Genomic DNA, 57,072 nt, shown 5'->3' with positions numbered 1-57,072 from the left:
AAAGCCAGTTGCTTACGGAACTCCTCGTCCCCGGGATCCGGTGCTATATAGTCCCTCGCATAAATATCAAGCCCCGCTATAAAAGGAAAGCCATGGAATTTCTCTAAGTGCCCTTCATCCATGCGTATATGATCCGTATTCCATACCATCGTATGCAGATGGTAATTATCCGGTAAATCCCGGGGGATATAATACCCCGGCGGCAGTTCCTGCTGCGCGATCTGGTTAAAACGAATATAATCATCCCGCAGCATGCAGATATCCAAATCGTCGTCCCATGGGATAAAGCCGCCGTGGCGTACCGCCCCCAGGAGGGTGCCCCACTCCGCGAACCAGCGGATATGGTGCTTTTCGCAGACCTTCGCCACATCCGCCAGGACCTCAAGCTCCGCCGCCCATGCCTGTTTCATGATGGCAGGTACATAAAAGCCGTCTCTTATCTCATCTTCAAAAAAGGAATCCGGGAATTGCATGTGATTTTTTCCTCCCATATCATTTGGGTCGCCCCTCCCGCAAAGCGGGTCAGGCAGTCAATATAGGCCTGCCGCATCCGCTCGGATCGGACAATTGTCCGGTCCGCATAGGCCGGCCCGGGCATGGCCGCGTAGTAAGGCATATTGTATAACGCTTTTTGATCCTCCGGATCGAATTCCTCCAGGATCGGATTAAACCAGGGGATATATATCAGCAGCTCTGTATATTGTTTTAAATTTCGCGCGTAAAAAGACGGATGTACACTGGCTGTCAAATTATACTCATCATATGGATTGTGGATAAAAGCGACGTCAGGCCTGTTTTTATCCATATCATATGTCCTGTAATCCGAGACAGGAACCTCCTTCGGGAACAGATCCTTCTCATAATACATCTCTCCCGGAGCCCCGTCCGGCCCTTTGTAATAGTATGGGACGGGGATTACAGAAACCTCGCAGCCCGGATCAGCCAGCGCCTGTCTCCAGTATGGCTCCATGACGCCCCAGGCGGAAGCCCTGAATGGAAAGAAGACGACACGCAGGGTTTTCCCGGGCTTTTCTGCATGTGAATTTCCGTTTCTGCCCCGGGTTACCAGCTCCGGGCGCAGATCTTTTGGGGAGAAAAAAAGACGGCAAAAAGGATGGTTTTCCCCGGCCATACCCATCAGCCTGCGCTCCATATCCTGGAAATACGGGTAATCATGTTCTCCGCCGCTGCGGCAGAATTTCATATAATCGCCGTAATAGCTCCGGAGCACCTCGTCATAGCCTGCGGGTACAGAAACCTCCGTTATTTCAAAGGGAAACGTAAGGAGTTCCTTAAAGCAGCGGAGAGGGTAGCGGGATGTTTTGGAACGCATCCAGTAATGGAGGACCGCCGCCTCTGACGCCTCATCTGCCGTGTACATGGAAAAAAGCGCCTCAAGCAATAAAAATAACTGTTCCTTCAGGGGCTTTTCCCGGTCGAGGCGAACGGACAGCAGTTCTTCAATATGCGCGATCCGGGCTTCCATTTCCTCTGTGGCCTGATTTTCATCATTGATCGATTCAGCCGCGCTGCGCACAATCAGGATCAGGTTTTCGCGCAGCTCTTCATCCTCAGGATCAGGGGCTATATAATCAAGAGGGAAGATATCAATGCCCGCAATATAGGGAAAACCGTGATATTTTTCCATGTGCTGCGGATCCCAGCGGATACTGTCTGAGTTAGCCAGGCAGGTGTACACACAGCGCCGGCTGTCCGTATTCTGGATGTAGATATGGTATCCGGGCAGTTCCCTTTCCATAACCGAATTAAACAGGGCGTAATCCTCGCGGAACATGCAGATATCCAAATCATCATCCCATGGAATAAAACCGTGGTGGCGTACGGCTCCAATCAGGGAACCGGAATCCATAAACCACCGGATGTGGTATTTTTTACAGACACTGGCCACGTCGGACAATACCTCGAGCTCTGCGGCCCAGGCCCGTTTCATTATCGCCGGCACATAGAAGCCGTCCCTTACCTCATCCTCAAACCACGAAGCCGGAAATTGCATGGCTGTTCCCCTCCTGTATCTTGTCCTCCCATACCCCCCGCGCGGTTTCGGTGAACTGCGTCAGAAAGTCAATATAAACATGCCGTGTCTTCCCTGGCTGGACATAAACCCTGTCGGCAAGGGCAACGCCCGGCATGGCCGCATAATATTTCATGTTCTGCAATGCCTGAGCGCTGCCCGACGCCGCCTTATCCAGCATAAACCAGGGGATATAGACCAGGCGATCCGTGTACTGCCTCAGGTTTCGCGCATAAAAAAACGGATGGACACTGGTTGTGAGGTTGTATTCGTCGTATGGATTCTGGATAACAATCATATCCGGGCGGCGTTTGGCAAAGTCATAGCTGTTATAATCCGTCACTGGCACATGCTCCGGAAATTGCCCGCCTTCATAAACCATATCGCGTAAGCTTCCGTCGAAATTCCGGTAATAATAGGGGATCGGGATGACTATGCACTTGCAGTCCGCAAGGGACGCCGCCTGTCTCCACCAGGGTTCCAAAAGCTTCCAGGCGGATGCCTTAAAGGGAAGGAATACAATTTCCTTCTTCCTGTCTTTCGGATCCTGCTGGCTTTGCCGTCCGCCTTCTGTGGGAGGAGTGTTTTTCGCATGCGCAAGGCTCGTTTTACCGATATCATCCGCTAAAAGGCTGTACTGGAACGGAACCGGCCCGCTCCCTTCAAGCGCTGCCAGAAGCTGCTCTTCCTGCGCGCGGTAACCGGGATAACTGTGATCGCCGCCGTACTGGCTGAATTTCATGTATTCGCCATATTTGATCTGCAGGGCGCGGTCATATTCAGCGGGCGCCGGGATTTGTATTCCTTCAAACGGGAGCATCACCGTAGCGCGAAACAGCTCCAGAGGGTACTTGCGGGAACGGTTGAACATCCAACTGGGCATGCGCGCGACCTCTGACGCCTCGTTTGCCGTATACATCGAAAACAGGCCCTCCCGCAGGGCATAGAGCTGATTTTTCAGGGAACGGCTCCGATCCAGCTTTACTGAGAGCAGCTCCTCGATCTTTGCAACCCGCCCCTGCATCTCCTCTGTATCCTGGTTTTCATCGTTGATTGTCAGGGCGGCATAATAGACAATCAGACAGAGGCTTTTGCGGAATTCCTCATCCTCCGGATCCGGCGCGACATAATCCAGCGCAAACACGTCAATGCCAGCCACAAAAGGGAAGCCGTGGTATCTTTCCATACGCCGCGGATCCACGCTGATGCTTTGCCCGTTGCACACTCTGGTGAGGGAGCGGTATTCATCAGGGGAGTTTTGCGGGACATAATAGCCCTCCGGCAATTCTTTTTCCGCAATGGAGACAAAACGGTTATAATCCTCGCGCAGCATGGATATGTCAATATCGTCGTCCCACGGGATAAAGCCGCCATGTCGGACCGCCCCAAGCAGCGTCCCAAAATCAGCGAACCACCGGATACCATGTTTTTCGCAGACCTTTGCAACCTCGCTTAAGACCTCCATCTCGGCGGCCCAGGAACGTTTCATAATTGCGGGTACATAAAAACCATCTCTTACCTCATCTTCAAAAAAAGAATCGGGGAACTGCATGTATATTACCTCCTCCAGGTATCATTTATATTATATCGTCAAAAAACGGGTGAAAGATAACCATTCGGCATTCTGAAAATTTTTGCCGCAGAGAACCGCTTTGCGATTGATATTTCCGCAAAAATGGGATAAAATATTTGTTGTATTTTTAAGTCATTTACAACGCTGTAAATCCATATGTACTCTCGGAATCTCGCTGTGCCTGATTTTGTGAGATGATTTTTTGTCAGATGTGCACAAATTTATGAGGCGTACGTGGAGCGTACGTTGATTAAATTTGGGTGCATCTGGCGGAAAATCAGCCGCAAAAGCAGGCGCAGAGAGATTCCGAGAGTACATTCCATATGAAAAGGATATAATTATTATGGGAAAAGTCGCTTTATCAGGACGAGATCTGAGAACCCTGCAGCTAATTGAGCTTGAAATGCTGGTTGAGGTGGATCGGATCTGCAGAAAACATAAGATTCATTATTCGCTTGATGGGGGAACTATGCTGGGAGCGGTACGCCACAAGGGCTTCATTCCGTGGGACGATGACGCGGATGTCGTATTTACACGCCATGAGTATGCAAAATTTTACCGCGCTTGTAAGAAGGATCTTGATACAGAACGCTTTTTTCTGCAGGAGCACCGGACGGATCCCAACTACCGGTGGGGATATGCGAAGCTCCGGCGCAGGGGAACGGAGTTTATCAGGGTAAATCAGGAACATATGAAGTATAAAACAGGCGTGTGTATTGACATCTTTGCGGATGATAACGTGCCGGATCATCCCGTCCTGCGGCGTATGCACCACGGGATCCATTTCTGTATCCGCAAGCTGCTGTATGCGGAGCTGGGCAGGAAGGCCGCAGAGACAAAACTTCTGCGGCTGTGGTATGAAATTTTGTACAGGCTGATTCCGGCAGACTGCGTGTTCTGGTTTAGAAACCGCATAGCTGCGATGGCCAACCGCCGAAGGACACAGCTTGTCTGCCACACGACCTACCAAAACCCCAGGCCGGCATGCCGTTACGGTTTCCCGTCCGCGTGCTTTGGCCATTACATACAGATGGAATTTGAGGGAATGATGTTTTCTGTGCTTGCCGGCTATGACCGATATTTGAAGCTCTGCTATGGGGACTATATGCAGCCCCCGCCCCCGGAAAAACGAGTCGGGCCCGGGGAGGCGTCCTGCATCAGGCTGATTGATATGACACTGGAGGAGATTCAGGAGCGGTATCGCAGGGAAAATTTAAAGATGGCATGTATTGACGAACAGACAGCCGGATCATAGCTCCGGCTGTTATATTTGTTCATTTCCCAAGCAGTATATCCAGCGTGTGCTGTATGCCTTCCGCGATGCCATAATGCCCGTGCCACCCCAGCCTTTCAAGCTTTTCACTGTTTAAGACCTGCCGTGGGATCGGCGTCCGATCCGCCAGCTCGGCGGCGGTCGGCTCTGCAAAGCGGACGCTCTTTCCGGCGGCATGGGCTACTGCTTTTGCAAAATTAGCAATAGTAACCCGCGCGTCCGGGTTGGCGCTGTTATAGGCTTCGCCGCTCGTACCGTTAAGCAGGACGGTCAGGATGGCGCTGGCGCAGTCCGCCACATAACAGTAGGAGCGCATCTGCGTCCCCGCGCTTTTGAGGACGATATCCTCCCCGTCCAATACATTCCGCATAAACTGCACATTTGCCCGGTTATCGCTGTCCGTGATGCCGGGCCCGTAGGTATGGCAGGGACGAACGATGACAGTCTCAAGGCCGTACTGCTTCGTATAAGACGCGCACAGGGTTTCCGCCGCCCGCTTGCTGGACGGGTAGCAGGAGCGGGGGGATGTGGGGTCAAGAAAGCCGCTGTAAGACTCATCAAAGGAATCGCGGTATATATCCCCCTGGCCGTATACCTCTCCGGACGAGACATAGAGGAAACGTTTTGTCCTATGCGCCCTGCCGTATTCCAGGAGATGAAAGGTACTGTCTATATTCCCCACAATGGTTCCGGCCGGATCGCCATTAAAAGCAGCCGGGTGCGCATTGCCGGCCGCATGAATAATATAGTCAGCCTTTATGTCAAAATCGATGGGCTCCATGAGGTCATAGCGGGCAAAATGTAATGTATCTGTCTCAGCTCCGAACCGCCCGGCGAGCCTGTCCCTGCTTCTTCCCGCGGCAATCACCCGTCCGCCTGCTTCATGCCCCTGCATATATGTGCGAAGCATATCGACAATAAAGGAACCGATGGTGCCCGTCGCCCCTGTTATAAGCACCGACGCCCCGGCGAGCCGCTCCATGCCGGGGACATATCCGGCCGCTGCCTTCAAATCTGTGAGATAAGTGCTGCTCTTGTATAAATTCAATCTGATTCGCCCCTTTTATGATAATTTGATGTCCTGTCCCATCTGCCTGCCCTATGCATCCCATTCCATATGGCATGGGATGCATAGGGCAGGACTCCCTACCGCTTGATCCACTCCGCCTGCCGCGTGTTCAGGAGCGCTTTAAAAATATCAATGTCGTCCACCGTTGTGAGCTTGATATTTTTTTCGGATCCGGCGGAGAAATACACCTGTTCCCCCATCTCAATCATGAGCGTGCAGGAGGCGACCGAATTGGTAATGCCAGCCTCCAGTGCCCTCCGGTGCAGGCTGCAGATCCCTCCTAAACGAAAGCCCTGAGGAGTCTGGGTCCGCTTCAGTTGATCGCGGGGATAGCTTCCCGCAGAGATGACGCCGTCCTCTGTGATCATCATAGCCTCCGCGCACGGAACAGTCGCGATGCCGCATCCGTATAGCTGCGTTTTTACAATACAGTCGGATATAATCTCGGCTGACACCATGGGCCGGATCGCGTCATGGATCAGGACAATATCATCCGGCGCATAATGCTTTTCCAGCTCAAAGATGCCATTGCGTATGGAATCCTGCCCGTTTTTCCCACCGGTTACGACAGAGCTCAGTTTTGTTATATTAAACTGGCTGGTATAAGCCCTGAGTACAGATTCCCAACCTTCGATACAGACCACGCTGATTGCGTCGATATCGGCATGGTTCTGGAATGCCTCCAGAGTATAGACAATCACCGGTTTCTCATTCACAGTTAAAAACTGTTTTGGTATATTCTGATGCATGCGCGCGCCGGAGCCGCCAGCTATGATTAATGCAATATTGGCCATGTTCCTCTCCTGATCATTTTACTTAAAACAATAACGGTTCACAGGAATTATAACATATACAGTAAGAAAAAGCCATCGTTTATGTTGTTCGCTTAGGACTTTAAATGTAACAGTCCGTTACTGTTCACACGATTATATCTTGAAAAAAGCCGGGCTGTGATATAAAATGATATAAAACCAATTATCGGAGGTGCGGGACATATGAAAATACTATTTGCGGAATGGGACTGTTATGGAAAAGACGATCTGAAGGAGACATTCGCCGCAGAGGGCCATAGTGTGGTTTGCTGTCCGATGCAACTTCATGGTAATTCGCAATCAGAGCAGCCCATGTTGGCGCTTCTGCATAAGGAGGGGCCGGATATAGTTTTTTCTTTTAATTATTTTACGCATATTTCAGATATTTGTAATAAAGAAAACATAAAATATGTCTCCTGGACATATGACAGCCCGAATTTATCGCTTTATTCGGATACAGTGATTAATCCATGTAACATTATCTATGTTTTTGACAAAGATGTGTATATGCAGTTTCATAAGGCGGGTATCGATACCGTACATTATATGCCGCTGGCTGTTAATGTAAGCCGTCTGGATCGGATGGGTAAATCTTTGCCGTTCCAATATGATGTTTCATTTGTAGGTTCTCTTTACGTGGAAAGAGGGAATTATTATGATCAGATGGCGGCTGATCTGCCGGATTATGCGAAAGGGTATCTGGACGGCCTCATGGCCGCCCAGTTAAAGATACAAGGCTACAATTTTATTGAGGAGTCATTAGGGCCTGTTATAGATGACTTATACAAGGCATTCCCTATTGTGCCGGCCGGTATGGAAAGCAGGGAATTTCTATATGCACATGCTGTCATTAACCGAAGGATAACAGCCATAGAACGCCTGGATTTATTGCTTGATATTGCAAACGCCCATAGAGTTGATTTATTTACACATTATGGCGGAGTTACTATGCCTGGCCTGCGTAACCATGGCTCTGTCGATAGTTACAGCGAAATGCCGCTGGTATTTAAGCAAAGTAAAATTAATCTGAATATTACTTTGCGAAGCATTCAAAACGCGATTCCTCTTCGGGCATTTGATATTATGGGGGCGGGCGGATTCCTGCTCACTAATTTTCAGGCGGAATTTCTGGATTTTTTTGTGCCGGGAGAAGATTTTATTTATTATGAAGATAAGGAAGATTTATTGAAAAAGATTGATTATTACCTGATACATGAAGACGAGAGAGCGGCAATCGCGAAGAATGGGCATGATAAAGTGGCGGCGGCGCATACATACCGGCATCGTGTAAAGGAGATGCTGGATTTTTAACGCTTTCCAATCGGATCAAAGCACTACTGGCATAATAATGAAGGATTGCCGGAAATAACTTGTGAATAGCGTAAAAAGGGGAGAATAGAGGACACAGCAGAACACGTTGGCACCCTCTACTCTCCCGCGCTCACCGCCCAAAGCGGCCCGCCGCTGTCATAGCTTCTCTTTAATTCTGCCAGAAGCGCATTCAGATCCCAGCTTTTCTTACAGTTCTCATATCGGTTCGGATCAGCGATGGAGACATAGCCGTCCTCCAGCGACCGCGTGATCAGAATAAAATGCCCGTTATTTGTCAGCGCGCCTTTTCCCATAAGGGCCACGAGGACGTGCCCGGTTTGAAGAAGCTCCTGCACGTGCGCGGGAGAGCGATCCTGGACGCTTTCCACCTTTAATCCATAGGCCGCAAGCGACTGGGGGATGAGGCCGTGGTAGGAGCCGCCCTGCGCGGCGTAGTAGCCGTTGGCAGCAGACCAGTCCGCTGCCTCGATGGGGGTGACATCAGCCCCCTGTGGGGAAAAGCTGCTTATCAGCATGGCTGTGGCAGAGGGGCCGCAGCCGTATTTTTTCATGGGATCCGCCCCGCCGTAGAGGTAGTCGGCCCAGCGGACATCGCCCTGGCTGTAGTAAACCATGGGTCCCATCGAGGTATCCAGCACAGCGGAATACATGGTGCCTTCCTCTGTGGGAAAGGATTCCATGTCCAGATCCGAGAGCTCGCCGAGCTCGATCGGCTGCACTTCGCCGGGGGAGAGGGAGGCGCTTTCTCCGCCGCCCGCGTTTTGGCCGCCATTGCCGGCCGTCCCGCCTTCGCCGCCTTCCGATTCTCCGTGCGCCTGTGCATCTGTCCCGGCCGCCTTCGCCGCCTGCTTTTTTTCGCTGATCATCTCGCGGACCCATGCCACCGCCTTCCAGTCTGCAGGATTCGTGAGGACCGCGGGCTGAAAGTAAGCGAGCAGGCTGACCATGACAGTCACCGCTGACACAACGGCCCCTGAGATTACAACGGCAGGCAGCAAACGGCTCCCGGACGAGGACGCCGCGCCGGGAGCGGCATGACGCACCGGCTTTTTTCCTGATGCTGGCCTGCCAGCGCCGGTATGTTGGTTCTTGTTCATCATAACTTCGCAAATACCGCCTGGGGAATTGAGCTTAAGGAGGACTGCATGCAGACAGCCCCGATTTTATATGCTTCCATGGGCATACCATAAACGACGCAGCTCTCCCTGTCCTGGCCGATGGTGTAAGCGCCGTTTTTGCGCATGCGAAGAAGTCCTGCCGCGCCGTCGGCGCCCATACCGGTGAGGATCACGCCAATGGCCTTATCCTTGACAAGGTTTGCCACGGAGTCAAAGAGCACATCCACGGACGGACAGTGGCCGTTGACCTTATCCCCGGGGACGCACTGCACCGCATAACCCATGCCGATACGCACAACACGCATCTGAAGGCCGCCGGGAGCCAGAAGGGCCAGTCCGGGCTGCACCCGGTCGCCGTTCTTTGCCTCGCGGACCTCCATCTTACAGAGACGGTTTAAGCGCTCTGCATACATGGCGGTAAAGCCTGCGGGCATATGCTGGGTGATGACAACTCCGGGCATATTGGCCGGAAACTGACGGACAACCTCGAGGATGGCTTCTGTGCCTCCTGTGGATGCGCCGATCGCGATGATCTTTTCATTTGCGCCGGGGCCGAACTTGGAGGGGGCGAGCGCCCTTGCTGCGGGTGCAGCGCCGGGAGCCGCAGCGCCCGGGAGTCCGGAGCTGACGTTTCTGCGCACTGGCACGCCGGTTCCGGCCGCAGCAGAAGCCTGCGGGGCGGCGAGCCGGACATGCGAGGCGGAGGCAATGGTCAGCTTTGCCAGAACCTTCGCTAAAAACGCATCCTTCTGCATATTGCTCTCAGCGTCGGGCTTGCGCACAAAATCAACCGCTCCGGCGGACAGCGCGTCAAACACTCTTACATTTAAGGAGGAGACGAGGATAACCGGGAGCGGGTAAGTCGGAAGAAATTCCTTCAGGAAATCAATGCCGGACATCCCGGGCATCTCGATATCCAGGGTAACCACATCGGGCTTTAAAATCGGTATTTTATTCTTGGCGTCAAAGGCATTGATCGCAAAGCCGATGACCTCAAAGCGGGGATCCCGCGAAATGTTCTGTATCAGCCATGTACGGAATACAACAGAATCATCAATTACCATTACTTTGATTTTTTTCTGCATAGGAAAACCCTCTTTCTCAATATTAAGCTACGGTTCAATCATTTGTCCATAAATCCAAAGGATTTACGGAGCAGGCGGCCGCCGCGCTCTGATATTTGTGCAAGGTCAGAAGTAAATAAACAGCACAGCAGTATATCAGATTTTTTTCTGATATATTGCAGGCATAATATATTGATAGGGGCAATCTGCCTTGTTAAGCCCCTCGGAGTGTCCGATGAATAAATACCCGCCCGGAACGGTGGCGTTATAAAACCGCTTTACAAGAGCGTCCTTGGTGGGCTGATCGAAATAGATCATTACGTTCCGGCAGAAAATGAGATCAAAGGGCCTGCGGAACTGGATGGGCTGCATCAGGTTAAAGGTCCGGAAAATAACATTTTGCCGGATGGAATCAGCCAGCCGGTAGGAGGTTCCGTCTTTGACAAAATATTTCTGCTTCCAGGAGCCCGGGAGACGGGAAAGACTGTCCTCCTGATACCTTGGGTTCTGCGCAGTATTCAGGATCTGCTGTGAGATATCCGTAGCCAGGATCCTGGTATCCCATGAACCGGCCTGCGCCCCAAAAAATTCCTTCAGATACATGGAGATGGTGTACGGTTCCTCGCCGGAGGAACAGCCCGCGCTCCAGATGGAGAGCGACTTATCCCGCGCATGCTTTTGGGAGAGCATGGGCAGAACCGTATCCCACAGATATTTAAAATGATTTTCCTCGCGCAGGAAATAGGTGTAATTGGTGGTCAGCTTGTTCAGCATGGAAGTGACCATATCCTTATCCCGGCCGGAAATGACATCGTCAATATACTGGGAAAAGCTGGTATAGCCGCCCGCCTTGAGCGTGTTGGAGAGACGGCTCACAATCAGAGATTTCTTTTTACTTAAGTCAATGCCATAATTGGTCTTGATGTACGTATATAATCTCTGGAAATCCGCATCACTTAAGGTCAACATAGATCGTCTTCACTCCTATCGTATTATATATTGGTAACAGTTCAAACGGGACATCTTCCTGACCGTCTGCGCCGGACAAGAAGCATCGGATGTCCATCCGATGTGGAATCTGGCGGAATTTTGGGCTTATAAACAAGATTAACGCCTAAATTTCCGCCAGATTCCCAGCCGTCTGAACTGTTACATATATTGCAACGGTTCGGGGCCGTTACAGCGCAGTACAGCCATTACGGCCCGAATCGGGCTGTAATGGCTGGGATGGCCGTATTGTTAATAGCGGCATTCGGCGAGGGCGTGGCAGTCAAAGGACATGAGCACGCTGCCGTCGTTTAAGGTTACCATGCCGTCCAGCAGCTTCTGCTGGCGCTTCACGGGTATCGGGCGCACATCCTGTAAATCGATATCCATAACCTGGCGGACCGAATCCACAATGATCCCCATGGGCAGGGAATCCACATCGATGACAATGATGCAGCTCTGGCCGGAAGAATTGCCGGAGGAGTCCATCATATCTGACTGCCCCATGCAGATGCGGATATCAACCACGGGAAGTATCTGGCCCCTCAGATTGATAATCCCCTTGATATAAGGAGGAAGCAGGGGCAGATACGTGATGGGATAACCGTTGATAATCTCAATCACATAGTTTGTACTCAAAAACAGCACCAGTCCGGCTGATTCAAATGTGAGGCAGCGCTCCACGGAGGAGGACTCTTCCTGAACCTGCCGAGTCTCATTTTCATTCTGATTCATCACTTGTTCTGACATGATTCATTCCTCCATTATACGTTTTCAATCGCTGCGGTATGCAGGCTAAGCACATCAAGAATAATACTGATATTTCCGTCGCCCAGAATCGTACATCCGGAAATGCCGTAATTCTTTAAATTAAAGGGATTCAGGAACACGGGGAGCGGCTTTACAACCACCTGCTGCTCACCGATTAAGTCATCCACAAACAGGCAGTAGGAGCGGTCGCTTGCCTCTACCCACATCACGATGCCTTCCTCCATGGACAGAACCTCTGTATCGAGGTGATAGAACTCATGGAGACGGATGATGGGATAGAAGTTGTCGAGGCATTCCATCATCTCATTGCCATTCTCATCGCGGATGATCTGCTCCGGAGTCACCTTAAAGGACTGGCGGATATTTGCGATGGGGATGGTAAATATGGAGCTGCCCACAGTTACCTTCATGCCGTCCACAATCGCCAGCGTGAGCGGGATCTTTAAGGTCATCGTCGTGCCTACGCCCAGCTCGCTGTTGATGGACACCATGCCGCCAATGGATTCCACGTTTCTCTTAACCACATCCATACCTACGCCGCGGCCGGAGTATTCCGTAACGGCCTGGTTTGTGGAAAAGCCGGGAAGCATAATGAGCGACAGGGCTTCCTTCTGCGTATATTCGCTCTCGGGTTTTACCAAAAGTCCCTTTTCGCGGGCTTTTGCCAGCAGCTTGTCGGGATCCATGCCATAGCCGTCGTCGGATATGGAAATGATAACCTCGCTGCTCGTATGGGAAGCCGAGAGAATCAGCTCGCCCTGCGGATCCTTGCCCGCGTCGATACGCTCCTGGGCCGTCTCCTCAATGCCGTGATCCATGCTGTTGCGGACAAGATGCATGATCGGATCCTGGATGCTGTCCACGATGTTCTTATCCACCTCAGTGTCCTCGCCGATGATGGTGAGGCGCACGTCCTTGTTCAGGCTCTGCTTCATATCGCGCACGATGCGGTTCATCTTCTGGAACACGCCGGAGATGGGAACCATCCGGAGCGACATGGCGATATCCTGCAGATCGTCGGTCAGCTTGCGGAGCTGACGGCCTGACTTCATAAAATTATCATAACTGTCTCTCGGGAGAAGCTGAAGCTCCGGAGAGGCGGTTACCATCGATTCTGTGATTACAATCTCGCCCACGATCGCCATGAGAGCGTCCAGCTTTGACAGATTGACGCTGATCAGGCTCTGCTTGACAGGCGCGCTCGTCTTTGCCTGCGCAGCAGGCTTTGCGGGGGCGGCGTTCTGTCCTGCGGCCGGGGCCTGGGAAACCGGAGCAGCGGGGCCTGCCGCGGGAGCGGATGCAGATGCGGGAGCTTCCTTCGGGGGTTCCGGAACTTCCGGCGTCACCAGCTCATAGGAGCTGATGTGGTTCTGCGATTTAAGGATATCCACGGCCTGGGAGGCGGCGTCCTGGGAGTCAAAGGCAAAGAAGAAACCGTTTTCGATGATCTCCTGGGAGGTAGCGCTGTTGCTCTCCATGTCCTGAGGATAATAGCGGAAATCAATGCCGCATTCCCTGACCGCGTTGGCCACCATATAGGCGCGCAGATTCTCCATACCCACGCCGTTGTCAAGGAACATGTGCAGGAAGCACTCCGCGCCCGGATCGTCGGGAAGAGACACGTCTCTGGAAACGGAATCGGCTGCGGGGGCTTCCTCCCCGGCCGCGCTGTCCTGCCCGGAATCGCCGCTGATCTTTTTAAGGAAGATATTGATATCGTTTGCAAAATCATCAATGTTCTCGATCAAAGGCTCGCCATTCTCAATCTTGGAGATCTCCCCGCGCAGATAGTCCTCCGAACGGAACATCAGGTTAAACAGCTCTTTTTTATGCTCCTGGTTCAGGGAATCAATCCCCGTATCACGTATGTAGAAGAAAAGATCTTCAATGTGATGCGTGACCGTTGCAAGGGCGCCGAACTCCATCATGGCGGAGGACCCCTTGATCGTGTGCATGATGCGGAAAATTTCGTTTACATCATCGGATGAAAAGTCCCCGGCCTTTTCATCCGCAACCAGCATCTCGTCGAGCCGGTCCAGAAGAGAATTCGTTTCATACAGGTACGTATCCAGCATGCTTTCCATACCATTATCCATTATATTAGCACCGCCTTTTTAAAGTTTTCATTACAATCCTGTATCTGTATATCGACAAAAAAAAGAAAAATATAAGAGTTCTTTTTTGGTTTGAGGCTTAAAATGGCATGTTTTTAAAAAAAGTCAGGAAAAAATGTTTTAAAGGGCTTACAATCTGGAACACATTTGTCGATATATATAAAAACAGTGGGCCCCTGCACGCTTAAAAAGCAGTCTGATTTTTTAAGGGAGGGGCGCGCGGCAAAATAATAAGGACAGGAGGACAGAGAATGGATGTTATGAGCATAGCCTCCCTGGGCATGGCTATGAGCACGTCAAGGATGATGGTTGACGTAAACATGGCCCTGATGGCGAAGACGCAGGATCTGGCTGAGATACAGGGGCAGGAAATACAGAACATGATTGAGGCGGCGCCCAGCTTTCATGCATTGGATGTATACGCATAGCAGACGGGGGTCGGCAAAACAAAAATTAATAAAAGAGGATGGGAACGATGAAAAATCTGAATATGAGAAAAAAGATTACGGTCAGTCTCGGCGTCGTAATCATATGTTTTCTGATTGCCCTGATATTTACGATGTCAGGCATGAGCAACATTGCAGGTAAGTATACCACATTCTATACCTTACGGCATGAGGCTACCATGCGCGCCCGCAATATGCGCGTTCAGCTCCAGTCAGCAGTTAAGAACGTTACGCTGGCCACGGTTGAACCGGATATGAACGCGACCAATACCCTGCTCAACGAGGCGCAGTCGAATCTCGATACGCTCAACAGTGAGATGAGCTGGTTCCAGAGCAATTTTGACGGCGACATCAGCCTTCTGAACACGTTTAAGTCCAAGCTGGAGGAGGCGGGAGCCTACAGGCAGCAGATCATCGAGCTGTGCAAGGAGAACACCGTATCGTCAAACGCCCAGGCGCAGGAGCTGCTGGTTGACAAATACAATCCTCTTGCGGTTGAGGCCAGCGATATCGTGCTGCAGTTCACTAACCAGCAGAACGAGATTGCGGACGACAATTATCATGCCGCCATGACAAGCCGTAAGGTTCAGATGAGCGTTGCGATAGTGCTGTGCATCATTGCGATAGTGTTTGCGGTGATTATGGCTCTTACGCTCATCCGTTCCGTTGTAGATCCGGTACAGGAGCTTGAGGAAGCGATGAGGCGGATGGAGAGCGGCGAGCTCAAGATCGATGTGAAGTATCAGGCTACGGACGAGATGGGCCGTCTGGCTGACAGCCTGCGCGCAGTGCTTCAGTTCCTGCAGGATGTCATCAGCGATGTGGATTACATGCTGACCGGTCTTGGCGACGGCGACTTTACGATTGTGAGCAAGATGGGCGATAAGTACCGGGGCGAGTACAAATCTCTTCTTATATTTATGAACAAGCTTCGTGAAAACCTGAAGAATACGATGTCCCAGATTAACCAGTCCGCGGATCAGGTGGCTTCCGGCGCGGATCAGGTATCCTCCGGCGCGCAGGCTCTTTCCCAGGGCGCTACGGAGCAGGCTTCCTCTGTTGAGGAGCTGGCGGCTACGATTAACGAGATTTCCAGCAATATCGGCAACAATGCAGAGAACGCGCATTCCGCAAGCACTCAGTCTGATCAGGTAAGGGATCAGGCCGGCGAGAGCAGCAGGCGCATGCAGGAGATGCTGTCCGCCATGTCGGATATCAGCAATACCTCCGGCGAGATTGGCAAGATTGTTAAATCCATTGAGGATATCGCATTCCAGACGAATATTCTGGCTCTGAACGCGGCGGTAGAGGCTGCGAGGGCAGGCGCGGCAGGCAAAGGTTTTGCAGTCGTTGCCGACGAGGTGCGCAACTTGGCAGGCAAGTCTGCGGACGCTTCCAAGAATACGTCTACACTGATTGAGAATACGCTTCAGGCGGTTGAGAGAGGAACCAGGATTGCGAATGAGACAGCCGAGGCTCTGGGCCAGGTTGTATCCGGAGTAGCTGAAGTTGCCTCCACGATTGAGCACATTTCTTCTGCCAGCAAGGAACAGGCAGATGCAGTAAAGCAGGTAACGCTTGGTATCGATCAGATTTCCAGCGTGGTTCAGACAAACTCCGCTACGGCAGAGCAGAGCGCGGCGGCCAGCGAAGAGCTGTCAGGCCAGGCGCAGATCTTGAAGAATCTGGTTAGCCAGTTCAAGATTGGAGACGGCGGCATGTCTTCATCTATGAGCGTGTCAGGTCCTGCCCCGGCTCCCGCTCCGACGCCTGCGCCGATGCCGGATTTAGCCTCAGACAGTACGTATAGCTCCTCCTCGTATGTATCCGCAGGTGGAGACAAGTATTAATGTCACATATGAAACTGATATTTGAAAGAGAGTCTGCCCGGCAGGCTCTCTTTTTAAGCGGGGATTTACCGCATGCATGGTATGAGCCGGCGTATGCCGTCTGATCCTTATTTTGCATAAAATGTAAAGGATTGCTTATGTTCTGGGGGAAAACGCCGAAATTCTTAATAGGTGAGGCGTGTGGCGTCGGTGCGGTTCCTTTGGCTGACGCAACGCGCGCCTTGGGATATGAAAGGAGGATTTGAATGTCAGCGATCAATCTTATCAATTCTGGAAGCTATGGAGTGACAGGTGGATATTCGTCTGTGGACGCTGTGAAGGCGGCTGCGGATGAGAAAAAGACAGAAGGAAAAGTGGAGAGCGCTTCCACCTCGAAAACCCCTGACGTTGATACGTATGAGAAGACTCAGAAGCGTCTGAGCTCGACTCAGCTTAAGCAGATCCAGGATCAGCAGATGGCGTCCTTTACAAGGATGTTGGACGGCATGCTGACCAGCCAGGCCAAGAAGGCAAAATTGGCGTCGAATGGACTCAGCGCTGATCTGTTTTCCGATTTAACCGTAACGCCGGAGCAGAAGCTGGCCGCTCAGCAGGCAATCTCTGAGGACGGCGAGTGGGGCGTAAACGCTGTGGCAACCCGTATTGTGGATATGTGCGTATCCTTATCAGGAGGAGATTCCTCAAAGCTTTCCGAGATGCGCGCTGCTGTGGAGAAAGGCTTTGAGCAGGCCGGCGCACAGTGGGGAACCAGCCTTCCGTCCATCTGCCAGGACACCCATGCTGAGATCAATAAACGCTTTGATTACTGGGAGCAGAACGGATCCGTGGACGGATACGTTTATGCGGCGGCAGGTAAATAAGCATAAAGTTAAATATGGGACGCACTCTGAGGGTGCGGGAGAAATGCGCGGGCAGGGAAAGATTTTTCCTGCCCGGTTTTTTTGCGCCAATTGCGCAGCCGTTCAGACGGGCCTGCGAACCCTCTGCGCAGGCCTATCTGAACTGTTATGAAATTGCCACATTAATTGCGAGTAAAAGAGCAAAAGACCTTGACAAAATACAAAGAAATGTATATAAATGTAAGGTAAGATTGCGAGCATGCAGACAAGACGAAAGATTCAGGTGAAAAGATTATAGGAGGAATATTGTAATGAATAGGACAGAATTAATCGCAGCCGTGGCAGAAAAAGCAGAGCTCTCTAAGAAGGATGCGGAGAAGGCAATCAAGGCTTTTACTGAGGCTGTTTCTGAGGAATTGGCAAATGGCGGTAAGATTCAGCTTGTTGGCTTCGGTACATTTGAGGTAGCGGAGCGCGCGGCCAGAGAAGGGAGAAATCCGAAGACCGGCGAGACGATGCCGATCGCTGCCTCCAAGTCGCCGAAATTCAAACCGGGCAAAGCGTTAAAGGATATGATAAACGAGTAATGAGATTAGATAAATTTTTAAAGGTTTCGCGCCTGATTAAGCGCAGGACCGTGGCGAATGAAGCGTGCGACGCAGGCCGCGTCCTGGTCAACGGGAAGCCGGCCAAGGCGTCCCTTGCCGTTAAGGAAGGGGATGTGCTTGAGATCCGCTTTGGGGCAAGGACAGTGAAAGCCGAGATCCTTGACGTAGCCGAGACGGTGAAAAAGGATGAGGCAAAGGAGCTTTACCGCTATTTATAGGCTAGGGCCCGCGCAGCTTTACAGGGCCTGCGGGGCCGGATTATTCATAAAGCGAACCGCCTCCTAATATATTTAACTATAGTTAGATATGTCAGGAGGTTTTTTGTATGGATGAAAAGCTGAACCGGCGGCCCCACAGGCTGGAGATTTTAAATCGCGGGACAGGCGGCGTTACCGGCATCCAGGATGTGGTTTCCTTTGACGAAAACCAGATTATCCTGGATACAGATATGGGGCTTCTGACCATCAAGGGAAAGAGCCTGCATGTGAGCCGCCTGAGCCTTGAAAAGGGAGAGGTGGATATTGAAGGGAGCTTTGACAGCTTTGCCTATTCTTCCAATGACAGCTACCGGAAATCAGGAGAGTCCCTGTTCGGCAGGCTGTTTAAATAAGAGGGCGGCGGGATGAGCGGGGCGATTTATTATGAGACGTTTCTCCTTGCGGCGAGCCTGGCTGTGGGGATTGGCCTGATGATTGCATATGACGGGCTGCGGCTGTTCCGGGCGCTGGTTCCGCACGGGACACTGTGGACAGGCCTGGAGGACGCGGGGTATTGGCTGCTGTCAAGCGGCGCGACCTTTTTACTGCTGTTTTATCAGAATGACGGAATTTTGAGGTGGTATGCCATCGGCGGCGTTTTGCTGGGCATGACAGCGTACAATGTTACAGTCAGCCGGTTTTACAGAAAGTTATTGAAAAAAACGGCAAAATATTTTACAATGAAGAAAAGAATGCGGCGTGGAAGGAGGCCAGAGCGGGAGGAGCAGGTAAAGGAGAAGCGGCCGGGCAGTATGAGTATGGGGCCAAAAGAGAAAGGAACAGGAACCTGAGAGCATGCGGGAAAACAGAAGGATTCGTAAAAAGAAGAAAGAACGCTTGAACAACCGCATGGCACTTATGGGTGTCACGCTGGTTGTGATGAGCCTGGCGGCTGCCGTACATTTGAAGGGAATTGAGTTGAGGCAGAAGGACGCTGATTACCGTTACAGGGAAGAGGAGCTGGCTGCCCAGGTTGCGGCCGAGGAGGCCCGCGCTCAGGAGCTTGAAGAGTACCGCATTTATGTGCAGACAAAGGAATACATAGAAAAGGTGGCCAAGGAAAAGCTTGGCCTGGTGAATAAGGATGAGATACTGTTAAAGCCGTCGGAAAAGAAGTGAGAGGGGCTAAGAAGCGCGGATCGTTTCGGAATCTGTCGTTCGATTCCGGGGGGAGGTTTGACTGATTTGACAAATATTTCTCTCCACCCTGTATATAATGACTCTATGCAGGTTAGGAGGGATTTTTTGTGCTTAAAAAGAAGAGCTTACATAGAGACATGGCGGATGTGAACGTCTACACGGCTAAGCGGCTGAAGGATATGGCCATGTCTTTAAGCGGGCTTGCGCAGGCCTTTGCGGATGAGATCGGGGGAGGAGGGCGTCTGACAAAGGACGACGGGCTGGCGGCCATGCAGACGGCGGCCGCGGCGGTGTGCGGCGAATGTACCAGGTGCAATCTGTATTGCGGGAGCCGCCGGGAAGAAAGCTATTATCTGTATTACCTTCTCCGGTCGTTTGAACAGAAGGGAAAAATCGATATGGAGGACATGCCCCGGCTTTTCAGGGAGGCATGCCGGAAAAAGGATGAATATATCCTGCACTTAAACCGGAATCTGGGGCGGGCGACCATGAACCTGTCCTGGAAGAACCGCTTTCTGGAGAGCCGGGATACGGTGATCGTGCAGTTTCGCGAGCTGGCGGCGATTCTGGAGGAGTTTTCGGGGCAGATGGAGCACGCCACGGATATCACGGGGACGTGGGAGGAGTCCATCCGCTGCCTGTTCCGCCGCTGCCACATCAGGGTGGAGAATCTGCTGATCCTGGAGTATGAGAATGAGCAGAAGGAAGCCTTCCTGACGCTGCGCAGCGTGAACGGGCGGTGCATGACCGCTCGGGACGCCGCCAGCCTGGTGGGGAAGGCGACGAACGGGAGCCGGTGGACGCCGGCCAGGGACAGTAAAAATATCATTACCAGAAATTCGGCCACCTTCCGGTTTGTGGAGGAAGGAAAGTACAGGATGCTGCACGGGATCGCAAAGGCGGCAAAGGGCGGGGAGCTGGTGTCAGGCGATAATTTTACCTTTCATGAGGGCCTGCCGCGCCAGGTGATCATGAGCCTTTCGGACGGGATGGGAAGCGGCATGCTGGCCAGCGAGGACAGCGGCAAGGTGGTGGAGCTGACCGAACAGCTCCTGGAAACCGGATTTTCGGCCCGATCAGCGCTTAAGCTTGTGAATACCGTGCTTTTGCTGGCCGGGACCGAGCAGAATCCGGCTACGCTCGATCTGTGCTGCGTGGATCTGTACACGGGCGTGATGGAGGCCATGAAGCTGGGAGCGGTTCCCACGTTTGTCCTTTGCCGCGGCGGGGTTGAGATCATGGAGTCAGGGAATCTCCCCATGGGCGTGGTCAAATGCGTGGAGCCGGCGCTTTTGTCCAGAAAGCTGTGGGATAATGACCGGATTATTATGGTCAGCGACGGCGTGCTGGAAGCGCTGCCGGGGGAGAATAAGGAAGAGACGCTTAAGGAGTTTCTGGAGGATGCCGGAAACGGGAATCCGCAGGAGATGGCGGATCGGATACTGGACTTTGCCGCCTCCTTCCAGGACAAGCCCGGGGACGATATGACCGTGCTCGTGGGAGGTATTTTTGAGAGATAGACGGTTTCAGGGATATCAAGCATAAAGATGGGAATGGACATGACAAAAGACGATCGGGAAGCTATGCGTAAAAAAGTATGGTCAGAAGACGGACTGCCAAAAGACGCATTTTTGAGGCAGACGCTTGATTATATGCGGGAAAATGAGATGACCGTCCCGGGGGACGGGGTGGTGGCGGGTCTTTCAGGCGGGGCGGATTCCGTATGCCTGCTGATTCTGCTGCACAGTCTGGAGAAAACGCTGGGAATCGGCCTGCGGGCGGTCCATGTGCACCACGGTATACGGGGCGGGGAAGCGGACCGGGATGCGTCTTTTTGCGAGCGGCTCTGCGGGCGGCTTGGGATCGCCTGCCGCGTGGTCCGGATTGACGCGCCGCGCGAGGCGGCGGAGAAGGGGATCTCCGTGGAAGAGGCGGGCAGGATCGCCAGGTACCATATTTTTGAGGAGGAAGCCCGGGCGTGGGAGAAAGAAGCGCGGAGGGAGGCAGAGGCGCATGGAGAGGCCGGGGAGGCCGGACAGGCGGCGGGGACGGCCTCTCTGGCCTGCCGGCGCGCGCGCATTGCCACGGCCCATCACGCCAATGACAATGCCGAGACGATTCTCCACAACCTTCTGCGCGGGAGCGGCCTAAAGGGGCTTGGCGGCATTGCCCCGGCGCGGGGGCGCGTGATCCGGCCGCTTTTATGGGCAGAGAGCGGGGCAATCCGGGAATTCCTCTCGGAAAAGGGAATCTCATGGGTGGAGGACTCCAGCAACCGGGAGAATATCTATACGCGCAACTGCCTGCGCAACGAGATCCTGCCGCTTCTGGAGGAGCGGATCAATACGGCGGCCATTTCCAATATCCTGCGCGCGGGAATGCGCATCCGGCAGGCGGACGCCTATTTTGAAAAACAGGCGGATGAGTGGCTGGCGGCCCGTATGGGGGACGCCTGTGTGCCTGGCAGGGGCAGTACGGAGGAAAAAAGCGGCGCTTCCCCGAAAAACGGTATTTCCATAAAGGAGCTTATGGAGTGCGAGGAGATCCGGAGAGGCTATATCGTGCGCGGGATGCTCCGGCTTGCAGGCTGTCCGCTGAAGGATGTGACGGCGCGCCATATCGAAGAGATCCTGGCGCTGGCGGACAAGGGAACCGGGAAAACGGCGGCGCTGCCGTACGGTATTGAGGCGCAGACGGAGTATGGGCGGCTGTGCATCAGGCGGCGGGAAACAGCTTCCGCTGATCCGGATTTTGCTGCAAATCCGGACGGGACATGTAAGCAGGAGATCCGCCTGGAGGTCTTTCCTTGTAAAAATCCGGCTGATTTTCCGAAAAACCAGTATACGAAATGGTTTGATTATGATAAAATAAAGGATACGTTATCGGTCAGATTCCGCTGTCCGGGCGATTATTTTATGCTGCCCTCCGGAGGAAGGAAGACAGTCAAGTCCTTTATGATTGATGAGAAAATTCCGCGACAGCAGCGGGGGAGGATTCCTCTCCTGGCTGACGGAAGCCATATTTTATGGATTGTGGGCTATCGGATCAGTGAATACTATAAGATAACAGGGGAAACGAAAACCATTTTACAGGCGAAATTAGACGGAGGAAAAAGCAGTGGCTGATAAGATTAAGGTATTGCTGACCGAGGAAGAGGTTACGCGGCGGATAGGCGAGGTGGCGGCAGAGATAAGCAGGGACTACGCCGGGCGGCACGTCCATCTGCTGTGTGTTTTAAAGGGCGGCGTGTTCTTTACCTGCGAGCTGGCAAAACGGCTGGATTTGTCGGTTTCCCTGGACTTTATGTCGGTCTCCAGCTACGGATCCGGCACGCAGTCCAGCGGCGCGGTGCGGATTATCAAGGATCTGGACGAGCCTTTGGAGGGCAAGGATGTGATTATTGTGGAGGACATCATTGATTCCGGGCGGACACTGTCGTATCTGATAGAGATTTTAAAGAAAAGGAATCCGAAGAGCATTGAGCTCTGTACGCTGCTTGACAAGCCGGAGCGCCGGGTAAAGAAAGAGGTGAAGGTAAAATATACCTGTTTCACGATTCCGGATGAGTTTGTGGTGGGTTATGGACTGGATTACGATCAGAAATACAGGAATCTGCCATATATCGGCGTAGTGGAGGTATAGCGGCAGTTTCGGTGATTTAAGGCTATCCGGGCTGTTACGAAGTATTAAGGAGGAAGTCAGTTGAGGCAGAGACAGTCATTCGGAGGGGGGCTGGGGCTATTGATCCTGGCCCTGCTCCTCTTTATGTTATTTACATCGCGCGGCCAGGGCGTAAGCCAGGACGCTCACTTAAGCTTTCCTGAGTTTATGGTTTACCTGGAAAATGGCGCGATCGCGGGCGCGAGGCTGAGCCCGAACCGGGAGATTCCCACCGGCGAGGTGGAGATTTACATGAGCACCGGCGAGCGGGAAAGCTTCCATGTGCTTGATATCAGGGAAGTGGAGATGGCGCTGCGCGAGGCGGGGATCAGCTACAGTACGGAAGGGATCGTGCAGGAAAATTATTTCCTGTCGCTGATCCTTCCGATCGCCCTGTCGGCCGGAGTCCTGATCTTTTTGTTCCTGTTTATGAATGCGCGTTCCGGAAACGGCGCCAACACAAGGATGATGAATTTCGGGAGAAGCCGCGCGAGGATGAGCCGCGCCAGCGATGTGGATTTTAAGAGCGTGGCGGGCCTTGAGGAGGAGAAGGAGGAGCTTCAGGAGATCGTAGATTTCCTGAAGAATCCGCAGAAGTACACCAGCGTCGGGGCCAGGATCCCCAAAGGCGTGATACTGGTCGGCCCTCCCGGCACGGGTAAGACGATGCTTGCCAAGGCTGTGGCCGGGGAGGCGGGGGCGCCGTTTCTCTTTATTTCTGGTTCTGACTTTGTGGAAATGTTCGTCGGCGTCGGGGCGTCCCGCGTCCGCGATCTGTTTGAGGACGCAAAAAAGAACGCGCCCTGTATCGTGTTTATCGATGAGATCGACGCTGTGGCGCGCCAGAGGGGAACCGGTATGGGCGGCAGCCACGACGAGCGTGAGCAGACCTTAAACCAGCTTCTGGTGGAAATGGACGGCTTCAGCTCCAATGAGGGCATCATTGTCATGGCCGCGACGAACCGCGTCGATATCCTCGATCCCGCGATTCTGCGCCCGGGCCGTTTTGACCGCAAGGTGGCGGTGGGGAAGCCGGACGTAAAGGGCCGCGAGGAGATTCTGGGCGTGCACACGAAGCAGAAGCCCCTGGGAGAGGATGTGGATCTGCACCGGGTCGCCCAGACGACATCCGGCTTTACCGGAGCGGATTTGGAGAACCTCATGAATGAGTCCGCGATCAATGCGGCCAAGGCGGGGAGAAAGTTCCTGGTGCAGGACGATATCGACAAGGCGTTTATTAAAGTGGGGATCGGCACGGAGAAGCACAGCAGGGTGGTCACGGAAAAGGATAAGCGCATCACGGCCTACCACGAGGCGGGCCACGCGATCCTGTTCCACGTCCTTCCTGATGTGGGGCCGGTGCATACGGTTTCCATCATCCCCACCGGTATAGGCGCGGGGTATACGATGCCGCTGCCGGAACGGGACGATATGCACATGACAAGAGGCAGGATGCTTCAGAATATCATGGTATCCCTGGGCGGCCGTATCGCGGAGGAGATCATTTTTGACGATATCACCACCGGCGCGTCACAGGACATCAAGCAGGCGACCGCTGTCGCCCGGGCCATGGTGACCGAATACGGGATGTCGGACCGGATCGGCATGATCAATTACGGCGGCAGCGACAATGAGGTATTTATCGGCCGCGATCTGGCCCAGGCCAGGAGCTACGGCGAGCAGGTGGCCGGCGCGATTGACAGTGAAGTTAAGCGGATAATCGACGAATGCCACGATAAGGCAAAGGAGATTATCTTAGCGCACGAGGACGTGCTGCATACGTGCTGCAGCCTGCTCATGGAAAAGGAAAAGATCGGCAGAGAGGAATTTGAGGCATTATTTGTGCAGGATAATGCGTGATACGGCAGGGGTGGAATATAAATGGCTGAATTTGCACAAAAAAAGGTTTAAAATTTACAGATGTTTGTGCAGACTTTTGATGCGGCCTGTGCTATTATAATAGACGTAACCCCCCCCCAATACATTATATAGTTTTTGCTACACCCCATAAAAACGAGATACCTTCTCCTAAAAAGGCCAGCTACCCCGCTGGCCTTTTTACTTTGGCGGATTTGAGGGGAATGGGGACGGTTTGCGCAACCGTTCAAGTTGTCTGAACGGTTACTGTTTTGTAAGATTTTCATAAAATTGAAATTTCCTGTTGTATATTTGCCATAGAGTCGTTAGAATATGTATCAGTGACTAAAAAGACTTTAAAAGGATCGAGATGATTTATGAACAGAGAAGCATTGTTTTGCGATGAGACAGAAAATTACCGCAGCCCCGCTGAGGCGGATGCCGGGCAGGAGGTGGCGTTTTACTTTCGTACCGGGCGCGGCGATGCGGATGCAGTTTATCTGATAGAGTATGCCAGACAGGATCGCTTAAGGGAGCGCGACATGGAGTACAGCCACAGCGACAGCCTGTTTGATTATTATGTGTGCAGGCTCGCGGCGGGGGAAGGGCAGATGCAGTATTTCTTCCGCGTGGACAGCGGGGAGGAGATCTGTTTTTATGACCGCCTTGGCGTGACGGAGGAGGCGCAGAGGGACTATGCGTTCCGCCTGACGCCGGGCTTCCATGTTCCGAAGTGGAGCAAGGGGGCGGTGATGTACCAGATCTATGTAGATCGGTTCTGCAATGGGGATCCGACGAATGATGTGGAGACGAATGAGTATATTTACCTGGACAGGCCCGTGGAGCGGGTGGAGGACTGGAACGCGCCGCCGGCAGAGCTGGATGTGGGGCGCTTTTACGGCGGCGATATCAGGGGTATCTGGAATAAGCTCAGCTATCTCAAAGGACTCAAGGTGGAGGCAATTTATTTAAACCCGGTGTTTGTCTCGCCGTCAAACCATAAGTATGACTGCCAGGATTATGATCATGTGGATCCCCACTACGGAGTGATACGAAATGATCGGGAGGGCCTGATCGATCCGGGGGCGCCGGACAATTTTAACGCGGAAAAGTATGCGTGCAGGACGGCGGACGAGGAGAATTTAACGGCCAGCGATCTGTTTTTTGCGCGCTTCATAGAGGCGGCCCATGAAAAGGGCATGCGCGTGATCGTGGACGGCGTATTCAACCATTGCGGTTCATTTAATAAGTGGATGGACACAGAGCTGATTTACCAGCATGAGGGCGGCTATTCGAGCGGCGCGTATGTCAGCGCCGACAGCCCTTACCGGAATTTTTTTAAATTCCATAATGAGCAGGGGTGGCCGTTTAATGACAGTTATGACGGATGGTGGGGACATTCTACCCTGCCGAAGCTGAACCACGAGGGTTCAGACAAGCTGTACCAGTATATTATGGACATCGCAAAGAAATGGGTGTCGCCGCCGTTTAATGCGGATGGATGGCGTCTTGACGTCGCCGCGGATCTGGGCTATACGCCGGAGTTTAACCATAAGTTCTGGCGGGATTTCCGCAATGCGGTGAAATCGGCCAACCCGGAGGCGGTGATTATTGCGGAGCACTACGGAGACGCGTCCGCGTGGCTGCAGGGCGATCAGTGGGACACCGTCATGAATTACGACGCGTTTATGGAGCCGGTTTCCTGGTTCCTGACCGGGATGGAGAAGCACAGCGATAAGGCGGATGAGGGGCTGTACGGCAATGGGCGCGCTTTTTTTGATACCATGCGCTATCATATGTGCCGGATGCAGACGCCGTCGCTGATGTGCGCCATGAACCAGCTCTCAAACCACGATCATTCCCGTTTCCTGACCAGGACGAACCGGACGGTTGGACGCCTGAACACCCTGGGCTCTGAAGCGGCGGGGCGGGGGATCCATTACGGCATTTTTCGCCAGGGCGTGGTGATGCAGATGACGTGGCCCGGATGCCCGACGCTCTATTATGGGGACGAGGCGGGCGTGTGCGGGTGGACGGATCCCGATAACCGCCGGACATATCCATGGGGGAATGAGGATCTGGAGCTGATCGAATTTCACCGCTATATGACGGGAATCCGCAGGCGGAATCCGGCCCTGCGCACGGGTTCGCTCACCGAGCTTCTGGAGGAGCCGGGGATGATCGCTTACGGGCGTTTTCAGGCGGCGGGAAAGGAGACAAAGGAGAGCCGCGTGGTGGTGGCGGTTAATACGTGCCAGGATGTGCGGATTTTCAGGATTCCTGTGTGGAAGATCGGCATAACGGATTTTGAGAAGATGAGGCGCGTGATGCTGACGTATGAAGAGGGGTATAACGCAGGTGTTGTGGACTATGAGGTCGGGGGAGGAATCCTGGAGATCGAGATTCCGCCGTCCGGGTCGGCGGTTCTGGCGGCGGAGATGGCGTAGGAGGCGTCCGGGCTGTCTTTTATGAAAAATTGCCGGATGCGGGCGGTCAGGGAATACTGGATCGTAGATCCGCATAAAGAAACGACTCTGGTTTACCGTTTTGAGGAGGACGCCGCCCCGGCTGCCTATCCGTTTGATACAGGGATTGTGTTTGGAATTTTTCCGGAACTGGATGTGACGGTGGCTGAGTAACAGTTCAGATAGGTCTGCGCACCTGCTGCGCTGACCGTACGAAAACGCGGCGGCAGCAGGCATCTGCCCCATCGCGAAGCGATTTTCATTGGCAGATGCCGTAACAGTTCAGGTTATCTCAACTGTTACGTGGCTGAACTGCCGGGGTAGAGAAATTTTTTAAAAAGCTTGCTTTTTTTTGGTTCCTGTGCTATGCTTTTATAGCATTACATCAGTTACGGATGGGTTCCCGAGTGGCCAAAGGGGGCAGACTGTAAATCTGTTGCGTCTCGCTTCGGTGGTTCGAATCCACCTCCATCCAGTTTGGTCTGCCGCAGTGGCGGAACTGGCAGACGCCCGGGACTTAAAATCCCGTGGGTAGTGATACCCGTACCGGTTCGATTCCGGTCTGCGGCACTTGTGGAAAGGCTTATTGCGTGGGTGATAAGTCTTTTTTTGGTATTTTCGCCCTTCGGCTTATGTTGTGTGCGCAGGCCGTGATATAATCGTGAGAGGCCGCCAGTGCCGGTTCCTATATTCATTAAGGAACCGGGAGATAAAAACAATGCGGATGCGGTTCCGCAGGCCCGCGCACCGGAAATATGCCGCAAATGCGGCGCGCGGGCTGCGTATTTTTCAGGTCCGGCTTATGTTTTCAGAATCAGCGCCCGGCCATGGCCGCCTCATCGGCAATCACGACAACGTCGGGATGGAATTGAAGAATCGAAGCGGGAACAGCGGGAGTAACCGGTCCGTACAGGGATTTTTTGAGAATTTCGGCTTTGTCGCTGCCGCTGACCAGGAAAACGATCCGGCGCGCTCTCATGATGGTCCCGATGCCCATGGTAAACGCCTGCCGGGGTACGTCGTCGGCGGAGGCGAAGAACCGCTTGTTGGCCTCAATCGTCATCTCCGTTAAGTCCACACAGTGGGTTTCGGCGGCAAAATGATCGTCTGGCTCGTTGAAACCGATATGGCCGTCATGGCCCAGGCCAAGCACCTGTAAATCAACGCCGCCCAGAGAGCGGATCACGTCCTCGTAGCGCGCGCATTCCGCGGCGGCGTCCTGCGCGGTTCCATCCGGGATATTGGTCTGCGCCATATCGATATTGACATGGGAAAACAGATGATGGTTCATGAAATAGTAGTAGCTCTGATCATTGTCCTTTGTCAGCCCTTTGTATTCGTCAAGGTTTGCGGTCTTTACTTCTGAGAAGTCGAGCTCTCCATTCCGGTATTTTTCAACAAGGCATTCGTAGGTTCCGATTGGCGTGGAGCCGGTGGCAAGGCCCAATACGCAGTCGGGCTTCGTTACGATCTGCGCCGCGATTACGGAAGCGGCCTTTTTGCTCATCTCGTCATAGTTTTTTACCTTATAGATTTTCATGTAAACTCCTCCATATGAAAAATATTTGCGTTCAATGTTTAGAATACCATTTTTGAGTCATAGTTTCAATGGATATCCGCATAAAATAAATAGCAAAGGATAAGGTGGGTTATCAGTGAAATTTATATAAAGAGGAGTGAGGGCATGACGAATTTTCAGAGGCTAATTTCATATATCTATACCTACGAAGGCGGGATAAAGGGAAAAAATATCGGCTTTGCCAAACTGGAAGTCCGGGGGAGCCAATGCCGTATCACAGTCAATGTCAAAAAGATATTTGTGGGCGGGAATCCGATCGGCGTATATATGCTGACAGGGCGGGAGGAGATCCGGATCGGGACGCTGTTTGCGAGAAACGGATCGGGAGAGTTCCGCACAGTGATACATACCCAGGATCTGGAGCATACAGGGCACAGCCTGGATGACTGCTACGGGCTCAGCGTCCATGATGTCGAAAGTAACTGGCGTTCGTATACGACGATCTGGGAGGACGCCGTTGCCCATGCGGCAGAAGTGGATCTGGCGGACGTGACAGCCGGCAAAGCGGCCCGAAATGCGTCCGGGAACACACAGAGCGAATCTCAAAATACACCTCAAAGCATGCCTCAAAGCACTTCTCATAATATGTCTCAGGATACATCCCAAAAAACAGATGCAGTACAGGTGAAAGCGCCGTCCCCGGAACCGCGGACAGCCCCGCTTCCCATTTCAGCGGAAATTGAGAGGGAGCTGGAGCGCGAGGAATTAAAGCAGATGGGAATGCCGGAAAGCGAGATCCATCCCAGACAGACAAGGACAGGAAATGTAGTCCGTCTGTACGGAGGCGGAAGATCAGAGCGGCTGGGAACCCTTCCGGAATTAATCCCGGAGCCGCGGATCGCGAAGGAGGAAGGGGCCGCGGCCGGGATATCTGGTTTTCGTGAAAATGAACACGCCGCACAGTATGAGGATATGAATTTGGAGGCGGAGCCAGAGAAGGCGCATAGAGAAGAGTCTGTGACAGAGGCGCAGGGTGTCCGGGAGTCTGTGAGCGGGGCACAGGAATCTCCGGAAGGCGCGTCCGGCGGGCAGGCGGTTTTGCAGGAAGTGTCAGAGGCAGGGACCGTCCTGGAAAATACGTCTGAGGCGCAGGCCGTCCGGGAAGCTGTGTCCGGGCTGCAGACGGCGCGGGAGGCGGCGTCTGAGCCGGGCGCCGCGGAAGAGGCTTTAGAGATGCCGGGCATAAGGGAGGCTATGGAGGAGATGCCGGGCATACGGGAGGCTATGAAGGAGAGGGAGGCCGTGGAGGAGATGCCGGGCATGCCGGAAGCCATGGAAGAGATGCCGGACGTTCCAGAGGCTATGGCAGAAGCGCAGAACGTACAGACAGGGGGGATGGAGGCGCCGCAGGCTGTCCGGCAGGCCGCCGGGCCTGCGCAGAGCGTCCGGGAAAGCATGCCGCATGAGACCGCCGTCCCGGAGGCCGCGGCAGACAATGGAGCGCGCTCCCATGCGGCATTTGCCGGAACTGCGGGCGGGCCTGCTCTGGGGTTTCTGGAGGAATCGCATCCTGCCATGGAGTCAGAGGCTGTGGTTTCCCAGAGCCCGCAGGCTGTCCGGCAGGCCGGGCCTGCGCTGGCACAGGGAGGGCTCCGGCGGGAGATCAGGAATCAGGTTTCCATGCGCCCCGGCGCGCCGTTGGAGCGCGTGCAGAAGCAGGAAGCAGCCCCGGCGCTGTCCGCGCCGCCCTGTCCGCAGACGGCGGAGCAGAAAGCTCCCGGTACGGCTCCGGCACAGTCGGGTTCGGTTATTTCCTTCAGGGAAAGGAGCGATACACAGAACGAACAGGAAATGTGGGAAATGCTGAGAAAGCGTTATCCCAAGATTCTGGCCTTTGACTATGCCGACGGCTGTGAAATTTTGACCATCAAGCCGCAGGATATCGGCCTTCTCCCCAGGGAAACGTGGGTATATGGGAATAACAGCTTTCTGCTGCATGGCTTTTACAGCTTCCGCTATCTGATTCTGGCAAGGCTCAATAACCCGAACGGCCGGCCGCGCTATCTTCTGGGCATACCGGGCCATTACTACAGTAATGAGAAATACATGGCGGCCATGTTTGGTTTTCCTGATTTTGTCCTGTCAAAAAACCAGCCGCCGAAGGACGGACGCTTCGGGTACTGGTATACGGATATTAAGATCGGGGAATAAAAACGTTGCTAAAATGCCGGGAGACGTTTATACTAAAGCATGTTTGAAAATGTTTTCTGCCAGATGTGCGTTCCGTTTTGTGGGAATGATTTTCAGGCGCGCTTTAAGCGCGCCGGCAGCAGGACGGCGGCTCTGCCGGGCTGCGAACCGTACTATCAGTATGTACTCTCGGAATCTCTCTGCACCTGCCTTTGCGGCTGATTTTCCGCCAGATGCACCCCAATTTAATTAACGTACATCCACGTACGCCTCATAAATTTGTGCGCATCTAAAATCATCTCACAAAATCAGGCGCAGCGGGATTCCGAGAGTACATCAGTAATGTAAAGAGGATAAAAGAGATGCCCAGGATGACAGGAGAGGAAAAATACATGAGGGCAGCCATGCGGGAAGCTGTAAAAGCCCGCGCATTGGGCGAGGTTCCGATTGGCTGCGTGATTGTTTATGAGGATAAAATTATCGGCAGGGGCTACAACCGCAGAATGATTGACAGGAATGTGCTGGCCCATGCGGAGATTACGGCGATCCGAAAAGCATGCCGGAAGATGGGGGACTGGCGCTTGGAGGGCTGCACGATGTATGTAACGCTCGAACCATGCCCGATGTGCGCCGGGGCCATCGTGCAGGCCAGGATTCCGGAAATCAGGATTGGTTCCATGAATCCCAAGGCCGGATGCGCCGGATCCGTGCTGAATTTATTGCAGGAAAAAGGCTTTAACCATCAGGTCCGCATAGAGACGGGAATTCTGGGAGAGGAATGCTCGCAGATGCTGAGTGAATTTTTTAAGGAGCTGAGAAAAAAGAAAAAGGAAGGCGCAGCCGTTCAGTTAAATGCTCCGTAACCGCCCGGGCTTACTGAGCCGTTACGGCGGCCGCGCCTTTTTTCTATTGTTGATTGCCTGGTATACCCCACACTAATTAACCGTACATTTCGCTGGTCTAAATTTCCATCTGCCGCGTTGTCGTCAATCGACGTAGCCACCGCTACGCCGTCGCTTCGCAGACGCACAGATGACACCAATATCAAGCAATGTATTCACTGAAATTTAAGCAACGCTCTAGAGCGTGTTTGAAAATTCATTCCTGGCATCTGCACGCCTCACTTCGCGGTATATTTGTGCCAAATTCACTTAACGCAGCCCGCTGCGCCGCGTTCATTTGGCACAAATCTCCCACAAAGCGGAACGCACATCTGGCAGAAAGCATTTTTCAAACACGCTCTAGAACAGAGAACCCATCAAACACACCGGCGGACCTGTATTTAAAGAGCTTTGTAAAAAAATCCGTTTGGTTCCATTTTTTGTAACGCCTCGGACAACCTGAGCTCCATTTTTTTATTGAATCACCTTAATCCATCCCTCCGGAGCCTTGATGCGCCCCATCTGGATCCCGGTCAGGGTATCGTACAGCTTTTGTGTGACAGGCCCCATCTTCTCCATACCGCTCGGGAAGCAGATCTCGTTTCCGTGATCAACAATCTTGCCTACCGGAGAGATCACGGCTGCCGTGCCGCACAGGCCGCATTCTGCAAAATCTTTCACTTCCTCAAGCAGGATTTCACGTTCCTCTGTCTCCAGTCCAAGGTAATCCCTGGCGGCCTGGAGGATGGAGCGGCGCGTGATGGACGGAAGGATGCTGGAAGACTTCGGGGTAACGACCTTATTGTCTTTGGTTATGAAAATCAGGTTGGCGCCGCCCGTCTCTTCAATCTTCGTGCGCGTCCCGGGATCTAAGTATACATTCTCGTCAAAGCCCTGATTGTGGGCGTCCACGATCGCGTGAAGGCTCATGGCATAATTCAGGCCCGCTTTGATATGTCCGGTCCCGCGCGGGGCTGCGCGGTCAAAATCGCTTACGCGGATCGTGATCGGCTTCGCGCCGCCTTTAAAATAGGGGCCTACGGGAGTGGCAAAGATGCGGAATTGATACTCTGTGGCTGGTTTTACGCCAATCACGGAATTGAAGCCGAACATGTAGGGCCGCAGATACAGGCTTGCGCCGGAGCCATAGGGCGGCACATAAGCGGCGTTGGCCTCCACAACCTTCTGAACCGCGTCAATGAAACGCTCCTTGGGGAACGGCGGCATCTCTAAGCCGGCGGCGGAATTCATCATGCGCTCTGCGTTTAAGTCGGGACGGAAGGCTACAATATGGCCGTCCTCGGTTGTGTAGGCTTTTAAGCCTTCAAAGCATGTCTGCGCGTACTGCAGCACGCAGGCGCATTCGCTCAAGGTAATCGTCGGATCCGTGATCAGCGCGCCTTCGTCCCATGCGCCGTCCTTATACTGGGATACATAGCGGTAATCGGTCTGGATGTAGCCAAAACCAATATTTGCCCAGTCAATGTTCTTTTTTTCCATAAGGTTCTCCTATCTCTGGTTTGTTTGATATTAATGTGTTACAGTATTAAAACATATGATTTACTATTATAATGACTTCCGGGGGATGTTGCAAGTTAAAAGTTGTGGTTGGCGGGGGGAATTACGATGGTTCGTCAGAATTTGCGTTTGATATTGAGGAATCTGGCGGTGAAAGATGCGCGGGATATAGTTTATCGTGAAGAGGCCGCCAGCGTCAGGCTCGCTCCAAGGCAGCCTGCAGCCTGTGACTTGTGCTGCGCTGCATTCACAAAAAGCGCCCCCGCATTAGCTGGTGTGTGAACCGTAACGTTAGCTGGTACTTTTCATTGGGCCCTGTTTTGTGTATAATTAGGTTAAGAATTCTACATTATATCGGACGACCCGATATAAAGACAGCATGCCTAGAGCGTGTTTGAAAATTGCTTTCTGGTAGCTGTGCGTGCCACTTTGTGGGAGATTTGGGCCAAATGAACGCGGCGCAGCGGGCTGCGTTAAGTGAATTTGGCCCCAATATACCGCGAAGTGGCGCGTGCAGATGCCAGGAATGAATTTTCAAACACGCTCTAGGATTAATACGGATGAGATTCTCCGGGAGTTTGGAGACTGGGGGAATGCCTCTGATCTGATAAAGGCAGGCAAAATAGCAGTGGCCCGTCTCAATGATTATTTATCGCGGGGTGTTGCTTTTAATCAGGAGACAACACTATGCGGCCATTCGGTTATAAAAACCATACAGAGGGCAAAAGAGGCCGGATATATGATCGAAATGCATTATGTTGGGGTGGATTCCTCACAGACTGCAAAACTGCGTATTGCCCAGCGGGTAAAAATGGGAGGTCATGGGATTCCTGACCAGGATGTTGACAGGCGGTATGAGGAGAGTCTGAGGAATCTGAAAAGGGTACTGGGATTATGTGATCTGGCAGCGTTATATGACAATACGGCACAATTTAGGAGATTTGCCATATATAAAAACGGGGAGGCGATAAAAGTATCCAGGAATATCCCAATGTGGTATAGGAAGTGGCTGGATATTGTTTTTCAATGAGGATAATGTGCACAAGCTATTTGGTGAAATGTGAACGTATCAGGATACTATTATATCATATTTTTGATTTTTCACAAAAGCTCTTTACAGATTCACTTTAGTATGATAATATGTCATTGCGTTAAAAAGCACAGGCCCTTTCCCGCGTACTGGTTTCAGGCGGGTATGAGGCCCGCGATGAGGAGGATATTATGAAAAAGAGAATATTATGTACAGCGATTGCATCCTTGATGGCATTATCCATGACGGCATGCGGCCAGGAAAAAGCAGCAGAGACAGCGGCCCCGTCGGCGGAGGAGACCGCGGCAGAGGCGGAGGAGAGCAAAGCAGAGGAGACCAAAGCAGAGGAGACAGCGGCAGAGCCGGAGAGTCCGTCGGCGGAGGGCGAAGGAGGGACGTTTATCGTCGGTTTTGACCAGGATTTCCCGCCGATGGGATTCGTAGGGGACGACGGGGAATTTACGGGATTTGATCTGGCTCTTGCAGAGGAGACGGCAAAGCGTCTGGGACTTACATTTACGCCGCAGCCGATTGCCTGGGATTCAAAGGATATGGAGCTGGAGTCCGGCAATATTGACTGTATCTGGAACGGATTTACGATGACCGGGCGCGAGGATAATTATACGTGGACAGAGCCGTATATGGCGAATACGCAGGTGTTTGTGGTGGCAAAGGATTCCGGCATTTCAAGCCAGGCGGATCTGGCGGGCAAGGTTGTGGAGGTGCAGATTGATTCTTCAGCGGAGGCGGCGCTTAAAGAGGCGTCTGATCTGACGGCTTCCTTCGGACAGCTTCTCACCACAGCGGATTACAATACGGCGTTTATGGATCTGGAGCAGGGCGCGGTGGATGCGATCGCCATGGATGTGATTGTGGCAGGGTATCAGATTAAGCAGAGAAATGCGGATTTTGTGATTCTGGACGAGAGCCTTTCAGAAGAGGAGTACGGCGTCGGCTTTAAGAAGGGAAATGAGGAGCTGAGGGATAAGGTTCAGGGAGCTCTGGAGGAGATGGCCGCAGACGGGACCTTAAAGCGTATTTCCGAGGAATGGTTCGGCGAGGATATCACGACCATCGGAAAATAAAGAGAACCATCTACAATGATTTGAAAGCGTATGGCCGCTGTGCAGAGGAACGCGGGGCGCGCAGGCTGTTTGTGTCCTGCCGGCTGATCCGTTTTGGCGCAGCGGCCTTTGCGTTTGAGGCAGGATTTGTTTCAGATGCGATTTTGGGAAGGAACACAGGAAGGAACGATTATGGGGAAAATGACAATCCAGCAGATGATCATACAATTGGCGGGAGGAATGGGGATCAGCATTCAGATTTTTGTGACAACGCTGCTGTTTTCGCTGCCTCTGGGTTTACTCATCGCCTTTGGGCGGATGTCCCGGAGCCGCCTGCTTCAGACGTTTGTAAAGTTTTACATATCCATCATGAGGGGAACGCCTCTGATGCTGCAGTTGATGGTGGTCTATTTCGGCCCCTACTATCTGTTCCGCATCAAGGTTGGCTCCGGATACCGGCTGTGGGCTACGTTTATCGGATTTGTAATCAACTATGCGGCCTATTTTGCGGAGATTTACCGGAGCGGGATCCAGTCCATGCCGGCCGGGCAGTATGAGGCGGCCCGTGTTCTGGGGTACAGTAAATTCCAGACCTTTTTTAAGATTATTCTGCCGCAGGTGATGAAGCGGATCCTTCCTTCCGTCACAAATGAGGTGATTACGCTGGTAAAGGATACGTCTCTGGCTTTTACACTGAGCGTGGCGGAGATGTTTTCCATTGCCAAGGCCCTGGCAGCCTCCCAGACCAATATGATACCCTTTGTGGCGGCGGGGGTATTTTATTATATTTTTAACCTTCTGGTTGCTGTGGGGATGGAGTGGATCGAAAAGAAGATGGATTATTATCGCTAATTGTTTCTGAAAGAGGCGGGAGGGCTGTGGATGATGAAGCTGTTGGAACTGAATCATGTGGAAAAGTCGTTTGATGAGCTGGAAGTTTTGAAAGATATTTCTATGAGCGTGGAGGAGGGCGAGATCGTGTCCGTCATCGGCCCGTCCGGTTCTGGAAAATCAACGCTGCTGCGCTGCGCTACCATGCTGGAAACCATGGATCGCGGAGAGCTGATCTATATGGGAAAAAAGGCGGCGTGGAACGGCCCGGACGGGAGAGCCGTCTATGCGGGAAAAAAGGATTTGAAGGAAATTCAGAGGCAGTACGGCCTTGTATTCCAGAATTTCAATCTTTTTCCCCATTATTCGGTGATGAAAAATATTACGGACGCGCCGCTCCATGTGCAGAAACGCGACAGAGAAGCCGTTTATGCGGAGGCGCGGGAGCTTTTACGGAAAATGGGGCTGGAGGACAAGGAAGACGCGTATCCGTGCCAGCTTTCGGGCGGCCAGTGCCAGCGCGTGGCGATTGCAAGAGCGCTGGCACTGAATCCCAAGATCCTGTTTTTTGACGAGCCGACCTCGGCCCTTGATCCGGAGCTTACAGGCGAGGTGCTTAAGGTGATTAAATCATTGGCGGATCTGCATATAGCCATGGTGATTGTCACGCATGAGATGGCGTTTGCGAGGGATATCTCAGATCGCGTGATTTTTATGGCAGGAGGCGTGATCGTGGAGGAAGGGACGCCGGAGCAGGTGTTCTCCTCAGAAAATGAGCGGACGCAGAATTTTCTGGGGCGGTATGTGGGGGCGCTGTAGAGGAATGGAGTGTAAACCATAAAAATAATGAGGTTGACAATAAGAGAGGGGAGAGGATATAATAAATGCAGTTAAGGAACCGTGAACCTGAAGCGGCCGGCAGCAGTTTATGCAGCTTGAACGGGATTACAACGGTTGTACTGAAAGGGGACTGCTAAATGAGCGAATGTATTGTAAAGGAAATTATAAACGGGAGGCGTCTGTCCAGGGCGGACGATGTGTCATTTCTTCTCACAGAGGATTTGGGAGAGCTCTGCCGGGGCGCGGATGAGATTCGGCGGGCGCTTTGCGGGAACCGGGTTGATCTTTGCTCGATTATCAACGGGCGCAGCGGACGGTGCGGGGAGGACTGTAAGTTTTGCGCGCAGTCTGCCTGCAACCACGCAAAGATAGAAGAGTACCCGTTTTTAGAGCCGGATGAGATTGCGAAGGATTGTAAGACGCACGCGGACAGGGGGATACGGCGGTATTCGGTTGTGACGGCCGGGAGGGCTCTGTCCGGCGCGGAGATGGAGAGGGCGCTTATGGCCTACCGGGCAATGAAGGAGGCGGGCGGGATTGGGCTGTGCGCCTCACACGGACTTCTGTCCCAGGAGGATTTTAACCGTTTAAAAGAGGCGGGAGTGAGCCGCTATCACGCGAACCTTGAGACGTCGGAGCGGTATTTTCCATTTATCTGTACGACCCATACATATGAGGATAAGCTGGAGGTGATCCGCAGGGCCAGGAGAGCGGGGCTTTCGGTCTGCTCAGGAGGTATCCTTGGCATGGGAGAGACGTGGGAGGATCGGATTGATATGGCGTTCAGCCTGCATGAACTGGAGATCCGTTCGATCCCGATCAATTTTTTACAGCCTATTAAGGGGACGCCTCTGGAGGATATGCAGCCCTTATCAGAGGAGGAAATTTTAAGAAGCATTGCTGTCTTCCGGTATATCAATCCCGACGCGTATGTGCGCCTGGCAGCGGGAAGGAACCGGATGGCTGAGTCCGGGAAAAAGGCGTTTTGTTCCGGGGCGAATGCGGCAATTACAGGCGATATGCTGACCACATCGGGCAATCAGATTGCGGATGATGTAGAGATGCTGAGCGCGATGGGGTTTGATCTGTGAAGGAAAGGCGGGAATGAATCATGGAAAAGTCAATGTCTGTAGGAGCAGAGAAAGGAGCCGCCGATAAGGCGGTGTCTGACGGAGCGAAGAAAAAGAAACTTTTTTCAACGGAACAGATGGCTTTGATCGGGGTGATGACAGCCGTGACCTGCATTCTGGGGCCGCTGGTAATTCCTCTCCCGATAAGCCCGGTACCGATTTCCTTCACCAATCTGGCGGTTTACCTGGCGGTATATGTCCTGGGGACAAAGGCCGGGACGATCAGCTATCTTGTCTATCTCCTTCTGGGCTTTGCCGGGCTACCTGTTTTTTCGGGCTTTACAGGCGGCATCGTGAAGCTGGCGGGGCCGACAGGGGGATATCTGGTGGGATTTATTTTTATGGCGCTGATTGCAGGATGGGCGATTGACCGCTTTCCGGGAAAATATGCGCTTCAGGCGGCCGGGATGGTTCTGGGGACGGCGGTGTGCTATGTGTTTGGGACCGTATGGCTTGCCGGGCAGCTTGGAATTGGCTTTGCAGCCGGATTGGGCGTGGGAGTGATTCCTTATCTTCCGGGGGATGCGGTGAAGATCCTGTTTGCGGTTATGGTTGGGGCAAGAGTGCGCAGGGATGTCCGCAGAGTTATGGAAGGGTGACGGCGCTGTTTCAGACGCAATGAAGAGGAATCGTGAAAAGGATTAGTCAGGAATAACCGGAATGCAATCAAAAGGATTAATAAGGAGAATATAATAATGCTGTCATTTGAGAGTGACTATACAGAAGGCGCGCACGAGCGCATTTTAAACCGTCTGATGGAGACGAATCTCGAGCAGCTTTCGGGCTACGGGGCAGATCATTATTGCGGGAGCGCAAAGGAAAAAATCCGGGAGGCATGCGCCTGCCGGAACGCGGAGGTGTATTTTCTGGCGGGCGGGACGCAGACCAATGCGATCGTGATTGATTCCTTATCAGACCGGTATGAGGGCGTGGTGTCAGCCGACACAGGCCATGTAAACGGCCATGAGGCGGGAGCCATAGAGTTCACGGGGCATAAGGTTCTTGCTGTCAAAGGGCATGAAGGCAGGCTCGCCGCAGAAGACTTAAATCAGTACGTTAAAAATTTTCTGGATGATCAGAACCATGATCATATGGTTTTTCCGGGTATGGTTTACATTTCGCATCCGACAGAATACGGGACGCTGTACTCCTTAAAGGAGCTGGCCGCGATATCAGAGGTCTGCCGTAAATACGGCCTTCCGCTTTACCTGGACGGCGCGAGGCTCGGCTACGGCCTGATGAGCCGTGATACAGATGTAACGCTGCCGGACATCGCCAGATATTGCGATGCGTTCTATATCGGAGGGACCAAAGTAGGGGCCCTGTGCGGCGAGGCCGTGGTATTCACGAGGAATGCGCCAAAGCACTTTATGACGATTGTAAAACAGCGCGGCGCCCTCTTAGCCAAAGGGCGTCTTCTGGGAATCCAGTTTGATACGCTGTTCACGGATGATCTCTACTTTTCCATCAGCCGCCACGCGATCGATATGGCGGAGCTTTTGAAAAAGGGATTTCAGGAAAGAGGCTGTCAGTTTTATCTGGAATCCCCCACAAACCAGCAGTTTATCATTCTCGAGAACCACAGAATGGAGCGCCTCAGGGAACAGGTTTCATTCAGCTTCTGGGAAAAATATGATGAGAATCATACAGTTGTCCGCTTTGCCACAAGCTGGGCGACCAGAGAGGAAGATATTGAGCGGCTTATGAAGCTCTTGGATAACAGTAATGAAATACATTGAATGAAACTGAGATATTAAAGGAACCTGAAGCTGAGTCTATGCAGTCAGCTCTATGTAACAGTTCAGAGGGTGTCTGGACTGTTACAGCGCAATCAATCGCCAAATTTCTCCCAACCGGATTATTCTGGACGAACCCCTCCCTTTATGATATAATTGTGAAAGTATTTCGCGTCCATTCATGACACGCCAGCGTGTAAAAGCGGAGTATTTTATAATGATCCGCCATGAACGCACATGGAAGCGAAAAGTGTTTCTCACAGGAGGACAAGATGGGAAAAAAATTCAAGATTCAGAGCCAGCTTCGCCTGTATCTCCAGTGGCCGATTCTGCTGTCCGTTTTCGTGATGGCGGCGAATCTGGTGGCCGGGGCCTTAAGCCCGCGGGCGGGGCTGGCGATGTCGGGTTTTACGCTTCTCTATATTATGATTGCCATGTGGCTTTTTCTGTACAGGCGCAAGAAGCTTTTAAACGGCATGGTAGAGTTTTCGGCCCAGTATGCCTGGGTGCAGAAGCAGCTCCTGGATAATATGGCAATGCCTTATGCCGTTACGGACGAGACCGGACGCCTTTTGTGGCTGAATCAGGCTTTTTCCGACATTGTGAGAGAGGAAAAGGAGAGCCGCAGGAGCTTAACGGCGCTTTTTCCGGAGATCACGAGGGAATTTCTGGACGAGATGGAGGACGCGGCGAGCGTCCATTCTTCCTTTGAGGATAAATTTTACCGGGTGGATATCCGGAGAATCTATGTGGACGAGGAAGAGGGGCTCCGGATGGGAATGTCTGAGGGCGAAGGCGGGGATCTGCTGATGGGGGTTTACCTGTTTGATGAGACGGAGGAACTGTTTTACAAGCAGGAGATCGACAGGCAGAAACTGGTAGCCGGGCTGATTTACCTGGACAATTATGACGAGGCGCTGGAGAGCGTGGAGGAGGTCCGCCGCTCGCTTCTGTCTGCCCTGATCGACCGCAAGATCAACAAGTATCTCACGAATCTGGACGGGATTGTAAAAAAGCTTGAAAAGGATAAGTATCTGTTCGTCATAAAACAGGAGTCTGCCGAGGTTCTTCAGGAGGATCGGTTTGCCCTTCTGGAAGAGGTGAAGACGGTCAATATCGGCAATGACATGGCGGTTACGCTGAGCATCGGCATGGGGATGGACGGCGACAGCTATTGCCGCAATTATGAGTTTGCCAGAACGGCGATTGATATGGCTCTGGGCCGGGGCGGCGATCAGGCGGTGGTGAAGGACGGCTCGAAGATCCGCTACTACGGCGGCAAGTCGCAGCAGCTTGAGAAGACGACGCGCGTGAAGGCGCGCGTAAAGGCTCATGCGATGCGTGAGCTGATGGAGACAAAGGATAAGCTCCTGATCATGGGCCATAAGAACGGCGACAGCGATTCCTTCGGCGCGGCGGTGGGCATCTACCGCGTGGCGACATTTCTGAATAAAAAAGCGCGGATCGTGGTGAACGGCGTCAATTCTTCGGTGAAGCCGATGATGGCGCGTTTCCAGGATAATCCGGATTACCCGGAGGATCTGCTGATGACCGGGGAGGAAGCGGCCGAGTGGGCGGACGCGGGCACGATGCTGGTGGTGGTGGATGTGAACCGGCCCAGTATTACGGAAGCGCCGGAGCTTCTTAACAGGATCCGGACGATTGTAGTGCTGGATCATCACAGGCAGAGCAGCGAGATCATTGACAATGCGGTGCTTTCTTATGTGGAGCCGTACGCGTCCTCGACGTGCGAGATGGTGGCCGAGATCCTGCAGTATATCGGGGACGGGATTAAGATGCGGCCTGCCGAGGCGGACGCGATGTATGCCGGGATCGTGATTGATACGAATAATTTCCTGAACCAGGCAGGCGTCAGGACCTTTGAGGCAGCGGCCTTCCTGCGCAGGAACGGCGCGGATGTGGTGCGGGTGAGAAAGCTGTTCCGCGATCGCCTGGAGGACTATAAGGCAAGGGCTGAGGCCATCCAGAGAGCTGAGATTTATAAACACTTTTTTGCCATATCAGAGTGTCCGTCGCAGGGCCTTGAGAGTCCCACCGTGGTGGGCGCGCAGGCGGCGAACGAGCTTTTGGATATTGTGGGGATTAAGGCTTCCTTTGTGCTCACACAGATCCGGGACACGATCTATTTCAGCGCCCGCTCCATTGACGAGATAAATGTCCAGATCATGATGGAGAAGCTGGGCGGAGGAGGCCACCGGACGATTGCCGGGGCTCAGATAAAGGATATCAGCGTCCCCGAGGCGAGAGAGCGGATGAAAGCCATTATTACAGAGATGCTTGAGAAAGGAGAGATATAGGATGCAGGTTGTATTATTAGAGGATGTGAAGGCGCTCGGTAAAAAGGGCGAGATTGTGAAGGTAAATGATGGTTATGCGAGGAATTTCATACTGCCTAAGAAGCTGGGAATCGAGGCGAACGCAAAGAATTTAAACGACTTAAAGCTTCAGAAGGCGAATGAGGAGAAGCTGGCCGCGGAGCGGCTTGAGCAGGCGAAGGAGCTTGCGAAAAAGCTGGAGGCCGCTTCGGTTACGGTTTCGATTAAGGCGGGAGAGGGCGGCAGGGCGTTTGGTTCGGTTTCCTCCAAGGAGATCGCCAAAGCGATTTCCGATCAGCTCGGCCTTGAGATTGATAAGAAGAAGCTGGCGCTCCCGGAGCCGCTTAAGACCTTCGGAACCCATGCGGTGCCGGTGAAGCTCCATAAAGACGTGACAGGCAAGCTTTCCGTGAAGGTGGCGGAGGGTTAGCCCGCTGTCCGCGGCGGGATTGTTGACTGGAATTACAGGAGGTTCGCGCGATGGATGAAGCGCTGGTAAAACGTATTCTTCCTCACAGTGTAGAAGCGGAGCAGTCCGTGATCGGTTCCATGCTGATGGATCGCGAGGCAATTATTTCGGCGTCTGAGATGATCACAGGCGCCGATTTTTACCAGCGCCAGTATGGGATTGTGTTTGACGCGATCGTGGAGCTGTTTAATGAGGGAAAGCCTGTGGATTTGGTGACTCTGCAGGATCGCTTGAAGGAAAAGGACGTGCCGCCGGAAATCAGCAGCCTCGAATTTTTCCGCGATATCATGGCCATGGCGCCGATTGTGGTGAATATAAAGGCATACGCGGGGATTGTCCGGGATAAGGCGGTGCTGCGCCGCCTGATTAAGGTGAGCGAGGAAATTGAGGGGCTCTGCTACGGAGGCCGGGAGAAGCTGGAGGATATTCTGGCTCACACGGAGAAAACGGTGTTTGACCTGTTACAGAGCCGCAGCAGCGGGGATTTTGTGCCCATCCGGCAGGTGGCCTTAAATGTTCTGGAGCGGATTGAGGCCGCCTCGAAGAGCAACAGCACCGTGACCGGAATTCCGACAGGGTTTATTGATCTCGATTACAGGACGTCGGGCTTCCAGCCGTCGGACTTTATCCTAATCGCAGCGCGCCCTTCAATGGGAAAGACGGCCTTTGTGCTTAATGTGGTAGAGCATGTGGCGGTGAAAAAGGGCCTTCCCTGCATGGTGTTCAGCCTTGAGATGTCAAAGGAGCAGCTTGTGAACCGCATGCTGTCCATGGAATCCAATGTGGATTCCCAGAAGCTGCGCACCGGCACGCTCACAGACTCAGACTGGGATGCGGTGGTAGAGGGGATCGGGACCATCGGCGGCTCGAACCTGATTATTGACGATACGCCGGGCATTTCAATCATGGAGCTGCGCTCAAAATGCCGTAAGATGAAGCTGGAGCACGGGCTTGATATTGTGATAATTGACTACCTGCAGCTCATGAGCGGCAGCGGGCGGGGCGGCGAGAGCCGGCAGCAGGAGATCTCAGAGATTTCGCGCTCCTTAAAGGCCCTGGCCAGGGAGCTTTCCGCTCCGGTGGTGGCGCTTTCCCAGCTCTCCCGCGCATGCGAGACGCGTCCGGATCACAGGCCCATGCTGTCGGATCTGAGGGAATCGGGGGCCATTGAACAGGATGCGGATGTGGTGATGTTCCTTTACAGGGATGATTATTATAATAAAGATACGGATACGCCGAATATCGCGGAGGTGATTATCGCCAAGCAGAGAAACGGGCCGATCGGCACGATCCAGCTTATGTGGAGGCCGGAGCTGACGAAATTTGCTAATCTGGCCAGATAGTTTAGGGATCGTGAGAGGGCCGCCCGCAAGACTTCATTCACGTTGTAAATATCATACCTTAATCCGCTTACAAAAATTTCCCCGACCATTCATATTCTTTCTTAACCCGGCATATAGTAGTAGTAAGCTACGAAATATAGTGGACTAAAGGAGAGGATACATATGGCTGAGATACATTATCTGATTTCAGATGCGTCGAAGAAGGTAGATGTGGAGGCACACGTCCTGCGCTACTGGGAGGAGGAGCTGGAGCTGTCGATTCCGAGGAATGAAATGGGGCACCGGTTTTATACGGATTATCATATCAGGCTGTTCCGGCAGGTGAAGTCGCTGAAGGAGAAGGGCTATCAGCTTAAGGCCATCAAAGCCGCGCTGGCAAAGACCTTCCAGGACGGGAAGACAGTGATTTCCGGCGAGATTCTGGAAGAGGATGTGATTGCGGCGCTGAAGGGCACAGGGCCTGAAGGGCAGGAGGCGCGGGAAAAGGCCGGGACAAAAGAAGAAGCAGAAGGCGGACAGGCCAGGGAGAAGGCGGCGGAGGATTCCGCGGTCAAAAACCTCGCGCCCTTTGACAGTGACAGCGTGGAGGCGCTTCTGGCAGAGGAGAAGATGGAACAATTCCAGAAGCTCATGGATCATATTATCGGACGGGCCATGGAGGAGAACACGGAAAAGCTCAGCCAGGATGTCAGCTATCTGGTGCATGACAAGCTGATGAAGGAAATGGAATATCTGATGCGTGTGTCGGACGAGCGTGAGGAAGAGCGGTTCAAGCAGTTAGACGAGGCGATCCGCTCCTGCCAGAGAGATAATCTGGGACGGGCAGAGGCGGCGGCCTCGGCTTTTCCGTTTTTCCATTTTAAAAAGAAGAAATTCGGGAGAAACGGAAATAAACTGTGACGGTTATCAAAACGGTTACAGCATAACAGCATCAGGCGTCCGGCTCAATGCGCGCTCCGGGCGTCCCGGCGTATTTTTAGCCTCGTTTACGATATCACCGAATCCCGGGCGCAGGCGGCTGTGAAGGCTTCAAACAGCGCCTGGGCGTGGGACTGCGCGCGGCAGAGCCATTCCGGATGCCACTGTACCCCGATCAGGAACGGGTAATCCGGGTGCTCCAGGGCTTCAATCACGCCGTCCGGAGCCTGACCGGCTGTGCGAAGGCCCGCGCCTGTCCTGCGCACGGCCTGATGGTGCAGGCTGTTGACAGCAAGGCGCGTCGTCCCGGTGATGCGCGAAAGCTGTGAATCAGGGGCCAGATCAACGTGGTGCGAGGGCGCGTCGGCCCGAAAAGGCTGTTTGTGGGCTATGGGGAGCCGATCCGGAAGCTGCGCGTCCAAATCCTGATAGATGTCGCCGCCGAGGGCGATATTGATAAGCTGGATTCCGCGGCATATGCCAAGAATCGGCTTTTTTCGCTTATAAAACTGATGAAAAAGCGAGAGCTCCGTCTCGTCCCGGAGGGGAGAGAAATCCCCGCAGTACCGGAGCGTCTCCTCGCCAAAGCGGAATGGATGCACATCCGGCCCCCCTGTGCATAAAAGGCCGTCTAAGGATTCTGATAACTGGATACAGTCCTCCTCTTCCAGGGTCAGAGGGAGGACAAGGGGAATGGCGCCGCAGTCTTTCAGCGCGTCCGTATAACGGGGACTCATGCGAAGCTCCCCGGTTTTCGTCTCATGCGAAGCCGTCAGGGCAATAACCGGTTTTTTCATTAAGATCTCCTTTTAAAGCAGACAATCATATAGAGACAACGACAAAAAAGACTGCCATTCCTGACAGTCTCTTATGTATGCTTTACACAATGTTCAATCAGCCCTGCTCAATAGCGCCGGTCGGGCATGTGCCTGCACAAGTTCCGCAATCGATGCAGGTATCAGCAGAGATCTCATACTTGCCATCGCCCTGGGAAATAGCGCCAACAGGACATTCGCCTGCGCATGCGCCGCAGCTTACACACGTATCGGTAATTACATATGCCATGATAAAGTACCTCCTTTATTTTTAACTTTTAGATTATTTTAAACCAAAAGAGTGAATTATTCAAGAAGAATTTACTGCATTTTATGTTTAAAAATAGGATCATGGCAGCCGGAGAGGATTTCGCCGTGCAAACGCGGATCGGGGTGAAGACGGCGGCCGCGCATCCGGGCCCGCTGTGCGCGGCGATTATGCCCGGGGAGGACAGCCTGGCCTTCCTGGCTGGCTGCTTATAAGGCGGACAGTGTCTGCAGGGCGTGTTCTTTTACAATCACCTCATAGTGCTCCTGAAAGTAGGCTTCCGCCGTAGATGAGGCTTTGACGGCGTCGCCGTACTCGGATAAAAGGTTGCAGACGCGCTGAAAGGAATCGCTGTCCGTATCCGGCCGGCGGATGACAAGATAATAGCGATCCTTTGCGGTATTTTTATAAAGCGTGTTAAGGCCGTCAAAAATCGGGCCGGAGATGCGGGCGGCGGCGCATGCCTCGTCGAGGCTTTTAAAGGTAAATATGCGGATAGCCGACGCTTCGTCTCCCTTTCCGTCCGTGAGATCCTGGCCGCCCTGCGCGCCTTGCTGGCCGGCCAGCGCGTGATCCGGAAGGGCGGAGGCCGCATTGTGGGCCAGCATCTCAAGAAGGCTGTCCGCGCCCTCTAAGAGCTCGCTCGTCAGGCCTGCAAAGGGCTCTTCATCGTCTGACATGGGGGCAAATTTGGAGAAGCGGGTGTCCAGCTCCTCGGGATCCTCGATCTTGGTGATGATCAGCATAATACTCTCGTTAGAGAGCGGGATGGCCTCCACCATGAGGGGGATGTCCTCCGCGTCAAAACCGACCTCGCTGGATGCCTTCTGTATCATCTCCCGGAACAGACGCTTGGCCTTCTCGCTTCCATAGGCCAGTTCCCCTAAATTTAAATCGCGCACGCTCAAGTCAAAGCTGGTGAGCGTACAGCGTATCTGGTTATCGTTAATGCGTTCTATCTTCACTTGAATCACTTCCTTTATCTTTTACGGTTTAAAATACAGGTTTTACTGGTATCGCCCGGGAAGCTGCCCTGAAATCGATGCGTTCAGGCGTTTGCTCTCAAGCGTTCTGTTATTCAATCATACTATATAATATAAGCATTTGGCAATTCTTATATGAAAAATTTTATTAAAAATTTATGGAACAGGACGAAAAAACAGTTGAAAAATTCCAAATGATCCTTTACAATACATATTAAGAGATGGCATTGCAGAAAGGAGGCGCAGTCAGTAGAGGATACCATACTGTTTGGAAAGTATCAGATAGACAGAGTGATCGGGCGCGGGAGAAGCGGAACCGTGTTTTTGGCCAGGCATCTGGCCCTTGACGAATGGAGGGCGATCAAGAGAGTCCCCAGAGCGTGTCAGGGCTTTGCCAGGGAGGCGGCGGTCTTAAAGGAGCTGAAGCACCCGGGAATTCCTGTTATCTATGATTTAGAAGAGGATTCGAGTTATTATTATCTCATCGAAGAATATCTGGACGGTGAGTCATTATACGCCCTGATCGAGAGGCGGGGCGGTCTTGCAAGGGCAAAGGCCCTTTCCTACGGGATTGAACTTTGCCGTATCATAAGTTATCTGCATTCAATCGAACCTAATCCAATTTTGTATCTTGATCTCCAGCCCCGGAATATTTTGATATGTCAGGGAGCATTAAAGCTGATCGATTTTGATCAGGCGGTTACGGCCCGATCGGCGAAGACCATGCGCGAGCGCTACGGAACAGAGGGGTTTGCGGCCCCGGAACAGTATACAGACGAGCCTTTGGATGAAAGGACCGATATCTATGCCATTGGCGTCCTCCTTTACTACATGGGGACCGGCGCATTTCCCGGCAGGGAAAAGGACGGACGGTGTACGGACCGCGCGCGGGAGCGGGCGCAGGAGGTGTTTGCCCGGGAGACGGCCGCTGTGATTATGAGGTGCTTAAACCCGCAGAAAAAACTGCGCTGTCAGAGCGCAGAGGAAGTGCTGGAGGCGCTTTTACATGTAAAAACAGGTGGTTCCGCACAAAATCAAATGCCATTTCTTAAGGTTGCAGTTGCCGGCAGTAAGCCGGGCATAGGCGTTACCCATGTCTCCTTAAGCGTGAGTTCGTATCTGTCCGGCAGGGGGCTTTCCTGCCTGTACCGGGAGAGGAATGATTCCGGGGCGGTCAGGAAGGCGGCGGCGTACCGGGGGCTTAAGCCTGACCGGTACGGGCTGATTCATCTGGACGGATACGCGATGAAGCCGAGATACGGCCCCTGCGTGCAGCTTGCCGGGACTTACACAGACGCTCTCGTTGATGACTTTGGAGCCGTACTCCAGACGGCTCTGGAGGAGGAATACGATATCCTGCTTCTCGTGTGCGGGGCGGGTGACTGGGAGCTTGAGGATTCTGTTAAGGCCGCGGGCGCGCTTGCGCATAAGGAGAACCTGCGCGTTCTGTTTAACCACAGCTCTCCGGATGTAAGGCCGGTTCTTCCGGGAGACATCGCGGGGCTTAAGTTTTACAGGCTTCCCACATGCCATCTGACGGAAAAGTGCGATTCTATTTCCGCCTTTTGGGATATATGCTTTAAAGGGACGAGCGGCGGACTAAAGATCCGGGACTGGCCCGGAAAGGAAGGGAGAAGGAAAAAAGGGGGGACCGGATGGCCGTTTGGCATAAGGCCGCAGGATCGTTTAGAAAAAGGGCGGCGCAGAGAAAAGGGCGCTCCCTGCAGCAAACGCCTGAGATAATCGGGATTGCCGGAAGCGGGCCGTCGGTTGGGGTCACGCATATGGCGATTTTGACAGCGAATTATTGTGCCGGCGTATTAAACCAGAGAACAGCGGTTCTGGAATGGAACGAGAGCGGGGATTTTGGCGGTTTAGAGCGAATTTTGTCGAAAAAAGCGGTCACAGATTCCCGATCGGGATCGTTTAATATTATGGGGGCATTCTATTATAAAAAGGCTGGTAAGGATGAGCTTTTAGGATGCGCCGCAAGTGGTTTTAATGCGATCGTAATAGATTTCGGCATATTCAGAAGCGAAATACAGGATGAATTTCTGCGCTGTGACCGCAGGTTTCTGGTGGGTTCTGTGAGCGAATGGAAGCTGGATGCGTTTGCTGGGCTGGCGTCACAGACAGGGACAGACAGGCGCGGCTGGGAGTTTTTCAGCGCGTTTGGAAGCAGGGAGGCGCTTAAGATGACAGAGAAGCTTCTCGGAATCCGAATCAGACGGATCCCAATTGCCGGGAGTGCATTTGCCATAACAGAAGATATTCTGGATTTTTTCGGAACATTTCTCGGATAAGGGGGAGCAGGCGTTAATATATCATATGATTCGGGACTGTCATGACCGATGGTTTATGACGGTTCCTTACCTCCGATATGCTCTTCTGGCAGGTTCTGTCCCGATTAGGCGGGGGAAAGGTACAAATGAAAAAACAAGAAAGGAATCAAGAATGGGAGAGGAGGAAGAGGCAGCAGCAGCGGATTTTTATGGAGGGGCTTTGCCGCTACCGGGAGAAGGGGATCTCCATCCTGATCGACGGCAAAGAATGTACGCCTGACGAATACCATAAAATATTTGAGATTAAAGAAGATGGCTCCTTTTATATGGGAGATTATATCAGCGCCGAAACAGGGGTGCTGGCAGAGATCCACTTTGACCGGGTCTATAACCGATAGGACGGGGCAGGGACGGGCAGGCAGAAAATACACGCGCCTGCCGCCCTGAAGCGTCCGGCAGGTCTGGCGGTGTGCGCTGCGGCAGCAGGACGCGGGCGGCAGAGGGAAGGGCGGCGTAACATTTCAAAGGATATGAACGGCCATGAGATGACGACGGAAGATGCTGTCCTGCCTGGAAAGCAAAATGTAAGAAAAAAATCCACATTCCCCGGTCAAGGTGTGTTATACTTAGAAACAGTTGAAAGCAAACCTTTTTGAAGGCCGGAGGAAAAGATGAGGAAAAAAGGATCGTCGCTTGGATGTCTGTCGCTTATACTTCTGCTGCTTATCGCGTGCGCAGCCGGAATTTACGCCTGGAAGCGCTACGGGCCGACAAAGGAGCCCGCTGATTTGGATGAGCTCTATCAGGTGCGGGCAGAGGATGAGGTAACTGTATTCTTAAATTATGAGATGCAGGAGGCGCGGGGAATTTATGAGGAGGGACAGACCTATCTTCCGATAGACTGGGTCAATAAGAATTTAAATGAACGTTTTTACTGGGATAACAATGAGGCTCTTCTGGTCTATGCCCTGCCGGATGAGATACTGACCGCCCCGGAGGGGACAAAAGGCCCCGGGGGAAGACGGCTTTTCATACGGCGGGGGGAGGATGTCCTCCTGTCTCTGGGCCTTGTTTTAAACTATACGGATATCCGGGTCAACGCTTACGACAGCGGAAAACAGAAGCGCGTGTTTATCCAGGACACTTGGGATGAGGTTCCGGTGGCAGTGATCAGCAAAAACAGCAGGGTGCGCGTCAAAGGCGGCGTGAAGAGCCCGGTTATCACTAACGCTGTTAAGGGCGAGGACGTGATTGTGCTGGAAACCATGGAGCGATGGTTCAAGGTGCTCACACGGGACGGGCACATTGGCTATATGCCGGGCAGCAGGCTTACGGATCTTAAGGCGGAGAAACCGGTCAGCAGCTTTAAAGCGCCTGTGTACCAAAATATTTCTCTGGACGAGAAGATCACGCTGGTATGGCATCAGGTCACGCTGGAGGCCGCCAACGCGGTTCTGGAGGAGCTGCTGGCCCAGACAAAGGGAATCAATGTAATTGCGCCCACCTGGTTTACACTGAGCGACAATGAGGGGAATTATGAATCCCTGGCCGATAAGAGCTATGTGGAAAAGGCTCATGAAAAGGGAATCCAGGTCTGGGCGGTGGTAGATAATTTCAGCCGGGAGTGCAGTAAGAATGTGCGTTCCGAGGTGCTTTTGTCAAAGACCTCGGTTCGGAAACGGCTGATTGAGAATCTGATGAAAGAGGCGGATACATACGGCTTTGACGGTATCAACCTCGATTTTGAGAGCCTTAAGGAGGAGGCCGGCGTCCATTATATTGAATTTATCAGGGAGCTGTCGGTTTCCTGCCGCAGGAAAGGGCTTGTGCTGTCTGTGGACAATTACGTCCCGGCAGGATATAACTATTTCTATAACCGCAGGGAGCAGGGTATCGTTGCGGATTATGTGATTATCATGGGATATGACGAGCACTATGCAGGCGGTGAGGCCGGCTCGGTGGCGTCCATTGGATATGTGGAAGACGGCATACGCAACACACTGGAGCTTGTCCCCAGGGAAAAGGTGATCAACGCGGTTCCCTTTTATACCCGCCTGTGGACGCAGTCAGGGGAAAAGCTGTCCTCAAAGGCAATGGGGATCTCGGCTGCGAAGAAATGGATCGAGGAACAGGGGGCGCAGCTTCAGTGGAATGAGGAGCTGGGGCAGTATTACACGCAGGCGGAGACAGAGGACGGGGAGTCCATGCTTTGGATGGAGGACAGCCGTTCTCTGAAGCTTAAGATGGATGTGATAAAGAAAGAGGATCTGGCCGGCGTGGCCTGCTGGAAGCTCGGGCTGGAGCCGCAGGAGATTTGGGATGTGATTGGATGGGAGTGATGTGTTAGAGCGGATTAGGATGTAATTCAGAAGCGACTGGGGGTCTCTGACGATGGGGGCCTCCTTTTTTGTGGGATGCGGGGAAACTGCCCCTGGCTACGTTATTGGCAGGCGGTGGAAGGGGAGTACAGATTTTTGTCATAAATTTAGAAATGTCCTGTCACACGACCGCGTTTTGCTTGTCTAATTGAATATGGAGGTGAAAAGTATGGATCATATTACTGACAAAGAACGGCTGCTTTTGATTGAGCAGGCGGTTGCCGGCGATAAAAAGGCGTTGGAGACGCTCGTCCTCGGTGTGCAGGATCTGGTATTTAACCTGTCGCTGCGGATGCTCGGGACGTTTCCGGATGCGGAGGACGCGTCGCAGGATATTTTGGTGAAGGTCATCACTCATTTGTCCTCATTCAGGGGAGAGAGCTCGTTTTCTACCTGGGTGTTCCGCATTGCGGTTAATCACCTGAAAAAATACAGGAAGCATATGTTTGCGAAGCTTCCGCTCAGCTTTGAGTTTTACGGGGATGATATCCGGAACGGGAAGGTCGATGATGTGCCGGATTTGACACAGGATGTGGAAAAATCTGTTTTGGCAGAGGAGCTGAAGATGTCCTGCACGAACGTTATGCTGCAGTGTTTGGATGTGGAGAGCAGATGTATTTTTATCCTGGGCGCGATGTTTAAGGTGGACAGCCGGATTGCGGGCGATATTTTGGGGCTTACGCCGGAGGCTTACCGGCAGAGGCTGTCCAGGATCCGGAAGAGGATGGCAATGTTTTTGAATGAGTACTGCGGTGAATGCGGAGGCGGGGCGTGCCATTGCATTAACCGGGTCAATTACGCGATCCAAAATCACAGGATTTCTCCGGCTCATTTGGATTTTACCTCTGCAAAGCCGATATCTTCCCGGAAGATGGCGGAGGTAAAGGAGGCGATGGAGGCCATCGACGATTTGTCAGAGGAGTTCTCTTTTTATAAGGCGTATGAGTCGCCGGAGGTTTTGAAAGAGGCGATCCGGGCGTTTCTGGCCGGGACAGCCTTTTCGGTTGTCCGGAATGCGTAGGAGGTAAATAACATGAATATATCGTCTGTCCTGAGCTATCTGACGGATTTGAGCCAGAATAATAATCGGGAATGGTATCACGCGCACAAGGCGGAATATAAAGCGGCAAATGCGGAGTTTGAGGCGCTGCTGCAGGCGCTTATGCTTCGCATCGGGGAATTTGATTTAAGTATTCTCAACCATGATCCGCATACGCTTACGTTTAAGCTAAACAGGGATACCCGGTTCAGCCGCGATAAATCACCGTATAACCCCGCTTTTCGCGCCCATATTTCCTCCATGGGGAAATTGCCGGTTCCGGTTGGGTATTATATGATGATAAAGCCGGGGAACCAGTCGTTTTTGGGGGGCGGGCTGTTTGCGGATATGTTTAAGGACGCGACGGCGATGGTGCGGGATTATATTGCGGCAAATGGACCGGAATGGGAACAGATCGTCCATGCTGCGGATTTTAAAAGGCATTTTACGGTTCAGGGGACAGCGCTTAAAAATGTTCCGGCCGGATATGACAGGGAGCATCCGCAGGCGCAGTTTCTGAAGTTTAAGAGCTGGTATCTGGAATATCCTGTCAGGGATGAAGAGATGGAGGATGCGGAAAAGTTTATGGTCCGGGCGGCAGAGATTTTCCGCCTGATGAAGCCATTTAATGATTATCTGAACAGAGCGCTTGCTGGCTTTCAGATGCCGGAGCGGTGAGGAAAACATCTTGGGATGACAAAAATGTTGTTGCGGCGGTTTATGTCTGTGTGCCGGAACAGAGTACAGGCAGCATTGCGGCGGTTTTGAACGAATGAGTTTAAAGCCGCCGCTTTTTATGTACAGGCCCGCATAAGGAAGTCTGCTTCTATAAGCAGCATGCGGGCCGCGCGGCGGGAAGGGGAAAAGATTTCCCCCGTAACAGTTCAGACAACCTGAACTGTTACGGCATCTGCCTATAAAAATCGCTTCGCGATGGGGCAGATGCCTGCTGCCGCTGCGTTTTCGTACGGTCAGCGCAGCAAGTGCGCAGACCTATCTGAACGGTTACTTTCCCCTCCCTGATTGCTAAAAAGTTCATGCTCCCGTCTCTTGTAATTTAAAGGTAAATCACCTATAATACGTTTGAGTGTGAAGTCCTGTCAGGCGATCGAAATACGGGGGATGATATGTTTACAGTAAGGGCGGGGACGGGAGGCGATAGAATGGGGGACAGGGTGCGGATTCAGCATAATAAGCGCCTGTTTGTCCAGGGCTGCATTCTGGCGGCGCTGGGGGTAGCGGGGCCGGCGCTGATTATGGAGGAAATGCTGGGGATTTACGATGATTTAACGGCGGCGATGCTCAACGAGAGGGGGAGCGACCTGATTCTGGCGGCGATCAAGCTGGTGGTTATGAATGTAATCCGCATGATTCCGCATTACCTGGGAGCATTTTTAATCAATGAATCCGTGCATATTTATTATCATGGGAAAAAGCGTTTTACATTGAATACGGTTTTTACCATGTTTCTGATTATTCTGATCTATGATATGATCTACTGGCTTTATGGGATCCGCTATGATCTGGGAGTGCCGGCGATTCTGACGGTTGCGTTTGTGCTGATGCTGTCGTATATGGATTTGTTTTCTGTAAATATGCTCAATAAGCTGATTTTGGTGGGCTCTCTGCTGATGGCAATTCAATGGCTGGATGTGATTCCGCCTTTGTCGGAGTACGGCTTTGGGCGGGGGGAGATTTCCATGGACGTGAAGATGGCCTCGCGCTTTATCAGGGAAGAGAAGCTTTTGACGATGTTTGCGTTTAGCATGTGCATCGCTTTTTTCTATGCGTCCATGATACAGGTGCAGCTTCTTTACAAGGAACACAAATTAAAGATTTCCAATGAAAAGACGCGCCAGGTGGAGAAGGAGCTGTATGACACGCAGATTGAGGCCCTGAAGATGCGCAATTCGAGCGAGGTGCAGAGTCTGGTCCATGATTTGAAGAGCCCTTTGACCACCGCAGAAGGGCTTATCAGCCTGGCGGAGATGATGGAGGAGGACGAGCTTCTCAGGGAATATTTTCAGAAGATTTCCTCGTCCCTGCGCTCCATGGGGCTGATGATATCCGAGATTCTGTATGAAAATAAGAAAGCGCCCATGGAGGTGGGGGATCTGATGCATATGGTGCTGGCGCAGGTGTCAATTTTTGTGCCGAACGAGGCGCTGAAATATATCAATACCTGTCCGGAGGCGGTGATACGGGGAAATAAGATCCGCCTGTCCAGGGCGGTTGTGAATCTGATAACGAATGCCTGGAATGCCGTTGACAAGGGGACGGGGCGGCTGGAGGTGAGCGTGGAAAAGAAGGGGGAGGATATATACATAACCGTTCTGGACAACGGCTCCGGGATGTCGCCGGAGGAGATGGAGCATATGTGGGAGCTTGGGTATTCGGGGCGCCAGTCTACGGGGCTTGGCCTTGCGTTTACCCGGCAGGTGGTTGAGAATCACGGGGGAAGCATTCGGATCGTGAGTGAGAAGGGGAAGTACACGAGGGCGATGATCGGTTTGAAAGAGGAAAGGGACGGGGACGAGGATGGAAAACAGAAAGACGATTCTGGCGATTGACGATAACAGGGATATTCTCTATACGCTGGAGCAGATCTGCCGGTTTCAGGGCTGGAATCCGCTTCTGGCCGGGGGATATGAGGAGGCGCAGCAGCTTATAAAAAAGGAACGGATCGATCTGATTCTGGTGGATTACCATATGCCCGGGATGGATGGGATCAGCGTGGTAAGGGAGATTCGCAAAAAACTTCCCAGAACGCCGGTTATTGTCCTGACGATTGAGGAAGAGGAACAGATCATGTCAAGGTTTATGGAGGCCGGGGCGGATGATTACTCGGTAAAGCCAATCAAGGCCATTGATCTGATATCGAGAATTAAGGTGCATCTGCAGTATTTCGAGAAGAGCCAGTATTATGAGAGCCATGATAAGGGGATCAGCAGGGTGACGCTTCAGAAGATCGAGGGCAGGATGCGGGAGTGCGACGGGTATGCGGATATAGATACGCTGGAAGAATGTACGCAGATTAAGAAAAAGACGCTGTACCGGTATCTGCAGTATCTGGTGAAGGAGGGAATGGTGGAGCAGGAGTATGCGTATGGGGATATGGGCAGGCCGCGGACGCTTTATAAATGGAAATAGGCAGGGGCGCGCCAGGCGCGGGGGCGCAGGTTAAACGCCCCTATAACGGTATCTTCCTGCGCGGAAGCCTGCGCGCGGCGAAGGAAAAGACAACCGCGCAGGCTGCCAGCAGCGAAAAAGCCAGGACTTTATTGTACCTCCATTCCATATAGATCTCCCCTTCCCCGGCCTTTGGCATGGGAGAGGGGTCAAAGGGCAGCCCATACGCGGGCAGCAGGCTTTTCATATTCAGGAGATGAATCACCGGAACGCCCTGTTCTAAGTAAAAGGGGATCAGTCCGCCTGTGCCGGCATTCACAAAAGAGGCGTTTCCATGCTCCCCCTCTTTACGGAGCGGTGCGGAGGCGGGCCGCAGGATGCCGTTTGCGGATGAAACCATCCCGCTCTCTCCCCCGAAGGAGAGGAGATTTCCGCCGGCATTGATAAAACATACAGGCTGTTCATATCCGGCCTCAAGACTTTTGTCTGCGTAGACGGCCTGCCGGGCCGCGAGATTTTCGGAGAGATCCTCATAATACAGCCAGGAGAGCCCTCTGTCCGTCTGGCGCGCCGCGATGGCGTCTTTTACGTCGTTCGGCATTTCCTTTCCGATATCGCCGGCGCCTCCCAAGGAAAACCATTCGCTGTGGTTTGCAATCAGGCCGCGGCGAAGCAGCGCTTCCTCCATATCGAGCCATGTGAAGTCAGGAAGGTTTGCGCCGTAGGTGGAAGCGCCGACGGAGCTTATGACAATGCCTTTGGCCCCCATGGCGTCGAGCGCGCAGAGGACGGAGGCGTTTAATCCGGGAAAGGAGCCGGAAAAATTGACGGCGACAGGATCGCCGGCCTGTACGCCGCACTGTGTGAGCATGTCCACAATCATGGCCGCAATGTTGGGATTGGCGGCGGAACGCTTGGAGGGCAGGCTTCCAAGAGTGGTCGTGATCTCCGTGTAGGAATCGCCCACAAGCCCGGTCCGGTTCGGATCATCGATGGGAGAGATCGCGTGGCCGCGCAGAAGGCGTTCCTCCCGGATGGCCTGAAAGGCCGCGTCGGCCCGTTCGGCGGCGTCTGTCATCACATCATAATGGCTTTTTGGCTCCCGC

Annotated in this window: 56 protein-coding genes and 2 tRNA genes (2 of these 58 running past the window's edge); 41 read left to right on the top strand and 17 right to left on the bottom strand. The window is 52.9% G+C overall.

What is annotated here, in order from left to right:
- The 3 genes in view from NFS31_RS08805 to NFS31_RS08795 are tightly spaced (each overlapping or abutting the next) and all read right to left on the bottom strand, a layout consistent with a single transcriptional unit that may run on beyond the window.
- Window positions 1-473 carry the start of a LicD family protein gene (locus tag NFS31_RS08805; RefSeq protein WP_251493582.1) on the bottom strand. 1,099 nt of this gene lie to the left of the window's left edge, so 473 of the gene's 1,572 nt are visible here — the first part of the coding sequence; its start codon is at window positions 471-473; its stop codon lies off the left edge, out of view.
- Window positions 437-2,014: a LicD family protein gene (locus NFS31_RS08800; protein ID WP_251493579.1), complete on the bottom strand. Its 1,578-nt coding sequence runs from the start codon at window positions 2,012-2,014 to the stop codon at window positions 437-439. Before NFS31_RS08800 ends, NFS31_RS08805 begins: the two co-directional genes overlap by 37 nt.
- On the bottom strand, window positions 1,989-3,584 hold the full coding sequence (locus tag NFS31_RS08795; RefSeq protein ID WP_251493577.1) for a LicD family protein: 1,596 nt from the start codon (window positions 3,582-3,584) through the stop codon (window positions 1,989-1,991). Before NFS31_RS08795 ends, NFS31_RS08800 begins: the two co-directional genes overlap by 26 nt.
- Window positions 3,585-3,948: 364 nt before the next feature.
- Between NFS31_RS08795 and NFS31_RS08790 the strand changes: the two genes are divergently transcribed.
- Entirely contained in the window at window positions 3,949-4,860 is a 912-nt protein-coding gene (locus NFS31_RS08790; protein ID WP_251493575.1) for a LicD family protein, read from the top strand.
- Between the two features lie 19 nt (window positions 4,861-4,879).
- Here NFS31_RS08790 and NFS31_RS08785 read toward each other — a convergent pair whose 3' ends face one another.
- Window positions 4,880-5,926 carry an NAD-dependent epimerase/dehydratase family protein gene (locus tag NFS31_RS08785; protein WP_251493573.1) on the bottom strand — a complete coding sequence of 349 codons (1,047 nt, stop codon included), beginning with the start codon at window positions 5,924-5,926 and terminating at the stop codon, window positions 4,880-4,882.
- A gap of 98 nt (window positions 5,927-6,024) precedes the next feature.
- Complete coding sequence (locus tag NFS31_RS08780; RefSeq protein ID WP_251493571.1) at window positions 6,025-6,741, bottom strand: IspD/TarI family cytidylyltransferase; 717 nt, start codon at window positions 6,739-6,741, stop codon at window positions 6,025-6,027.
- Window positions 6,742-6,942: 201 nt separating this feature from the next.
- Here NFS31_RS08780 and NFS31_RS08775 point away from each other — a divergent pair, with 201 nt between their 5' ends.
- Window positions 6,943-8,070 carry a CgeB family protein gene (locus tag NFS31_RS08775; protein WP_251493569.1) on the top strand — a complete coding sequence of 376 codons (1,128 nt, stop codon included), beginning with the start codon at window positions 6,943-6,945 and terminating at the stop codon, window positions 8,068-8,070.
- Window positions 8,071-8,186: 116 nt separating this feature from the next.
- Here the strand turns inward: NFS31_RS08775 and NFS31_RS08770 are convergent, their stop codons facing one another.
- From NFS31_RS08770 to NFS31_RS08750, 5 genes are all read right to left on the bottom strand, one after another.
- Entirely contained in the window at window positions 8,187-9,191 is a 1,005-nt protein-coding gene (locus tag NFS31_RS08770) for a C39 family peptidase (protein WP_251493566.1), read from the bottom strand.
- Entirely contained in the window at window positions 9,188-10,294 is a 1,107-nt protein-coding gene (locus NFS31_RS08765) for a protein-glutamate methylesterase/protein-glutamine glutaminase (protein WP_251493564.1), read from the bottom strand. The genes NFS31_RS08770 and NFS31_RS08765 overlap by 4 nt, the downstream gene beginning before the upstream one ends.
- A 135-nt stretch (window positions 10,295-10,429) precedes the next feature.
- On the bottom strand, window positions 10,430-11,242 hold the full coding sequence (locus NFS31_RS08760) for a CheR family methyltransferase (protein WP_251493561.1): 813 nt from the start codon (window positions 11,240-11,242) through the stop codon (window positions 10,430-10,432).
- Between the two features lie 270 nt (window positions 11,243-11,512).
- The gene (locus NFS31_RS08755) at window positions 11,513-12,010 is read right to left on the bottom strand and encodes a chemotaxis protein CheW (RefSeq protein ID WP_251493558.1); all 498 of its coding nucleotides are present in this window, start codon (window positions 12,008-12,010) and stop codon (window positions 11,513-11,515) included.
- A gap of 14 nt (window positions 12,011-12,024) precedes the next feature.
- Complete coding sequence (locus NFS31_RS08750; protein WP_251493555.1) at window positions 12,025-14,127, bottom strand: chemotaxis protein CheA; 2,103 nt, start codon at window positions 14,125-14,127, stop codon at window positions 12,025-12,027.
- Between the two features lie 269 nt (window positions 14,128-14,396).
- Here NFS31_RS08750 and NFS31_RS08745 point away from each other — a divergent pair, with 269 nt between their 5' ends.
- The 16 genes from NFS31_RS08745 (at window position 14,397) to NFS31_RS08670 (ending at window position 27,837) form a co-directional block, all read left to right on the top strand.
- Window positions 14,397-14,573, top strand: coding sequence for a putative motility protein (locus NFS31_RS08745; RefSeq protein WP_251493552.1), 177 nt, complete (start codon window positions 14,397-14,399; stop codon window positions 14,571-14,573).
- Between the two features lie 47 nt (window positions 14,574-14,620).
- Window positions 14,621-16,441: a methyl-accepting chemotaxis protein gene (locus tag NFS31_RS08740; protein ID WP_251493549.1), complete on the top strand. Its 1,821-nt coding sequence runs from the start codon at window positions 14,621-14,623 to the stop codon at window positions 16,439-16,441.
- 245 nt (window positions 16,442-16,686) lie between these two features.
- Window positions 16,687-17,301, top strand: a complete 615-nt coding sequence (locus tag NFS31_RS08735) for a hypothetical protein (RefSeq protein WP_251493546.1) — start codon at window positions 16,687-16,689, stop codon at window positions 17,299-17,301.
- Window positions 17,302-17,591: 290 nt separating this feature from the next.
- Window positions 17,592-17,867 (top strand): HU family DNA-binding protein, encoded by a 276-nt coding sequence (locus NFS31_RS08730; RefSeq protein WP_160228084.1) that lies wholly within the window; start codon window positions 17,592-17,594, stop codon window positions 17,865-17,867.
- Window positions 17,867-18,106 carry an RNA-binding S4 domain-containing protein gene (locus NFS31_RS08725; protein ID WP_251493544.1) on the top strand — a complete coding sequence of 80 codons (240 nt, stop codon included), beginning with the start codon at window positions 17,867-17,869 and terminating at the stop codon, window positions 18,104-18,106. The genes NFS31_RS08730 and NFS31_RS08725 overlap by 1 nt, the downstream gene beginning before the upstream one ends.
- A gap of 107 nt (window positions 18,107-18,213) precedes the next feature.
- Window positions 18,214-18,498, top strand: a complete 285-nt coding sequence (gene yabP, locus NFS31_RS08720; RefSeq protein WP_160228086.1) for a sporulation protein YabP — start codon at window positions 18,214-18,216, stop codon at window positions 18,496-18,498.
- A 12-nt stretch (window positions 18,499-18,510) separates the two neighbouring features.
- Window positions 18,511-18,936 (top strand): spore cortex biosynthesis protein YabQ, encoded by a 426-nt coding sequence (gene yabQ, locus NFS31_RS08715; RefSeq protein ID WP_251493541.1) that lies wholly within the window; start codon window positions 18,511-18,513, stop codon window positions 18,934-18,936.
- 4 nt (window positions 18,937-18,940) lie between these two features.
- Window positions 18,941-19,264, top strand: coding sequence for a septum formation initiator family protein (locus tag NFS31_RS08710; protein WP_251493538.1), 324 nt, complete (start codon window positions 18,941-18,943; stop codon window positions 19,262-19,264).
- Between the two features lie 158 nt (window positions 19,265-19,422).
- The gene (locus NFS31_RS08705; RefSeq protein WP_251493637.1) at window positions 19,423-20,805 is read left to right on the top strand and encodes a SpoIIE family protein phosphatase; all 1,383 of its coding nucleotides are present in this window, start codon (window positions 19,423-19,425) and stop codon (window positions 20,803-20,805) included.
- Between the two features lie 39 nt (window positions 20,806-20,844).
- Window positions 20,845-22,410 carry a tRNA lysidine(34) synthetase TilS gene (tilS, locus tag NFS31_RS08700; protein ID WP_251493535.1) on the top strand — a complete coding sequence of 522 codons (1,566 nt, stop codon included), beginning with the start codon at window positions 20,845-20,847 and terminating at the stop codon, window positions 22,408-22,410.
- Window positions 22,403-22,927, top strand: a complete 525-nt coding sequence (gene hpt, locus NFS31_RS08695) for a hypoxanthine phosphoribosyltransferase (protein WP_251493532.1) — start codon at window positions 22,403-22,405, stop codon at window positions 22,925-22,927. Before tilS ends, hpt begins: the two co-directional genes overlap by 8 nt.
- 60 nt (window positions 22,928-22,987) lie before the next feature.
- Window positions 22,988-24,805: an ATP-dependent zinc metalloprotease FtsH gene (gene ftsH / locus NFS31_RS08690; protein ID WP_251493530.1), complete on the top strand. Its 1,818-nt coding sequence runs from the start codon at window positions 22,988-22,990 to the stop codon at window positions 24,803-24,805.
- 374 nt (window positions 24,806-25,179) lie between these two features.
- Window positions 25,180-27,249: a glycoside hydrolase family 13 protein gene (locus tag NFS31_RS08685; RefSeq protein WP_251493528.1), complete on the top strand. Its 2,070-nt coding sequence runs from the start codon at window positions 25,180-25,182 to the stop codon at window positions 27,247-27,249.
- A gap of 21 nt (window positions 27,250-27,270) precedes the next feature.
- Window positions 27,271-27,441, top strand: coding sequence for a Uma2 family endonuclease (locus tag NFS31_RS08680; protein ID WP_251493526.1), 171 nt, complete (start codon window positions 27,271-27,273; stop codon window positions 27,439-27,441).
- A 219-nt stretch (window positions 27,442-27,660) separates the two neighbouring features.
- A tRNA-Tyr gene (locus NFS31_RS08675) sits at window positions 27,661-27,742 on the top strand.
- 9 nt (window positions 27,743-27,751) lie between these two features.
- Window positions 27,752-27,837, top strand: a tRNA-Leu gene (locus NFS31_RS08670).
- Between the two features lie 244 nt (window positions 27,838-28,081).
- Here the strand turns inward: NFS31_RS08670 and nagB are convergent.
- Window positions 28,082-28,807, bottom strand: coding sequence for a glucosamine-6-phosphate deaminase (gene nagB, locus NFS31_RS08665; protein WP_251493524.1), 726 nt, complete (start codon window positions 28,805-28,807; stop codon window positions 28,082-28,084).
- 144 nt (window positions 28,808-28,951) lie between these two features.
- Between nagB and NFS31_RS08660 the strand changes: the two genes are divergently transcribed.
- The 3 genes from NFS31_RS08660 to NFS31_RS27530 all read left to right on the top strand — a co-directional run bounded on the left by NFS31_RS08660 (window position 28,952) and on the right by NFS31_RS27530 (window position 32,303).
- On the top strand, window positions 28,952-30,997 hold the full coding sequence (locus tag NFS31_RS08660; protein WP_251493522.1) for a hypothetical protein: 2,046 nt from the start codon (window positions 28,952-28,954) through the stop codon (window positions 30,995-30,997).
- A 350-nt stretch (window positions 30,998-31,347) separates the two neighbouring features.
- The gene (gene tadA / locus NFS31_RS08655) at window positions 31,348-31,839 is read left to right on the top strand and encodes a tRNA adenosine(34) deaminase TadA (RefSeq protein WP_251493634.1); all 492 of its coding nucleotides are present in this window, start codon (window positions 31,348-31,350) and stop codon (window positions 31,837-31,839) included.
- Window positions 31,840-32,027: 188 nt separating this feature from the next.
- On the top strand, window positions 32,028-32,303 hold the full coding sequence (locus tag NFS31_RS27530; RefSeq protein WP_334303066.1) for a DUF6783 domain-containing protein: 276 nt from the start codon (window positions 32,028-32,030) through the stop codon (window positions 32,301-32,303).
- A gap of 28 nt (window positions 32,304-32,331) precedes the next feature.
- On the opposite strand, the gene NFS31_RS08650 is transcribed toward NFS31_RS27530, so the two are convergent.
- Together NFS31_RS08650 and NFS31_RS27525 are read right to left on the bottom strand one after the other, a co-directional pair.
- Window positions 32,332-33,357 (bottom strand): branched-chain amino acid aminotransferase, encoded by a 1,026-nt coding sequence (locus NFS31_RS08650; RefSeq protein ID WP_251493518.1) that lies wholly within the window; start codon window positions 33,355-33,357, stop codon window positions 32,332-32,334.
- A gap of 367 nt (window positions 33,358-33,724) precedes the next feature.
- On the bottom strand, window positions 33,725-33,913 hold the full coding sequence (locus NFS31_RS27525) for a DUF6783 domain-containing protein (RefSeq protein WP_334303065.1): 189 nt from the start codon (window positions 33,911-33,913) through the stop codon (window positions 33,725-33,727).
- Window positions 33,914-34,114: 201 nt separating this feature from the next.
- Here NFS31_RS27525 and NFS31_RS28465 point away from each other — a divergent pair, with 201 nt between their 5' ends.
- From NFS31_RS28465 to NFS31_RS08595, 11 genes are all read left to right on the top strand, one after another.
- Window positions 34,115-34,405 (top strand): hypothetical protein, encoded by a 291-nt coding sequence (locus tag NFS31_RS28465; protein ID WP_251493515.1) that lies wholly within the window; start codon window positions 34,115-34,117, stop codon window positions 34,403-34,405.
- Window positions 34,406-34,596: 191 nt separating this feature from the next.
- Window positions 34,597-35,490, top strand: a complete 894-nt coding sequence (locus tag NFS31_RS08640; RefSeq protein ID WP_251493512.1) for an amino acid ABC transporter substrate-binding protein — start codon at window positions 34,597-34,599, stop codon at window positions 35,488-35,490.
- Between the two features lie 171 nt (window positions 35,491-35,661).
- Window positions 35,662-36,321, top strand: coding sequence for an amino acid ABC transporter permease (locus NFS31_RS08635; RefSeq protein ID WP_251493510.1), 660 nt, complete (start codon window positions 35,662-35,664; stop codon window positions 36,319-36,321).
- A 33-nt stretch (window positions 36,322-36,354) separates the two neighbouring features.
- A complete protein-coding gene (locus NFS31_RS08630; protein ID WP_251493631.1) occupies window positions 36,355-37,119 on the top strand; it encodes an amino acid ABC transporter ATP-binding protein in 765 nt (254 codons plus the stop codon).
- A 158-nt stretch (window positions 37,120-37,277) separates the two neighbouring features.
- Window positions 37,278-38,231 carry a biotin synthase BioB gene (gene bioB / locus NFS31_RS08625; RefSeq protein WP_251493508.1) on the top strand — a complete coding sequence of 318 codons (954 nt, stop codon included), beginning with the start codon at window positions 37,278-37,280 and terminating at the stop codon, window positions 38,229-38,231.
- A gap of 116 nt (window positions 38,232-38,347) precedes the next feature.
- Window positions 38,348-38,869, top strand: a complete 522-nt coding sequence (locus NFS31_RS08620; RefSeq protein ID WP_251493628.1) for a biotin transporter BioY — start codon at window positions 38,348-38,350, stop codon at window positions 38,867-38,869.
- A 96-nt stretch (window positions 38,870-38,965) separates the two neighbouring features.
- Window positions 38,966-40,009 carry a threonine aldolase family protein gene (locus tag NFS31_RS08615; RefSeq protein ID WP_251493505.1) on the top strand — a complete coding sequence of 348 codons (1,044 nt, stop codon included), beginning with the start codon at window positions 38,966-38,968 and terminating at the stop codon, window positions 40,007-40,009.
- Between the two features lie 269 nt (window positions 40,010-40,278).
- Window positions 40,279-42,324 carry a DHH family phosphoesterase gene (locus tag NFS31_RS08610; RefSeq protein ID WP_251493503.1) on the top strand — a complete coding sequence of 682 codons (2,046 nt, stop codon included), beginning with the start codon at window positions 40,279-40,281 and terminating at the stop codon, window positions 42,322-42,324.
- Window position 42,325: 1 nt separating this feature from the next.
- Window positions 42,326-42,772, top strand: coding sequence for a 50S ribosomal protein L9 (gene rplI, locus NFS31_RS08605; protein WP_251493500.1), 447 nt, complete (start codon window positions 42,326-42,328; stop codon window positions 42,770-42,772).
- Between the two features lie 50 nt (window positions 42,773-42,822).
- Window positions 42,823-44,154 (top strand): replicative DNA helicase, encoded by a 1,332-nt coding sequence (gene dnaB / locus NFS31_RS08600; protein ID WP_251493497.1) that lies wholly within the window; start codon window positions 42,823-42,825, stop codon window positions 44,152-44,154.
- A 162-nt stretch (window positions 44,155-44,316) separates the two neighbouring features.
- Window positions 44,317-45,054, top strand: coding sequence for a MerR family transcriptional regulator (locus tag NFS31_RS08595; RefSeq protein ID WP_251493494.1), 738 nt, complete (start codon window positions 44,317-44,319; stop codon window positions 45,052-45,054).
- 86 nt (window positions 45,055-45,140) lie between these two features.
- On the opposite strand, the gene NFS31_RS08590 is transcribed toward NFS31_RS08595, so the two are convergent.
- A complete protein-coding gene (locus tag NFS31_RS08590; protein WP_251493491.1) occupies window positions 45,141-45,869 on the bottom strand; it encodes a gamma-glutamyl-gamma-aminobutyrate hydrolase family protein in 729 nt (242 codons plus the stop codon).
- A gap of 97 nt (window positions 45,870-45,966) precedes the next feature.
- A complete protein-coding gene (locus NFS31_RS08585) occupies window positions 45,967-46,137 on the bottom strand; it encodes a DUF362 domain-containing protein (RefSeq protein WP_251493488.1) in 171 nt (56 codons plus the stop codon).
- An 83-nt stretch (window positions 46,138-46,220) separates the two neighbouring features.
- Here NFS31_RS08585 and NFS31_RS08580 point away from each other — a divergent pair, with 83 nt between their 5' ends.
- The gene (locus NFS31_RS08580) at window positions 46,221-46,370 is read left to right on the top strand and encodes a hypothetical protein (RefSeq protein ID WP_251493485.1); all 150 of its coding nucleotides are present in this window, start codon (window positions 46,221-46,223) and stop codon (window positions 46,368-46,370) included.
- Here the strand turns inward: NFS31_RS08580 and NFS31_RS08575 are convergent.
- A complete protein-coding gene (locus NFS31_RS08575) occupies window positions 46,365-47,120 on the bottom strand; it encodes an adaptor protein MecA (protein ID WP_251493482.1) in 756 nt (251 codons plus the stop codon). The two genes, NFS31_RS08580 and NFS31_RS08575, sit on opposite strands and share 6 nt — an antisense overlap.
- A 225-nt stretch (window positions 47,121-47,345) precedes the next feature.
- Between NFS31_RS08575 and NFS31_RS08570 the strand changes: the two genes are divergently transcribed.
- The 8 genes from NFS31_RS08570 to NFS31_RS08535 all read left to right on the top strand — a co-directional run bounded on the left by NFS31_RS08570 (window position 47,346) and on the right by NFS31_RS08535 (window position 55,987).
- Window positions 47,346-48,881 (top strand): serine/threonine protein kinase, encoded by a 1,536-nt coding sequence (locus NFS31_RS08570; protein ID WP_331482568.1) that lies wholly within the window; start codon window positions 47,346-47,348, stop codon window positions 48,879-48,881.
- Window positions 48,794-49,441, top strand: a complete 648-nt coding sequence (locus tag NFS31_RS08565; protein WP_251493639.1) for a hypothetical protein — start codon at window positions 48,794-48,796, stop codon at window positions 49,439-49,441. The genes NFS31_RS08570 and NFS31_RS08565 overlap by 88 nt, the downstream gene beginning before the upstream one ends.
- Before the next feature lie 125 nt (window positions 49,442-49,566).
- Window positions 49,567-49,818 (top strand): hypothetical protein, encoded by a 252-nt coding sequence (locus NFS31_RS08560; protein WP_251493477.1) that lies wholly within the window; start codon window positions 49,567-49,569, stop codon window positions 49,816-49,818.
- Between the two features lie 273 nt (window positions 49,819-50,091).
- A complete protein-coding gene (locus NFS31_RS08555) occupies window positions 50,092-51,759 on the top strand; it encodes a glycosyl hydrolase family 18 protein (RefSeq protein ID WP_251493474.1) in 1,668 nt (555 codons plus the stop codon).
- Between the two features lie 208 nt (window positions 51,760-51,967).
- Window positions 51,968-52,819 (top strand): RNA polymerase sigma factor, encoded by an 852-nt coding sequence (locus tag NFS31_RS08550; protein WP_251493471.1) that lies wholly within the window; start codon window positions 51,968-51,970, stop codon window positions 52,817-52,819.
- Window positions 52,820-52,831: 12 nt separating this feature from the next.
- A complete protein-coding gene (locus NFS31_RS08545) occupies window positions 52,832-53,515 on the top strand; it encodes a DUF2461 domain-containing protein (protein WP_251493468.1) in 684 nt (227 codons plus the stop codon).
- 449 nt (window positions 53,516-53,964) lie between these two features.
- Complete coding sequence (locus NFS31_RS08540) at window positions 53,965-55,407, top strand: sensor histidine kinase (protein WP_251493465.1); 1,443 nt, start codon at window positions 53,965-53,967, stop codon at window positions 55,405-55,407.
- On the top strand, window positions 55,376-55,987 hold the full coding sequence (locus NFS31_RS08535) for a response regulator (protein WP_251493462.1): 612 nt from the start codon (window positions 55,376-55,378) through the stop codon (window positions 55,985-55,987). Before NFS31_RS08540 ends, NFS31_RS08535 begins: the two co-directional genes overlap by 32 nt.
- 40 nt (window positions 55,988-56,027) lie before the next feature.
- On the opposite strand, the gene pgsW is transcribed toward NFS31_RS08535, so the two are convergent.
- Window positions 56,028-57,072, bottom strand: partial view of a poly-gamma-glutamate system protein gene (gene pgsW, locus NFS31_RS08530; protein WP_251493459.1) — the 3' portion only. Its footprint extends 110 nt past the window's final position; only the last 1,045 of its 1,155 coding nucleotides appear in the window; its start codon lies beyond the right edge, outside the window; it ends in the stop codon at window positions 56,028-56,030.

This window comes from Otoolea muris (assembly GCF_943193115.1).
Taxonomy (GTDB): Bacteria; Bacillota; Clostridia; order Lachnospirales; family Lachnospiraceae; genus Otoolea; species Otoolea muris.
The sequence above is the reverse complement of the archived record's forward strand: the minus strand, read 5'-3'. Positions and strand labels throughout refer to the sequence as shown.

Coding starts and splice junctions, on each gene's coding strand:
- NFS31_RS08615 (WP_251493505.1), top strand. CDS start 38,966: ATGCTGTCATTTGAGAGTGACTATACAGAAGGCGCGCACGAGCGCATT.
- NFS31_RS28465 (WP_251493515.1), top strand. CDS start 34,115: ATGATCGAAATGCATTATGTTGGGGTGGATTCCTCACAGACTGCAAAA.
- NFS31_RS08750 (WP_251493555.1), bottom strand. CDS start 14,127: ATGGATAATGGTATGGAAAGCATGCTGGATACGTACCTGTATGAAACG.
- NFS31_RS08725 (WP_251493544.1), top strand. CDS start 17,867: ATGAGATTAGATAAATTTTTAAAGGTTTCGCGCCTGATTAAGCGCAGG.
- NFS31_RS08775 (WP_251493569.1), top strand. CDS start 6,943: ATGAAAATACTATTTGCGGAATGGGACTGTTATGGAAAAGACGATCTG.
- NFS31_RS08685 (WP_251493528.1), top strand. CDS start 25,180: ATGAACAGAGAAGCATTGTTTTGCGATGAGACAGAAAATTACCGCAGC.
- NFS31_RS08790 (WP_251493575.1), top strand. CDS start 3,949: ATGGGAAAAGTCGCTTTATCAGGACGAGATCTGAGAACCCTGCAGCTA.
- NFS31_RS08610 (WP_251493503.1), top strand. CDS start 40,279: ATGGGAAAAAAATTCAAGATTCAGAGCCAGCTTCGCCTGTATCTCCAG.
- NFS31_RS08740 (WP_251493549.1), top strand. CDS start 14,621: ATGAAAAATCTGAATATGAGAAAAAAGATTACGGTCAGTCTCGGCGTC.
- NFS31_RS08795 (WP_251493577.1), bottom strand. CDS start 3,584: ATGCAGTTCCCCGATTCTTTTTTTGAAGATGAGGTAAGAGATGGTTTT.
- NFS31_RS08620 (WP_251493628.1), top strand. CDS start 38,348: ATGGCTTTGATCGGGGTGATGACAGCCGTGACCTGCATTCTGGGGCCG.
- NFS31_RS08535 (WP_251493462.1), top strand. CDS start 55,376: ATGGAAAACAGAAAGACGATTCTGGCGATTGACGATAACAGGGATATT.
- NFS31_RS08635 (WP_251493510.1), top strand. CDS start 35,662: ATGGGGAAAATGACAATCCAGCAGATGATCATACAATTGGCGGGAGGA.
- NFS31_RS08590 (WP_251493491.1), bottom strand. CDS start 45,869: ATGAAAAAACCGGTTATTGCCCTGACGGCTTCGCATGAGACGAAAACC.
- NFS31_RS08555 (WP_251493474.1), top strand. CDS start 50,092: ATGAGGAAAAAAGGATCGTCGCTTGGATGTCTGTCGCTTATACTTCTG.
- NFS31_RS08710 (WP_251493538.1), top strand. CDS start 18,941: ATGCGGGAAAACAGAAGGATTCGTAAAAAGAAGAAAGAACGCTTGAAC.
- NFS31_RS08640 (WP_251493512.1), top strand. CDS start 34,597: ATGAAAAAGAGAATATTATGTACAGCGATTGCATCCTTGATGGCATTA.
- NFS31_RS08565 (WP_251493639.1), top strand. CDS start 48,794: ATGGCCGTTTGGCATAAGGCCGCAGGATCGTTTAGAAAAAGGGCGGCG.
- yabP (WP_160228086.1), top strand. CDS start 18,214: ATGGATGAAAAGCTGAACCGGCGGCCCCACAGGCTGGAGATTTTAAAT.
- NFS31_RS08660 (WP_251493522.1), top strand. CDS start 28,952: ATGACGAATTTTCAGAGGCTAATTTCATATATCTATACCTACGAAGGC.
- NFS31_RS08745 (WP_251493552.1), top strand. CDS start 14,397: ATGGATGTTATGAGCATAGCCTCCCTGGGCATGGCTATGAGCACGTCA.
- NFS31_RS08800 (WP_251493579.1), bottom strand. CDS start 2,014: ATGCAATTTCCGGCTTCGTGGTTTGAGGATGAGGTAAGGGACGGCTTC.
- NFS31_RS08560 (WP_251493477.1), top strand. CDS start 49,567: ATGAAAAAACAAGAAAGGAATCAAGAATGGGAGAGGAGGAAGAGGCAG.
- rplI (WP_251493500.1), top strand. CDS start 42,326: ATGCAGGTTGTATTATTAGAGGATGTGAAGGCGCTCGGTAAAAAGGGC.
- NFS31_RS08550 (WP_251493471.1), top strand. CDS start 51,968: ATGGATCATATTACTGACAAAGAACGGCTGCTTTTGATTGAGCAGGCG.
- NFS31_RS08630 (WP_251493631.1), top strand. CDS start 36,355: ATGAAGCTGTTGGAACTGAATCATGTGGAAAAGTCGTTTGATGAGCTG.
- NFS31_RS27530 (WP_334303066.1), top strand. CDS start 32,028: ATGTATTCACTGAAATTTAAGCAACGCTCTAGAGCGTGTTTGAAAATT.
- NFS31_RS08760 (WP_251493561.1), bottom strand. CDS start 11,242: ATGTTGACCTTAAGTGATGCGGATTTCCAGAGATTATATACGTACATC.
- NFS31_RS08730 (WP_160228084.1), top strand. CDS start 17,592: ATGAATAGGACAGAATTAATCGCAGCCGTGGCAGAAAAAGCAGAGCTC.
- NFS31_RS08735 (WP_251493546.1), top strand. CDS start 16,687: ATGTCAGCGATCAATCTTATCAATTCTGGAAGCTATGGAGTGACAGGT.
- NFS31_RS08705 (WP_251493637.1), top strand. CDS start 19,423: ATGGCGGATGTGAACGTCTACACGGCTAAGCGGCTGAAGGATATGGCC.
- tilS (WP_251493535.1), top strand. CDS start 20,845: ATGACAAAAGACGATCGGGAAGCTATGCGTAAAAAAGTATGGTCAGAA.
- NFS31_RS08580 (WP_251493485.1), top strand. CDS start 46,221: ATGTTTAAAAATAGGATCATGGCAGCCGGAGAGGATTTCGCCGTGCAA.
- nagB (WP_251493524.1), bottom strand. CDS start 28,807: ATGAAAATCTATAAGGTAAAAAACTATGACGAGATGAGCAAAAAGGCC.
- dnaB (WP_251493497.1), top strand. CDS start 42,823: ATGGATGAAGCGCTGGTAAAACGTATTCTTCCTCACAGTGTAGAAGCG.
- NFS31_RS08780 (WP_251493571.1), bottom strand. CDS start 6,741: ATGGCCAATATTGCATTAATCATAGCTGGCGGCTCCGGCGCGCGCATG.
- NFS31_RS08755 (WP_251493558.1), bottom strand. CDS start 12,010: ATGTCAGAACAAGTGATGAATCAGAATGAAAATGAGACTCGGCAGGTT.
- tadA (WP_251493634.1), top strand. CDS start 31,348: ATGACAGGAGAGGAAAAATACATGAGGGCAGCCATGCGGGAAGCTGTA.
- NFS31_RS08595 (WP_251493494.1), top strand. CDS start 44,317: ATGGCTGAGATACATTATCTGATTTCAGATGCGTCGAAGAAGGTAGAT.
- NFS31_RS08765 (WP_251493564.1), bottom strand. CDS start 10,294: ATGCAGAAAAAAATCAAAGTAATGGTAATTGATGATTCTGTTGTATTC.
- NFS31_RS08585 (WP_251493488.1), bottom strand. CDS start 46,137: ATGGCATATGTAATTACCGATACGTGTGTAAGCTGCGGCGCATGCGCA.
- yabQ (WP_251493541.1), top strand. CDS start 18,511: ATGAGCGGGGCGATTTATTATGAGACGTTTCTCCTTGCGGCGAGCCTG.
- NFS31_RS08770 (WP_251493566.1), bottom strand. CDS start 9,191: ATGATGAACAAGAACCAACATACCGGCGCTGGCAGGCCAGCATCAGGA.
- NFS31_RS08545 (WP_251493468.1), top strand. CDS start 52,832: ATGAATATATCGTCTGTCCTGAGCTATCTGACGGATTTGAGCCAGAAT.
- NFS31_RS08650 (WP_251493518.1), bottom strand. CDS start 33,357: ATGGAAAAAAAGAACATTGACTGGGCAAATATTGGTTTTGGCTACATC.
- NFS31_RS08680 (WP_251493526.1), top strand. CDS start 27,271: ATGAAAAATTGCCGGATGCGGGCGGTCAGGGAATACTGGATCGTAGAT.
- bioB (WP_251493508.1), top strand. CDS start 37,278: ATGAGCGAATGTATTGTAAAGGAAATTATAAACGGGAGGCGTCTGTCC.
- NFS31_RS08540 (WP_251493465.1), top strand. CDS start 53,965: ATGTTTACAGTAAGGGCGGGGACGGGAGGCGATAGAATGGGGGACAGG.